49 protein-coding genes and 1 pseudogene are annotated in these 55007 nt (G+C 31.7%); 5 read left to right on the top strand and 45 right to left on the bottom strand.

Annotated features, from left to right (window positions below; genetic code table 11):
* Window positions 1-408 (top strand): transposase (locus tag BO51_RS04735; RefSeq protein WP_496484473.1); only part of this gene is annotated, 408 nt, incomplete at its 5' end.
* A gap of 220 nt (window positions 409-628) precedes the next feature.
* Here the strand turns inward: BO51_RS04735 and ftcD are convergent.
* The 20 genes from ftcD to allB form a co-directional block, all read right to left on the bottom strand.
* Complete coding sequence (ftcD, locus tag BO51_RS04740; RefSeq protein WP_496484475.1) at window positions 629-1552, bottom strand: glutamate formimidoyltransferase; 924 nt, start codon at window positions 1550-1552, stop codon at window positions 629-631.
* A gap of 41 nt (window positions 1553-1593) precedes the next feature.
* On the bottom strand, window positions 1594-2196 hold the full coding sequence (locus tag BO51_RS04745) for a nucleotidyltransferase family protein (protein WP_496484477.1): 603 nt from the start codon (window positions 2194-2196) through the stop codon (window positions 1594-1596).
* A 1-nt stretch (window position 2197) separates the two neighbouring features.
* Window positions 2198-3709, bottom strand: a complete 1512-nt coding sequence (locus tag BO51_RS04750) for a methyl-accepting chemotaxis protein (RefSeq protein ID WP_496484479.1) — start codon at window positions 3707-3709, stop codon at window positions 2198-2200.
* A 15-nt stretch (window positions 3710-3724) separates the two neighbouring features.
* Window positions 3725-5431, bottom strand: a complete 1707-nt coding sequence (gene ade, locus BO51_RS04755) for an adenine deaminase (protein WP_496484480.1) — start codon at window positions 5429-5431, stop codon at window positions 3725-3727.
* A 2-nt stretch (window positions 5432-5433) separates the two neighbouring features.
* Entirely contained in the window at window positions 5434-6429 is a 996-nt protein-coding gene (locus tag BO51_RS04760; RefSeq protein ID WP_496484482.1) for a xanthine dehydrogenase family protein molybdopterin-binding subunit, read from the bottom strand.
* A gap of 20 nt (window positions 6430-6449) precedes the next feature.
* Window positions 6450-7679, bottom strand: coding sequence for a xanthine dehydrogenase family protein molybdopterin-binding subunit (locus tag BO51_RS04765; protein ID WP_496484484.1), 1230 nt, complete (start codon window positions 7677-7679; stop codon window positions 6450-6452).
* Window positions 7654-8139, bottom strand: coding sequence for a (2Fe-2S)-binding protein (locus tag BO51_RS04770; RefSeq protein ID WP_496484486.1), 486 nt, complete (start codon window positions 8137-8139; stop codon window positions 7654-7656). The genes BO51_RS04765 and BO51_RS04770 overlap by 26 nt, the downstream gene beginning before the upstream one ends.
* A 1-nt stretch (window position 8140) precedes the next feature.
* On the bottom strand, window positions 8141-8989 hold the full coding sequence (locus BO51_RS04775; protein ID WP_496484487.1) for an FAD binding domain-containing protein: 849 nt from the start codon (window positions 8987-8989) through the stop codon (window positions 8141-8143).
* Between the two features lie 69 nt (window positions 8990-9058).
* Complete coding sequence (locus BO51_RS04780; RefSeq protein ID WP_496484489.1) at window positions 9059-10360, bottom strand: NCS2 family permease; 1302 nt, start codon at window positions 10358-10360, stop codon at window positions 9059-9061.
* Window positions 10361-10427: 67 nt separating this feature from the next.
* A complete protein-coding gene (ade, locus tag BO51_RS04785; protein ID WP_496484491.1) occupies window positions 10428-12236 on the bottom strand; it encodes an adenine deaminase in 1809 nt (602 codons plus the stop codon).
* Between the two features lie 25 nt (window positions 12237-12261).
* Complete coding sequence (locus BO51_RS04790) at window positions 12262-12525, bottom strand: EutN/CcmL family microcompartment protein (protein WP_496484494.1); 264 nt, start codon at window positions 12523-12525, stop codon at window positions 12262-12264.
* On the bottom strand, window positions 12522-13268 hold the full coding sequence (locus BO51_RS04795) for a hypothetical protein (RefSeq protein ID WP_496484496.1): 747 nt from the start codon (window positions 13266-13268) through the stop codon (window positions 12522-12524). Before BO51_RS04795 ends, BO51_RS04790 begins: the two co-directional genes overlap by 4 nt.
* Window positions 13269-13285: 17 nt before the next feature.
* Window positions 13286-13564 carry a BMC domain-containing protein gene (locus tag BO51_RS04800; protein WP_496484498.1) on the bottom strand — a complete coding sequence of 93 codons (279 nt, stop codon included), beginning with the start codon at window positions 13562-13564 and terminating at the stop codon, window positions 13286-13288.
* A complete protein-coding gene (locus BO51_RS04805) occupies window positions 13565-13930 on the bottom strand; it encodes a BMC domain-containing protein (protein ID WP_496484500.1) in 366 nt (121 codons plus the stop codon).
* 3 nt (window positions 13931-13933) lie between these two features.
* Entirely contained in the window at window positions 13934-14173 is a 240-nt protein-coding gene (locus tag BO51_RS04810; RefSeq protein ID WP_496484502.1) for a hypothetical protein, read from the bottom strand.
* A 14-nt stretch (window positions 14174-14187) separates the two neighbouring features.
* Window positions 14188-14451, bottom strand: a complete 264-nt coding sequence (locus tag BO51_RS04815) for a BMC domain-containing protein (protein ID WP_496484504.1) — start codon at window positions 14449-14451, stop codon at window positions 14188-14190.
* Window positions 14452-14468: 17 nt separating this feature from the next.
* Window positions 14469-15818 (bottom strand): UbiD family decarboxylase, encoded by a 1350-nt coding sequence (locus BO51_RS04820; protein WP_496484506.1) that lies wholly within the window; start codon window positions 15816-15818, stop codon window positions 14469-14471.
* Between the two features lie 4 nt (window positions 15819-15822).
* A complete protein-coding gene (locus tag BO51_RS04825) occupies window positions 15823-16380 on the bottom strand; it encodes a UbiX family flavin prenyltransferase (protein WP_496484508.1) in 558 nt (185 codons plus the stop codon).
* 50 nt (window positions 16381-16430) lie between these two features.
* Window positions 16431-17042, bottom strand: coding sequence for a cysteine hydrolase family protein (locus tag BO51_RS04830; protein WP_496484510.1), 612 nt, complete (start codon window positions 17040-17042; stop codon window positions 16431-16433).
* A 50-nt stretch (window positions 17043-17092) separates the two neighbouring features.
* A complete protein-coding gene (allB, locus tag BO51_RS04835) occupies window positions 17093-18691 on the bottom strand; it encodes an allantoinase AllB (protein ID WP_496484512.1) in 1599 nt (532 codons plus the stop codon).
* Between the two features lie 206 nt (window positions 18692-18897).
* On the opposite strand from allB, the gene BO51_RS04840 reads away from it, so the two are divergent.
* Window positions 18898-19593, top strand: a complete 696-nt coding sequence (locus BO51_RS04840) for a cyclase family protein (protein ID WP_496484514.1) — start codon at window positions 18898-18900, stop codon at window positions 19591-19593.
* Between the two features lie 34 nt (window positions 19594-19627).
* Here the strand turns inward: BO51_RS04840 and BO51_RS04845 are convergent, their stop codons facing one another.
* Both BO51_RS04845 and guaD read right to left on the bottom strand, forming a co-directional pair.
* Window positions 19628-21289 carry a PucR family transcriptional regulator gene (locus tag BO51_RS04845; protein WP_496484516.1) on the bottom strand — a complete coding sequence of 554 codons (1662 nt, stop codon included), beginning with the start codon at window positions 21287-21289 and terminating at the stop codon, window positions 19628-19630.
* Between the two features lie 62 nt (window positions 21290-21351).
* Entirely contained in the window at window positions 21352-22611 is a 1260-nt protein-coding gene (guaD, locus tag BO51_RS04850) for a guanine deaminase (RefSeq protein WP_496484518.1), read from the bottom strand.
* A 177-nt stretch (window positions 22612-22788) separates the two neighbouring features.
* On the opposite strand from guaD, the gene namA reads away from it, so the two are divergent.
* Window positions 22789-23805, top strand: a complete 1017-nt coding sequence (gene namA / locus BO51_RS04855) for an NADPH dehydrogenase NamA (RefSeq protein ID WP_496484520.1) — start codon at window positions 22789-22791, stop codon at window positions 23803-23805.
* A gap of 47 nt (window positions 23806-23852) precedes the next feature.
* Here namA and BO51_RS04860 read toward each other — a convergent pair whose 3' ends face one another.
* From BO51_RS04860 to BO51_RS04880, 5 genes are all read right to left on the bottom strand, one after another.
* On the bottom strand, window positions 23853-24599 hold the full coding sequence (locus BO51_RS04860; RefSeq protein ID WP_496484522.1) for a peptidylprolyl isomerase: 747 nt from the start codon (window positions 24597-24599) through the stop codon (window positions 23853-23855).
* Between the two features lie 73 nt (window positions 24600-24672).
* The gene (locus tag BO51_RS04865) at window positions 24673-24870 is read right to left on the bottom strand and encodes a cold-shock protein (protein ID WP_496484524.1); all 198 of its coding nucleotides are present in this window, start codon (window positions 24868-24870) and stop codon (window positions 24673-24675) included.
* A 309-nt stretch (window positions 24871-25179) separates the two neighbouring features.
* Window positions 25180-25674, bottom strand: coding sequence for a methylglyoxal synthase (locus tag BO51_RS04870; protein ID WP_496484526.1), 495 nt, complete (start codon window positions 25672-25674; stop codon window positions 25180-25182).
* Complete coding sequence (locus tag BO51_RS04875) at window positions 25671-26417, bottom strand: acyl-[acyl-carrier-protein] thioesterase (RefSeq protein WP_496484528.1); 747 nt, start codon at window positions 26415-26417, stop codon at window positions 25671-25673. Before BO51_RS04875 ends, BO51_RS04870 begins: the two co-directional genes overlap by 4 nt.
* A 17-nt stretch (window positions 26418-26434) precedes the next feature.
* Window positions 26435-27283: a DMT family transporter gene (locus BO51_RS04880; protein WP_496484529.1), complete on the bottom strand. Its 849-nt coding sequence runs from the start codon at window positions 27281-27283 to the stop codon at window positions 26435-26437.
* 88 nt (window positions 27284-27371) lie between these two features.
* Between BO51_RS04880 and mnmH the strand changes: the two genes are divergently transcribed.
* Entirely contained in the window at window positions 27372-28403 is a 1032-nt protein-coding gene (mnmH, locus tag BO51_RS04885) for a tRNA 2-selenouridine(34) synthase MnmH (protein ID WP_496484531.1), read from the top strand.
* Here mnmH and ftsH read toward each other — a convergent pair.
* The 7 genes and pseudogenes from ftsH to BO51_RS04920 form a co-directional block, all read right to left on the bottom strand.
* On the bottom strand, window positions 28400-30238 hold the full coding sequence (gene ftsH, locus BO51_RS04890; RefSeq protein ID WP_496484533.1) for an ATP-dependent zinc metalloprotease FtsH: 1839 nt from the start codon (window positions 30236-30238) through the stop codon (window positions 28400-28402). The genes mnmH and ftsH overlap by 4 nt on opposite strands.
* Window positions 30239-30247: 9 nt before the next feature.
* Window positions 30248-30856 (bottom strand): TetR/AcrR family transcriptional regulator, encoded by a 609-nt coding sequence (locus tag BO51_RS04895; protein ID WP_496484535.1) that lies wholly within the window; start codon window positions 30854-30856, stop codon window positions 30248-30250.
* On the bottom strand, window positions 30846-34550 hold the full coding sequence (locus tag BO51_RS04900) for an efflux RND transporter permease subunit (protein WP_496484537.1): 3705 nt from the start codon (window positions 34548-34550) through the stop codon (window positions 30846-30848). Before BO51_RS04900 ends, BO51_RS04895 begins: the two co-directional genes overlap by 11 nt.
* 106 nt (window positions 34551-34656) lie before the next feature.
* Window positions 34657-34842: pseudogene (locus BO51_RS04905) on the bottom strand (glutaredoxin domain-containing protein); the annotation flags it as partial.
* Between the two features lie 137 nt (window positions 34843-34979).
* Window positions 34980-37055: a stalk domain-containing protein gene (locus BO51_RS04910; protein WP_496484539.1), complete on the bottom strand. Its 2076-nt coding sequence runs from the start codon at window positions 37053-37055 to the stop codon at window positions 34980-34982.
* Window positions 37055-37597: a GNAT family N-acetyltransferase gene (locus BO51_RS04915; RefSeq protein WP_496484541.1), complete on the bottom strand. Its 543-nt coding sequence runs from the start codon at window positions 37595-37597 to the stop codon at window positions 37055-37057. Before BO51_RS04915 ends, BO51_RS04910 begins: the two co-directional genes overlap by 1 nt.
* Window positions 37598-37620: 23 nt before the next feature.
* The gene (locus BO51_RS04920; RefSeq protein WP_496484543.1) at window positions 37621-39402 is read right to left on the bottom strand and encodes a bifunctional diguanylate cyclase/phosphohydrolase; all 1782 of its coding nucleotides are present in this window, start codon (window positions 39400-39402) and stop codon (window positions 37621-37623) included.
* A 141-nt stretch (window positions 39403-39543) separates the two neighbouring features.
* On the opposite strand from BO51_RS04920, the gene BO51_RS04925 reads away from it, so the two are divergent.
* Window positions 39544-40428, top strand: a complete 885-nt coding sequence (locus BO51_RS04925) for a foldase protein PrsA (RefSeq protein ID WP_496484545.1) — start codon at window positions 39544-39546, stop codon at window positions 40426-40428.
* Window positions 40429-40463: 35 nt separating this feature from the next.
* Here the strand turns inward: BO51_RS04925 and BO51_RS04930 are convergent, their stop codons facing one another.
* The 11 genes from BO51_RS04930 to BO51_RS04980 form a co-directional block, all read right to left on the bottom strand.
* On the bottom strand, window positions 40464-41873 hold the full coding sequence (locus BO51_RS04930; protein WP_496484546.1) for a sodium-dependent transporter: 1410 nt from the start codon (window positions 41871-41873) through the stop codon (window positions 40464-40466).
* Between the two features lie 240 nt (window positions 41874-42113).
* Complete coding sequence (locus BO51_RS04935) at window positions 42114-43457, bottom strand: hemolysin family protein (protein WP_496484547.1); 1344 nt, start codon at window positions 43455-43457, stop codon at window positions 42114-42116.
* A 75-nt stretch (window positions 43458-43532) separates the two neighbouring features.
* Window positions 43533-44195, bottom strand: a complete 663-nt coding sequence (gene pgmB, locus BO51_RS04940) for a beta-phosphoglucomutase (protein WP_496484550.1) — start codon at window positions 44193-44195, stop codon at window positions 43533-43535.
* The gene (locus tag BO51_RS04945; protein WP_496484552.1) at window positions 44188-46464 is read right to left on the bottom strand and encodes a glycoside hydrolase family 65 protein; all 2277 of its coding nucleotides are present in this window, start codon (window positions 46462-46464) and stop codon (window positions 44188-44190) included. The genes pgmB and BO51_RS04945 overlap by 8 nt, the downstream gene beginning before the upstream one ends.
* An 11-nt stretch (window positions 46465-46475) precedes the next feature.
* The gene (locus BO51_RS04950) at window positions 46476-47561 is read right to left on the bottom strand and encodes an ABC transporter ATP-binding protein (RefSeq protein WP_496484554.1); all 1086 of its coding nucleotides are present in this window, start codon (window positions 47559-47561) and stop codon (window positions 46476-46478) included.
* A 15-nt stretch (window positions 47562-47576) separates the two neighbouring features.
* Entirely contained in the window at window positions 47577-48494 is a 918-nt protein-coding gene (locus tag BO51_RS04955; RefSeq protein WP_496484556.1) for a carbohydrate kinase family protein, read from the bottom strand.
* A gap of 7 nt (window positions 48495-48501) precedes the next feature.
* Window positions 48502-49524, bottom strand: coding sequence for a LacI family DNA-binding transcriptional regulator (locus tag BO51_RS04960; protein ID WP_496484558.1), 1023 nt, complete (start codon window positions 49522-49524; stop codon window positions 48502-48504).
* 18 nt (window positions 49525-49542) lie between these two features.
* The gene (locus tag BO51_RS04965) at window positions 49543-50403 is read right to left on the bottom strand and encodes a carbohydrate ABC transporter permease (RefSeq protein WP_496484559.1); all 861 of its coding nucleotides are present in this window, start codon (window positions 50401-50403) and stop codon (window positions 49543-49545) included.
* Window positions 50403-51308 (bottom strand): carbohydrate ABC transporter permease, encoded by a 906-nt coding sequence (locus BO51_RS04970; RefSeq protein WP_496484561.1) that lies wholly within the window; start codon window positions 51306-51308, stop codon window positions 50403-50405. Before BO51_RS04970 ends, BO51_RS04965 begins: the two co-directional genes overlap by 1 nt.
* A 52-nt stretch (window positions 51309-51360) precedes the next feature.
* Window positions 51361-52617 carry an ABC transporter substrate-binding protein gene (locus BO51_RS04975; protein WP_496484562.1) on the bottom strand — a complete coding sequence of 419 codons (1257 nt, stop codon included), beginning with the start codon at window positions 52615-52617 and terminating at the stop codon, window positions 51361-51363.
* 51 nt (window positions 52618-52668) lie between these two features.
* Entirely contained in the window at window positions 52669-54519 is a 1851-nt protein-coding gene (locus tag BO51_RS04980) for an alpha-amylase family glycosyl hydrolase (protein WP_496484564.1), read from the bottom strand.
* Window positions 54520-55007: the final 488 nt, after the last annotated feature.

A 55007-nucleotide genomic window follows, 5' to 3' on the forward strand; every position in this document is an offset into this window, starting at 1 on the left:
ACTGAATATCAATCCTTAATATCTATTCCTGGTATCGGGGCTGTTTTAGCTAGTGGCATTTTATCAGAAATTGGAAGCATCAATGCTTTTGATTCCCACGATGCTTTAGCTAAATATGCTGGCTTAACCTGGAGAGTCAATCAATCAGGAGACTACACTGCTGAAGATACCAGCATGACTAAAACAGGTAATAAGTATCTTAGATACTATTTAATTGAAGCTGCTAACAGTGTTAAGAACTATTTGCCAGAGTACAAAGAATACTACAACAAAAAGTTTGGTGAAGTGACTACTCACCAACATAAAAGAGCACTCGCACTTACATCACGTAAATTAGTACGTTTGATTTTTGGATTGCTGACTAAAAATCAAATCTACTCCAGAAATAAAGTTGGAGAGATTCAATAAAATATTTTCAATCACAAGCCTATTTTTTTTTTTTTTTTGAAATAGTAGGTTCTGTTAAAGTTACGCTTTTTTAATTTTTTCTTTTGTTCCTTTTAAAAAATATCTCTTGACATATTACCAGATTGCTATGATATACTCTAATTAATTATATCATAAATATTTGAAGTCTTATTATTAAAATAAAAGCAAGAAGAAATTTCTTCTCCTTGCCTATATAGCTCTATTCAAAAAGATGTGTTTCTAATATCTGATCTTTCCTAAATCCCTTTAATCCCATATAATAATACAAATTGTTCAACATATGATCTAATTTTACAGGCCCTACAATCTCAGAACCGGTAACTAACACTCCGTATTTCATTGCTTCTTGCTTAACAAATTCAAAAGTTCTATATAGTGGTGTTTGATTGCAGTCAAACATGTTCATGGAAACTACTACGCCACTTCTTTCTGGGAATTTTATACCTACGGCTCTTACAGTAGAAAAACCACCACTAGGTCCTCTTACAGCTTTTGCAATTTCTTTAGCTATACTTATGTCTTCAGTTGCTAAAAATACATTAAAGGCAGTCAAACCTTCTAGATCAGCGCTTACAATTGTTGCACCTAATTTTTCATCTAATTTGCCATCTATCGACAAATCAGGCTTTCTTGATTCATACTCAGGATTATCTTTATCTTTCAATAATTCTTTGAGTCCTTCATATTGCCCTTTTCTAATGTATGAAATACTTTTCTTTTCTTCAGTTCGAGCATTAGCACCTGAAAAATAAATTGGAACCTTAAATCTGTTAAATAGTTCGTGGCCAATTTCTTCGGCGAGTTTGGTGCATTCTTCTAATGAAATGTTAGACAATGGAAATATTGGTATGGTATCTTGAGCACCTATTCTTGGATGTGTGCCTTTTTGTTCCCTCATATCTATGAGTTCGTAGGATTTACTAGCCATATTAATTAGAGCTTCCTTTAATGGTTCTGGTTCGCCAATTATTGTTAATACAGTTCTGTTAAAATCATATTCAGGTTCTACACTTATTAATTTTACCCCTTCAACTTTTCTTACTTCATCTGCAATTTGGTTAATTACATCTTCTCTCCTACCGTCACTAAAATTAGGAACTGCTAATATGTATTTTTTTGACATTTTATCGCCCCTTTTAATTTATATTCAGTATAATAACATATCTATTCTCTATCTTCATTGTTAAAATTATATAAAAGTTTTTTTGCTTTTTCATAATCTTCTATATTATCTATGTCTATATTATACATACTATTTTTAAAACATAATTTTTTTATCTCATCTTTGTACCTATAAATGATATTTCTTGCACCCTCATCTCCAGATAAAGATAATAATTCATTCCTGAATTTATTAGGAAACAACACAGGATTGCCTCTTTTCTCATTATAATAAGGTACTATAATCTTCTCTTTATTTGAATTGTGTTCATCTATTATTTTGTCTAAAATACCAGACGTAATAAAAGGCTGGTCACCTAGTAAAAATAGATAATCAGAATTTTTTGAAGCATTCAATACACCCAATTTAATGCTCTCAGATTGCCCTAAATATGCTTTATCATTATAAACCAATCGAATGTCTATATCTAATGTAAATTTTAATAGTGCAGAGCTTCTGTATACCAATATGAGATCATCTAATTTAGAGTTTTTAGCATTGTTTATCACCATTTCAATGATTGACATATTATTTAATTTCATCATCAACTTATTTTTCCTCATTCGATTAGAAAAACCAGAAGCTAATATAATTCCTGTTATCATATTATAACTCCATACTATTAATCAACGAATCTAGAGATAATCCCAACTCATATAATTTTTTGTCCTCACCAATTACACTTAAAAATTTAAATAATTTCCCGTCCTCCACTCTTTTTTTAATTGGTGTGGCAATGTATTTTATTTCACCATTCTTTAGTCTTGTAAAAGTTTTATCTGCTTCATATAGGTTCAAGCCTATTGAACCTTTTTCATTTGAATAAATTACGTATCCTTCTTCGTCAGTTATATATATTGCATCCATATTGGTTTCATTTAATAAATATAAAATATCTTCATCAGTTAGAGAATTTTTCCCTTTAACAAAATTTATAACAAAATTTGTCTTTTCTAACATTTTTTCTTCCATTATTTTACCAGCAACTATTTGTTGCAAAATTGTTATATTTTCTCGAATATCATTTATCTTATTTTTTAAAAGCAATGATTTTTCCTTTTGTGCTACTGCTTGTTCGTTGGTTTCATCCATGTTCCGAGCAATTTCATAAGAAATTCTGGCTATATCATCAATATTATTCAAAACATCAAAAATCTTTTGATTGGACTTGTCAGATTCTAGATACATGCCCGTTAAATTTTCTTTCCCTAAATTTAGCTTTTCAATTATTGCTTTAAATTCACTATTTATTTTGTCAATTATTCCATCATTTTCTTTCATGTATTCCATTTCATCCATCATTGATACAATAATAGTTTGTATTTCATCCTCTAAATTCTTAATTAAATCTGTAATTTTAGAAGACACAATCTCAGTTTGAGTAGCTAATTTCCCAACTTCAGATGCAACTATCGCAAATCCTCTACCATATTCTCCTGCTCTAGCCGCTTCTATAGAAGCATTTAAAGACAACATCTTAGTTTTATTCGATATGTCCTCAATTGTATTTAAAAACGAATCAACTTCGGACATAAACTCCTTCACTTTTATTATGCTTTCTGTAGACTTTTCCATCATATCCTTTGATAATTTAACTCTTTCTCTTATTATTTCAGAATTTTTCATGCTAGATTGGGCTGAACTTATTGAATCTTGAATAAATTCAGTTTTAGTTTTTATGGATTCAGTCAACTCTTCTAAAGTGTGCATAATAAAATCTGCAGAATTTTTAGTTTCTGTTAACATGTTTGATTGTCTATCAGACATTTCATCAATAATAGAAACTTTTTTTTCGATTAATTCAGCATTTTGAGTTTGATCCTCTGAAATAGAGTATAATTCTTCGCAAATTTTATAGATATTAGATGATGCTGCAATTTGGTCTCTGTAATCATTCTTGACATCTACTATTTTTTCAGCGCCATTCTCTTGCTTCAGTACCTCAAACTGTTTGAAGTTAACTCTTAATCCAAAACTATAGACAATAAATGTGAATAATAAAGATAAAAACACAGCTAATACAATCATAATAATTATATCATCTGATTTTGTTATTATTAACATGCTTGTCAAGCTAACAATCAGAAAAGATATAAATAAAATAACCTTGTTCTTCATTTAAACGCCTCCTGTCTACTCGATTAAATCAATAAATTTATTCTCCACCGAATCAAACAAGCCTCTATCCGTAATTTTTATCTCTGGAATTACTGGTAATGCAAGAAATGATAAAGCCATAAATGGTTCAATCTCTTTTGGCACATGAAGCTTATTATGTGCGATCGATTTTAAAATTTCCAACTCATTAGATACTTCATTTAATGACTTATTTGACATTAATCCTCCTATTTCTAGAGGTAATACTCCCAATATTTCGCAATTACTAGTTAAAACAATTCCCCCACCTATTTTCTTCAATTCGTTGATTGCTAATAAAATATCATCATCATTATCGCCTATTGCTATTACGTTATGCGAATCATGAGCGACAGTAGATGCTATTGCTCCATTAGTGATATTGAAACCCTCAATTAGCCCTAGGCCAAAATTTCCAGTGTATTTGTGCCTTTCTACAACAATGATCTTTGAATATTTGGTGTTTGATTCGGTCCCCATAAAATACTTATCGGCATCTATTTTAATTTTTTTAGTCACTAAATTCCCTGGTTCAATTTTAATGACATTTATTTGTTTCCCATTTTTACTTAGCAACAAATCTTCTTTACTCAAATTTTTCATATTTATAGTATTTATTAAATTTTCATTAATTATACTTTGTGTTTCAAATAGTCCTTTATTGTTTTTAGCAACCAAAACTCCTTGTTTATACACTTCATATACATTGAACTCATATAAATCAGCAAATGTTATAAAATTAGCTTTATACCCTGGTGCTATGGCTCCAATATCTTTTAAGTTGTAAGCTAAAGCTGTGTTTAATGTAGCCATTTTTATACAATCTATAGGTTCTAGTCCTAGCGAAATTGACATTCTTATGTTATTATCAACACTCCCATCTCTTATCAGATCACAAGGCTCTCTATCATCAGTGCAGAACATCATTCTACTTAGATAATTTTTATTAACCCCTTTAATCAATTCTGATAAATTTCTAGCTGCTGATCCCTCTCTTATATGTATATACATTCCTAACTCTAGTCTATTGAACATTTCCTCGATATTTGTACACTCATGCTCAGTCTTTATACCCGCTAACACATAAGCGAAGAGATTTTCTTTTGTAATTCCAGGACAATGGCCATCTATTGTCTTATTGAACTTTTTCGCAGTTTCAATCTTTCCCAAAATTTCAGGGTCACCGTTTATAACAGAATTATAATCCATTACTTCACCCAACCCTAAAACTCTATCATTTGACATTAATTCCTCTATTTCTTCAACTCCAATATGTGCCCCTGAATTTTCAAAAGGTGTAGCTGGTACGCAACTTGGTGCCATAATATACACATCTAACGGCAATTTTTTGCTATCTTCTAGCATAAAGCTAATGCCTTCCATACCTTTTACATTTGCGATTTCATGTGGATCAGCTACTACTGTTAAAACCCCATGTGGTACTATAGCCTTTGCGAATTGAGATGGTGTAACCTTTGAAGATTCTATATGAACATGACCATCTATTAACGAAGGAGCAACATAATTGTGATGCAAATCAATTTCTTCAAAAGCTTCATAATTCCCAAACCCAACAATATATCCATCTTTTACTGCAAAATTCGTTTTTACTATATTATTCGTAAATACATCAATTATCTTTGCATTTTTAAACAGAAAATCAGCCTTTTCTCTTTTCATCGATACATCAAGTAAATTCTTCATAGTCAATCCTCCGGTTTAAAGCTATTATTAATTGCCTTAATTATTTTATCTGGTGTTGCAGGTAGTTCATTAATCCTAACTTTAATCGCGTCATAAATTGCATTCAATATTGCTGGTGCAACTGGTATTGTAACTGGTTCACCTATACCTTTAGCTCCAAATGGTGCTGTAGACTCAGGATCTTCGATGATTATTTTTTCTATGTCAATTGTATCCATCGAAGTTGGCAATAAATATTTAGAAAATTTATCATTGGTAATTCTTCCTTCAATTATATTTAAATCCTCAAATAAACAGTACCCTAGTCCCATGCAGAAACCACCATCTATTTGTCCTTCAATCATACTTGGGTTTATTGCTTTCCCAACATCTTGTGCAAATCTTGCATGCACAATACTAACAATACCAGTAAGTGTATTTACCTCTACCTCTACTTCACATGCACTAAAAGTGTATGGCCAGTATGGTTCCCCTTGTCCTGTTTCAGTGTCCATTTCAACAGTATGAGCAGTAAAACTGGCTTGAGACTCTATTAATTCATCTTTAAAATAATGAGCAATATCTAAGAAACTAACTTTATTCATCTCGCTTGAATTTAGGTATATGTTCGAATTAGAAACAATTAATTCTTCGGTTGAATCTAATTGTAGTAACTCCATTGCTTTAATTTTCAATTCTTCAATGAATTTTTCACATGCTTTTTTAATAGCATTCCCTGTATTATAAGTTTGTCTGCTAGCTGCTGCAGTCCCAGAATCAGGTGTATTTGAAGTATCTTCACTGAACAACATTATTTCATCGATACTTATGTTAAGAGTTTCTGCTGCAATTTGAATAAATACAGTTTTCGCTCCTTGTCCTACTTCTGTACCACCAACAAAAATATAAACCTTCCCATCATCATTTAGTCTCACTCTTGCATTAGATACATCTGGATACCCATTGCCGTATCCAGTGCCATAATATGATATAGCTAATCCTTTACCTCTTTTTATCATGATTTTCCCTCGCTAATTAATTATTCGGCAATGCTTTTTAAGCATTGTTCTAACGGTACGCTATTGCTTAATAATTGCCCGGTTGAGGTATAAGACCCCACTTTCAATATGTTCTTAAGTCTAATCTCAACTGGGCTCATATTTAATTCATGAGCTATAATGTCCATTTGTTGTTCGTAAGCTACAGCAACTTGGGTTGCTCCAAATCCCCTCATTGCTCCAGCATATGGATTGTTAGTATATACTGCATAACTGTCCACCATAACATTTGGAACAACATATGGACCAGTTGCATGAACCCCTGCTTTTCTTAAAACGTTATCACCCCATGATGCATAAGCTCCTGTATCTCCAATTATCTCAGCTTTTACAGCAGTAATATAACCCTCCTTGTTTACTCCCGTTTCGTAGTTCATTATCATTGCATGTCTCTTGCTGTGTGCAACAAAAGATTCTTCTCTGGAATATACACATTTTACAACTCTATTTAATACTTTAGTAGCTAAAGCTAGATGAACCTGAAGCGATAGATCTTCTCGTCCACCAAATGCACCACCGACATTTGAATTTATTATTCGAATGTTTTCTAATGGAACATTTAAACAATAAGCTATTTCCTCTCTATCGTAATGAGGGTACTGTGTAGCTACTATTACTGTTATATTTCCATATTCATCTACATAACTAATTCCAGCTTCAGGTTGCAAAAAACCATGGTCTACACTATGAGTTTTATATGTGTTTTTAGCTACATAGTAACTCTCTTCTAATGCTTTTAGTGCATCACCTTTTCTCAATTTATAATGATATAAAACATTGCTATCCCCATGAATTTTAACTGAATCTTCCTTCATTGCTTCGATTGGATCTAATATAGGATTCAATACTTCGTATTTAACTATTATTTTATTCATAGCTTCTTCACATATCTTTTTTGTTTCAGCTACTATAAAAGCTATCGGATCTCCTATTCTTCGGACTACATCTTCACAAAAAACCAATTGGTCTTTATGAAGTACGCCATGAGCATTGTTGGGAACATCTTTATTAGTGAATATTCTGACAACGCCTGGTAAATTTTGAGCTTCAGTTATATCGATACTGATCTTTGCATAAGGATATTTTGACCTTAATGTCATTCCGTATAGCATATTATCAAAATAATAGTCTTGTGGATACATCGCTTCACCAGTTACTTTCGCCAATGAATCAATTCTACTTATGCTATTTCCTATATGCTTTTGTTCCATTTAAGTACCCCCCTGCAATTTCGACGGCTTTTACAATTTTCTCATATCCAGTACATCTGCATAGATTACCAGAAATATTCTCTCTTATTTCTTCTAAAGTAGGGTTTGGATTATTATCTAAAATAGCTTTTGCAGCTAATATCATGCCGGGAGTGCAATAACCACATTGAACTGCTCCTGCTTCAATAAAAGCTTTCTGGATGTAGTTTATATCTCCATCTTTGCTTAATCCTTCTACTGTAAGTATCTTACTCCTTGATGCTTGAAATGCCATAACAAGGCATGAGTTGACAAGTCTACCATCCATTATTACTGAACACGCACCACATTCTCCTTCACTACAGCCCTCTTTTACTCCTGTAAGTCTCAATTCATCTCTCAATATATCTATTAGCCTTTTCCCCTCATCTACTTCCAGTTCATAGTCTGTTTCGTTGACATTTATCTCCAATTTAAACATATCAGCACCTCTTAAAATAGTTAATTGTTTCTTCAAAGCAATTTTTAAATATATATTCAATAGCACTTTGCTTATAAGGTAATGATGTTCTTCGACCAAGTCTCTCAGACATTATACTTTTCATTGTAGTAATAGCTAAACCAATTGAATCATTATCTAACTTTCTATTCAACAATTGAGATTCCACTTCATATTCTCTCATTGGAAATTTGCCTATTGCTCCACTAGCAATTAATATATTCTCTATTTCATTTCTCTCATTTAATGTTATATTAGTTGAAATTGATAATTTGGAAATTGCTAATGATTTTCTGAACCCTAATTTTTCGAATCCAAGGTAAGAATTGCGACTTAGTTCCTTAAATTTAATATATGTTATTATTCCGTCATTCAAATCATCCCTTAGATGATCATAAAATTCACTCATTGGAATTTCCACTGAATTAGTTTTAGATGCTATACATACCTTTGCGTCCAAAGCTAATAAAGCAGGCGCTGAATCAGCAGAAGTCGATGCATTAGCCAGATTTCCACCTATAGTGCCCCTGTTTCTAATTTGTGGAGAACCAATTTGACCAATTGCTTTAACAAATCCTTTCAAATTATTAGAATATGAAAATTCCAATATTTTAGAAAATGGTACTGCACTGCCAATTATGTATTCATCATTTAATATGTCTATTCTATTGAGTTCATCAATTGATGTTATGTCAACTAAGCATTCAATATCTAGTTTTTTATTTCGCAAATCTAGAATTAAATCAGTGCCACCAGCTATTACTTTGGATTTTGATACCGTTGATAATATATCTAATGTCTCTTCTATAGTATTTGCTTTGTAAACTTTCATAGTCCTCACCTCTCAAATCTTTTGTAAAAGCTGCTTCATTCAAATGAAGCAGCTTTTACAAACTGATTGTCAAATTATTTCTTTTAAAATGAATAGTATAGCCAAAATCCACATGACAGCAGAAACTTCCTTATATCTTCCTGTCAATAATTTTATTAATACATATGAAACCATTCCGAAAACAATACCTTGGGCTATGCTGTAAGCAAATGGCATCATGACTATAGTTAAAAACGCAGGCACTGCCTCTGTATAATCTTTAAAATCAATTTCGCCAACTTGACTCATCATAGCTAAACCAACAAGTATCAATGCTGGAGCAGTAGCTTGAGCTGGTATAATACTAAAAATTGGTGAAAAGAACAAAGCGATTAAGAACATAAAACCAACTGTCAAAGATGTCAAACCTGTCCTTCCACCTTCTGATACTCCTGCAGCTGATTCAACATATGTTGTTACAGTACTTGTTCCTAAACAAGCTCCAACAGTTGTTCCAATTGCATCAGCAAGCAATGCTTGACTAGCTTTTGGTAATTTACCATCTTTATCCAACATATTTGCTTTCTGAGAAACACCTATCAATGTTCCTACTGTATCAAATATATCTACAAATAAAAATGTGAACACGACAATTAGCATGTCAAAAGTAAAAACATTGTTCCATTCAAACTTAAAAGCTACTGGAGCTAAAGATGGCGGTAATTTTAGAATGCTAGATGGTAATTCTGCTACCCCCATAAATATACCTATGATAGTAGTTATAAGTATGCCAATAAGTAATGAGCCCTTTACCTTTCTGTATGATAATACAGCCATAATAATGATCCCAATTATCGACAAAATTGCTCCTTTAGAAGATAAATCTCCTAATCCAATTATGGTCCCGCCATTTGCAGTAACTATGCCTGCATTTACAAAACCAATAAGTGCAATGAATAATCCTATTCCAACAGATACAGCTTTCTTTAAATTCATTGGAATAGCATTAAAAATTGCTTCTCTGACTTTGAACAATGACAAGATAATGAAAATTATACCTTCGATAAAGACAGCTGTTAAAGCAAATTGCCAAGATTTTCCCATCTGAAAAACAACGGTATAAGTAAAAAAAGCATTTAATCCCATTCCCGGAGCTAATGCAAAAGGATAATTAGACAATAGGGCCATTGCAATACATGCTATTAACGAAGCTAATGCTGTTGCAGTAAATACTCCACCCCAATCCATGCCTGCTTCAGAAAGTATACTTGGGTTTACAATTAAAATATACGCCATTGTCATAAACGTAGTTAGACCAGCAATAAGCTCAGTTTTAACATCGGTGCCATTTTCCTTTAGCTTAAATCTTTTTTCAAAAAAACTATTTTCCATGTGTTCTCCCCCTTTCGAATAATAAAAAAATATCCTCCTTTTCTAATAGATTTGAATATATAAATATTTATTCAGCAATTGGTGATAACACTTTAAAATTATTAACGTCAATTAATCCTCTATCTGTTATTTTCCATGCGGGAGATGTTGATAAAGCCAAGAAAGAAAGATGCATAAATGGAGAATGTACAGTACAATGCAGCTGCTCTCTTGCTATCATTTCAATTTCTTTTATTTTTTCACTCACTTCATGCCCATTTAATTCATCAGTTATTAGTCCTCCAACTGGTAATCGCAATTGTGAAATTATTCGTCCATTTTTTGATACAGCTAATCCTCCACCCATATCAATAACCGCATTTACAGCACTAATCATATCTTTTAAGTTAGTGCCTACTACTAATAAGTTATGAGTATCGTGTGCGACAGATTCTGCTAAAGCGCCGTCCTTTATACCAAAGCCATTTACAAATGCTTTTCCTATATTATTATTTCTTCCATATCTTTCTATACAGGCAATCTCCAATACATCATTGTTAACATCTGGCAAAACAAGTCCGTTTTTAGTGTTGATTACAGGCTCATATTTCCCTGTAAGATTTTGATCAGGTATAAGTTTAATGCATCGTACTTTCTCTTTATTATTTACAGAATGTATTTCCAAATCTCTCTCGTTTATATGAACTCTTTTAACTGAGTTCTTTACATTGTCCGGATAAGTATATGATGGCAAATTTGTTATTAGTTCACCATTTGCAGCAACTAATTCACCATTGATAAAACACGCAGATACAACCATATTATGCAGATCATCTATCACAGCAATATCTGCGTATTTCCCAGGAGCTAAACACCCAATCTCTGAAAGTCCAAAATATGTAGCTGGGTTTATAGTAGCCATCTGTATAGCTTCTACGGGATCAACTCCCTCTCTAATAGTACGGCGAATTATTTCGTTCATATGGCCTAGAGTTTCTAAATCATTTGCTAACATGTCATCTGTAGCAAGAATACATCTTCTGGAGTCCATATTACTCTCAGTCACTGCTTTAATGCATTCACTCATGTTTTTTTGTGTAGAACCTTCTCTCATAAAGAGATATACACCTTGCCTTAATTTCTCAATAGCTTCCTCTTTTGTTGTAGTTTCATGACATGAGCATTTTCCTCCTGTTGCAAGTATATGAGCAGCTAATTCATTGCCAAACAACTCAGGTGCATTCCCATCTACTATCATATTATTAGATTTTGCATACATTGTAGATGCCAATAAATCGTCAATTATCTCAGGTGTGTTGTCATAGACATGTCTAGCATTGCTAAAACCCTGGAGTTCTCCAATTCCTATTATATGTTTATAATTTAATAAATCTTCCATGTCTTTAGAGTTTATATCATATCCTGCTGTCTCTAAACTGGGGCTATCTGGTGTTAAAGCAGGGACTACTAGATAAACTTTATTAGGAACATTGTCAATTTCATCAGCCATAGCTTTTATACCTAAAGGGCCTAATGCGTTGCCAATCTCATGTGGATCAGCAATGAGAGTTGTAGTCCCTGATGGAATTGACAACCTAGAAAACTCAGTGATTGTGAGCATGCTAGATTCAAAGTGCATGTGGGAATCTACGAAGCCTGGTGATAAATATTTGCCTGACACATCTACTTTTACTGTATTTGGTCCTATAAGATTTCTACAATCTCCAACTAATAAGATATACTTACCTTTAATTGCAATATCCGCTTTATAAATTTCTTTAGAAATGACATTTATCACATTTCCATTTAATAAAACTAAGTCTGCAAAATCCTTGCCCATTAAAACATCAATCATTTTCCTATATTCTAAAGATTTCTTCAAATATTCTGTATACATGCTGGATCACCACCTAAGATTATAATTACTTTGATATTACATCCACAATTCCAACTATAGCAGCATCTATTGGTGAGTCCATTTTTCGAGCTGCAATTCTGCTTGCCGTACCTTTTACATAAATTATTAATTCCCCAATTCCAGCACCTACTGTATCTACAGCTATGATAGCTTCTCCAATTGGTTCTAAATCAATATTTAGAGGCTGAGTTAACATCAATTTAGTCCCTATCAATTTATCATCTTTTCTAGTAGCTACTATAGTTCCTATAACTTTCCCTAAATTCATTTCTTAGCCTCCATATCAATAACAATTTTTATGTTTCTATCTCTAATTTTGTCTTTAGCTAAAGGAGTAATTATGCTTCCATATGGTAAATGCAATTCTTCTCCGACATTTATGGCATCAACATCTCTATCTGTTATCACTATTTTTGATTTAAACTCACTATCATATCTTCTGGTTCCCTTAATCTTGAAATCATATAAAGGATATACAATTTCTACTGCTCCCATACTCATTATCTCTCTTATTTTTTGATCAATCTGATTTTTCATAGTTTTATTCTTTGTTTCAAAAGACATAAATTTTTTGCAGTTTTCAAAATCTATATATGTGGTTTTATCAAAATAAAGAGATGCCCATATCAAGTTTGAAATATATGTGTCTATGTTTCCTGATACAACTTTTGAAAGTGTATTGATGGTTATATTAGGGCATATTAGTGTGTCAAATAGTTGTAAATTATGATCAAGATCAAATAAGCTATCTTCTGTAAAAATATATTTTGCCTTCAAAATTTGATTTATAGACTCTATATCCAATATTTGCGAAGCAGTGAAAGAATAAGCTATTATAAAGTTGTATTCCTTAGAAAACTGAGCATATATATTTGATAGCTTTTTATCTAAACTTGAATCAGTACCATTTATGGCAATTAATATATTCTTACTTGAGCTACCCGTTTGATTAGTATCCAATTTATAACCTATTTGATTGATAACTCTTGAAACCAAATTGTCTTTTGGCATCTATAACACTCCAATGATTATTCATATTTTGATAAAATAACCCTTTCTACCTCTGCATGTGGTCTTGGAATAACATGAACTGAATGTAATTCTCCTACAGATCTTGCAGCTTCTGCTCCAGCATCTACTGCAGCTTTTACAGCTCCAACATCTCCTCTTACCATTACTGTAACCAATCCAAATCCTATCTTATCGTATCCAACAATTGTTACATTTGCTGCTTTAACCATTGCATCTGCTGCTTCTATTGCACCTACTAATCCTTTTGTTTCAACCATACCTAGTGCTTGACTCATTTATTTTTCCTCCTTATTGGTATCTTTTTTTTCAGATTTATTTTTAGTATTTTGTTCTGATTTTTCTTGTGTTGGCGACATCTTAAACTTTTCTATCAATTTATCAACTTCTTCGTGTGGTCTTGGAATAACATTGCTAGAAATAACTTTGCCAACTCTATTGCCGGCTTCTACGCCTGCTTCAACTGCAGCTTTTACGGCAGATACTTCGCCTGCTATTTGGATATTTACGCCAACCCCTTGTGCCACACCTATGATTTTTTCAAATCCGATTAGTGTAACTTCAGCAGCCTTGCAAGAAGCATCTAACGCAGCTATAGCAGTTCCCAAACCCAATGTCTCAATATGTCCTAGGGCATTCTCCACAGTCTATTCCCCCCTTTTTAGTTTTTCAGCTAGTTGCTCAATTGTTATCATTTCTGATGAAATACTTTGTGATTCGTCATTTTCGTAACATTGCTCTGTATTGCCTTTAAGCAAAGCTCTTAGTATGTTTTCTTCTTTATCAACTAAGATATCATAGCTATTTATTTTTTTTTGCGAAGAATTATCTACCTTGATATCTTTTGTTATATTGCTCATAATAACCCTTGCTAATGGATTTACCATTTATTTCACCACCATTATATTATCTTTCCTACCTCATCGTGTGGTCTTGGAATTACGTTTACAGATATTATTTCAGCAATCTTTTGTGCATGTTCTTTCCCGCTTTCTACAGAAGCAATTACAGCACCTACGTCACCTGTTACTGTAACACATACTATTCCCGAGCCTACAATTTGAAAATCCGCCAACTTTACGTTGGCTGCCTTCAACATTGCGTCAGCAGCTTCTATTGCTCCGACTAAAGATTTAACTTCAACTATTCCCATAGCTTGTAACATTTAATCACCTTCTTATTTTATATAGTAGGAAAGTACTTATTAATATCTATTTTATCAAACCCTGGTATTTTTGTCCTTTCAAATCTTTCTATATCACCTGTTATAGGCTTTGTAGCATCTATTCCAACTTTATCAGATGTACCATTTATAGTATGAGACGGTTCTAATGCCGAACCTAGTGCAGATGGAATAATGACAAAATCATTGCTTGCTTGTGCTCTAGTTGTTATTGCCCACTCGATTTCTTGAGGATCGTAAATGTCCACATCGTCATCAACAATTACAATTTGCTTTAGCTCACTATTATATCCCAATCCCGATATAATTGCAGATTTACCGTCTCCAATATTATGCTTTCTTATAGAGGCAACGGCATTGAATCTGTACCCTCCTCCTTCTGTCACATAAACATCTGAAACATCAACAACTTTATTCAAATTTGTATATAGCTCAATTTCTCTAATCATTCCATTTGAAACATGCTCCTCTCTACACGGAAAAGCTATTTGAAATATAGGGTCATTTCTATACATAACTGCATCTATCTCAATAATAGGTTGAGGTTTCTCAATTCCATAGTAGCCCATCAGTTCACCAAAAGGGCCTTCTGGTTCTCTTTTGCCAGGGACTATCCTGCCTTCTAAAACTATTTCACAATAAGCAGGTACTAGCAAATCTACAGTTTCGCATTTAACAAGTTCTAAAGGCTCATCTCTTAATGCGCTATCTATCCTGTATTTGTCTACACCATATAAATCTGTACTATATTGGCTTGCAAGAAGAAATTCAGCATCATAGCCTAGAACTATCGCCACTTCCATTGGTTGATTTTGTTTTTCTTTCTTCAAAAAATCGTTCATTAATTTTTTCGAGGCTATTAAAACTGATAATTTATTGCCTCCTAAGTATTGGAATCTTCTAATAGATGTATAATACTCATCTTTTTCATTGTCTTTGACAACCAATACTCCTGCTGTTATGTACCTAGACGAATCTTTTTCATTAAATTTAGGTATAGGGAATAATCTCTTCAAATCTATGTTGCGCTTCACTATATTTTCTTTAACAGGCCCATCTTTTACGACTTTATAATCCTTAGGATTAACTAAAGCACTAATGAATTTATCAATGCGATTCTTTTTATCTAATCCCATTAAATTGTATATTATATCTCTATTGCCGTATAATCCGCCTATTGCTCTTTTTTTATCTCCATCAACATTATTAAATAGAATAGGCGTTTTGTTGTTAAAATGTTTTAATACAGCTCCTAATTCATATTCAGAAGATACATTCTTCTTACATTCAAGTAAGTCATTCAAATTTTTAAGTTTTTCCAGAGTTGCTCTAAGCATTTGTGTTTCCACTCTTTCACCTCCCATTCCATCGATTTACTAAATTATTTTCAATATTTAAATTGTCTAAAATCCTGCCTGTAAATTGTATGATTATGTCTTCAATCGAACTAGGATTGTTGTAGAAACTAGCAATAGGAGGTAATATTTTTATTCCTAATGTGCTTAATTTTAGCATATTCTCTAGATGAATAGAACTCAACGGTGTTTCACGGGGAACTAATACCAATTTCTTGCTTTCTTTAATAACCACATCACAAGCTCTAGTTAATAAGCTGTCAGAGTATCCATTAGCTATAGCAGACAAAGTTTTCATTGAACACGGAACAACAACCATTCCATCAACTTTAAACGATCCACTCGCAATAGGCGCCATAAAGTCATCGTTTTTATAATAATAGCTCGCTAATTTAGATAATTCGCTCACACTTAAATCGCATTCTTGGTTTAAGACAAATTCACCCATTCTTGAAATTACCAAATGAGTTTCAATATTAAGTTCATTTAAGGCTTTAAGTAAAGATACTGCATAGATTGCTCCACTCCCGCCTGTAATCCCAACTATTACACGCATTTTTGTCCCCACTTTCGTTTAAATACTAGGCGAGCTAATGCTCGCCTTAGTTATTCAACTTTATTCTCTTTATCTCCTCCGCCTTCCCATGGATCAACACCCTTATCCCAGGCTTCAATATATTCATCTACAGTCATTACTTTTGTAAATATACTTAAATCTCTCAATCCGCTTAAGTGCATTTCCTCTGTCTTTGATTGTACAGCATCGCTCAGAGTTATAACTTTATATGCATAATACAATGCATCAGATGCAGAGCTCCTAACACATACGTTTGTCCATGTTCCAGTAACAACTATTGTATCTATTTTTTCCTCTCTGCAATATAAATCTAAGTCTGTGTGTGCAAATGCACTATGTCTTCTCTTTTGAACAATATATTCATTATCCAAAGGTCTTAATTCATCAATAAAGTCCGAACCCCAAGTACCTTTTACAGCATGAACTGGCCTTACTTTAAAATCAGCATCATTTTTTCTATGTGCTTCCTGTATAAATATGAGTTGGACATCGTCATTTCCATTTCTATTTCTTTCTCTAACCCAATCAAATAGTTTTTGCATTGTGGGTATTATTTTTCTACTATTAGGGCAATATAAAACTCCATTTGGATCAGCAAAATCGTTTAGCATATCTATTACTAAAATTGCATGTTTAGTCATTTTATCTTTCCTCCATTATATTTTAGTTTGAAAATTTAATCAATAAGATATTAAAAAGTTATTCTTCTTGGAAGCACTTGGATGCTTTGTCTCTTAACAAACTGACCAAATCCTGGTTTTACTTTTATACCTTTTATGCCCCTTATATGCTCATCGATTATCTCTGGATGTTGTTTCCTGTAGCTGTTTTCATATTCTTTACTATGCAGATGAGGGAATTCTTTTAATATGTCTTTGTACCTTTCTTCTAACCCCTCAGGATAGTTGTGTACTATTCTTTGCATATCTTCATCTGTCATTTTAGCTAATTCGCTTTCATCATTGTCTTCATAAATTAAATGGCCTCTTAAAACGGTTTTAGCAACTTTCCCTTTAAGTTCCATACCTTCTAGCGGAGTGTAACCACACATGGAGGCAAGTTTCTTAGGATCAACTTTCCATCTCTTATCTAAATCAATGATTGTGAAATCGGCATCTGAACCAATATTCATTGCTCCTTTTTTTGGATAAATACCATAATGTTTTGCCGCATTTGTTGACAATACTTCTACTAATTTACTCAATGAAAGTCTTCCTTTATTGTAGCCTTCACTAATCAGTACAGGGACCATTGTTTCTACACCTGGAATTCCAGGGAAAGATGTCCATATGTTCATTCCCTTGCTTAGTTTTTCGCTTTCTAACTCATATGGTGCATGATCAGTAGCCATGAAATCAACGCTTCCATTTCTCAATCCTTCCCATAGTTCTTCATTGTCTTTTTTAGTTCTAAGAGGTGGTGCAATTTTAGCTAATGGACCATATTTAGTCATAGCTTCTTGATAATTTAAAGTTAAATAATGAGGGCATGTTTCACTAGTGACATTTAATCCTCTTTTTTTGCCTTCACCTATTAATTTTGCACCTATTCCTGTACTCATGTGGACAATGTGAAGTCTAGCGCCTGTATGTTCTGCAAAGCTAATTCCTAGCTCTATAGCTACTTTTTCCGCTAGTTCCAATCTTGCTTCTGCCCAAGCCGGTCCATCTGTTCTTCCTTCTCTTTGGTATTTTTTTACATAATAATCACACATAGCATAGTTTTCTGCATGAATCCCTATAGGTAGTCCTGTCTTAGCAACTTCTGTGAAAGCTTCAAGCATTTCAGGATCGTCAACTCTTGGATATGTTGGAACAGAAGGTGTCATATACGCTTTATATGCAACAACACCATATTCAGCTTGTTCTTCAACATTATGTAACCATCCGTTTCTAACATCTTCACCAGTTACTCCACCCCAAAATGCGAAGTCAACTAGTGCCTGTGGACTTACTGCATCTAATTTCAATTTAAGCTGTTCAACTGATCTAACTGATGGCACAGAACAACAAGGCATATCAATAATTGTTGTTACTCCACCGGCTGCTGCAGCGGCAGTACCTGTTAGAAAGTTTTCTCTATGTGGAAAACCTTGATACATAAAATGAGTATGCGAATCAATACAACCAGGCAATGTTAAATGTCCATTTGCGTCAATTATTTCTTTTGCGTCAATCCCATCAATATTGTCAATAAATCCGGCAATCTTTTCATCTTTTACCAATATGTTTGTCAATGTAGTTTCATCCGCTTGTGGTATCCTAGCATTTTTAATAATTACATCGTACATCATAATCCCTCCCTTTATATATTTACATATTAATACTATCACAATTATATTGAATAAACTTTGTGAATATTTAATAAATATTTATTGTAAAAATAGTCTATTATCTCTTTACTTTGTTGATTTATTATAATGATTTGTAAAACATTTATATAGCTAAAAAAAAAATATGTCATATAATATTATTAACACATGAAAGAGGTGATTAAATGGCTCTTAAAATTGTAGATTTGACCCAAGAGATTTTTCAAGGAATGTCTATTTTCCCAATGCATCAAAAAACTTTTATTATGACTAATATGACTTATGAGGAAAACATGAAAGAAACAGGAAGTAAAACCTTAGGTTTTTCAGCAAGAAATTTACTTATAAGTGAACATTGCGGTACACATAGCGATGGAATAAGCGAATTTAAAGAAAATGGCTTAACCATTGATAAAATGTCTTTGGATTACTTCTTTGGCTCCGCTATATGTTTGGACTTGAGTAGCGTGACATATCCAGATTATATAGAAGTTGCTGATTTAAGGAAAGCACTAGAAAGATCAAAGCAAGAAATAAAAAAGAATGATATTGTGTTGTTGTATACTGGTCATTATGATCGTTTCTATGGAACTGAGAACTATCAAAAAGAATACACTGGTCTTAGTTATGAAGCTGCAAAGTTTTTAGCTGAAAGTGGGGTTATAAACATTGGAGTGGATTCACCAGCTATTGATTTGACACCTGATGATATAAATTTCTCCGGACATATGATTTGTGCGGAATATGACATTACTAATACTGAAAATTTATGTAATTTAGACAAGCTTATAAACAAAAGATTTCTCTATATAGGTTTACCATTGAAAATAAAAGATGGCTCAGGGTCACCTATTAGAGCTATTGCAGTATTAGAAGAATAAGGGTAAGAACCTTATTCTTCTAATCATTTGTGCTCTATATCATTTGCTTTATTTTCAACGCTATTTCAAGGTTCAATCTATCGTTTGAATCGTTTAAATTTGCCCCTGTTATTTCTTGAATTCTGTTTATCCTGTAAAGTATTGTATTGTAATGTGTGTACAAAGTTTCCGACATTTTAGTCAGATTTCCATTACAATCAAAATAGCATTGGAGAGTCTTGACCAATTCAGTAGATTTTTTCTCATCGTAATCTACAAGTGGTTTAAGTGTTGTATTGTAGAAATCATCCAATTCCTCACTTAGAAAATCTTGACAAAGTATCTTAAAAACACCAAGCTCTTCATATGTTATTATTGTTCTATTTGTTAATTCTTTACCTGTCCTTATAGTCCTTAATGCATCAGAGAAGCTCTTATTTGCATTATCCAGCCCTCTATAAATTCTTCCTACACCAATTCTTAAATCTACACTATCTAATCTTTTCTTTATAGTTTCGTAGATGTTTAAATTGAACTCATTCAGTTTTTTCTTGTAATCATTAGTATTATGGAATTCTAATAGTATCTGTATTCCATTTAGTTTAGTTGAAACAATACCATTTAAATAAAAATTCTTCATTGTTTCCTCGATAGATGAGACAACTTGATTGGAATGTTTCTTTAGATAGTCAAATAAAAAATCATCATCTTCATTTTCAAGTTGTGGAAGCTTAAAGCTCATGACTTCAACAATATAAAAATCGTTTGGAGCTAGATTGAAAAAATGAGCTCTTTCAAGCGCTTTTCTTTTTCTTTTTGAATCTTGAGAAATTAAATCCTCAAAAAACTCTGATCTGTAATTTATCTCTACTTCCTTTACGTTCATATCTTGAAGTATAGATAGTGAAATAATTGTTGAAGCTGATTCCATTATAGATAAATCAAATCCTCCAAGTGGAGTATTTATAGACCATGATATAATGTAACCATATACTTCTTCTTTTAATACAATTGGAATAGCCATTCTATCAACATACTTGCCTGAAATAATGACCTTATCCTCATACATTTTTTTAGATCTTGACTTATTTATATCATAAAATTTATTTAAATCTTTTCTTAGATCTGTTATCGTATCTTCTGAAATATCTTGAAAGTACTCGTAGGAAGTATCTTGATGTTTCATTTTAAGCGCAACAGGATTTTTTATATTGTTATAGACAACATCTAGTACTTCTTCCATTGATTTCCCATCAAGCATTATTTCCATAAATTTTTCATGAGCTTTTTCTATCCTTTCAAGTAGGGAAGTTTGTTTATTATATATTTGTTTCATAACTTCCATAAGAATTTCTGATAAAGGTAGAGAAGGGTCAATTTCAATAATTGGAAAGTTCAATTCCTCTGCAAACGCTAGGATTTCTTCATTCATATTGGTCAAGTAAGGAGAAATTTTAATTCCTATGCCAGCTAAATTTTGTTCTTTGGCATTTAATATTATGCTTTTTTGATAATCTTTATCTGCTTTATTAAAAGAATATGCAGTTGTCAATAAAAGCTCTCCGCTTTTTACCCAATCAAAAATATCAGGGTCTGCAATTATATTTACTCTTGATACAGTATTTCTTATTCCTTTAAATCCTGCTATCAATTTGCACTTGCTCATTAAAGGGAGATTTAAAACATCTTCTAAACTAATACCATTTTGCCTGGGCATTCGACAACCACCTCTTAATTTTACTATACTATTTTGATTATAGCACAGTAATATATAAAAGTCTAGTGATTTACACTATTGGCGCCTACATATACCGCGATGATGTTATTTTCATTTCCAGAGTAAATATATTTTTGCAATCTTTCTAATACACCGAATTTATTAATATCCAATAAATTGCTGTCGTCTATTACCAATAAATCTGCTTTATATCCTCGTTCTAAACTTCCTACTTTCCCAAAAAATTTGCCTCCACCCTTAGTGGCCATATAAAAAACCTCAGAAAATGATAACGGGTATAATTCTTTGTCCGATTCCAACCACTTGATTTTAGAAGCTTGAATCGTGCTTACTATTGATTGTGGAATGCTTAAAGTGTTTCCTCCAGAAATGTCACTTCCCAATCCAACATCTACCCCATAGTCTAAGTATTTTCTAACAGGCATTATACCGCTTGATAGATTGAAATTTGATAGTGCACAATGTGCTGCAAACACACCATTCTTTTTCATTAATTCAATCTCATCATCAGAAGTGTATATACAATGTGCCATTACCGTTTTTGTTTGTCCAAATAATCCAAACTTGTTGTAAACACTAGCATAATTTTCAATGTCAGGATGCAATTCCTTCACCCATTCCACCTCATTAGTATTTTCACTTAGATGAGATTGAACTGGGACATTATACTTAATAGCCAATTTCGATAATCCTTTCATTAATGTTGTTGAGCACGATGGTACAAATCTCGGTGTTATAATTGGTTTTACTCTATCGCTTTTTGAGCTTAGTATTATTTCCTCTGTTTGTGCAATAGATTCATCAGTATTCTCACATAATTCATCGATAGTATTTCTATCCATATTGACTTTTCCAACATATGCTCTTAGATTTGCTTCCTCTAGCAAATCCATTAACAGCATCGTACTTTCCTTATGGATTGAAGCGTATATTACTGAACTTGTCGTTCCTTTTTTTATGAGATCAGATACAAATTTACTATATGCAATATTTGCATATTCTAAATCTATAAACTTTGCTTCTTCAGGAAAGGTGTATGTATTTAACCACGGAATTAGTTCCTTATCCATTCCTAATCCAATGTTAAAGAATTGAGATGAGTGAAGATGAATATCAACAAATCCTGGTATAATCAATTTACCTGTGTAATCTAAATACTCACAATCACTTGGGATACTATCAATATAACGGCAAATTTCTTTTACTTCACCGTTCTCTACAATGAGGTATGAGTCCTCATTGATTTCAAACATAGCTGGACTTTTTGTGTAGACAATGTCACCTTTAAAAATTTTTTTCATGTTCTCTCTCCTCGAATAATAATTACTGATATCAGTATTATATATTTTCTGACACTTTCTTAGTATGTATATCTACTACAAAATAGTAAATATATAATTCAAATATTATTTTATCACAATTCCAAGATATTGTGATAATTTGTATTAATTGTGGTATATATATCAAGAGGTGATATAATGTTAACTTTTCAACCGATAAAAATAAATAATTTATCTTTAAAAAATAGAATTGTAATGCCACCAATGTGCATGTACTCAAGTGATGACAGTGGTTTAGTAAAAGAGTTTCACAAAGTTCATTACATTCAAAGAGCTTTAGGCGGAGTTGGTCTGATAATTCAAGAAGCTACAAGTGTGGAAAAGAGAGGTAGAATATCAGAAAATGACTTAGGAATTTGGGAAGACAATCAAATAGAAGGGCTGAAAGATTTAGTGGCTAATTTGAAGAAATATGACACAAAAGTCGCAATACAATTGGCTCATGCAGGAAGAAAATGCGGGGTTAGGGATGAAGATATAATTTCATGTTCTGCTATTAATTTCAATGATGACTATAAAACGGCACGCGAAATGACTACTGAAGATATAAAGGCAGTAATAGAATCATTTAAATTAGCTGCATCTCGTGCCTTAGAAGCAGATTATGATGCTATCGAGATTCATGCAGCCCATGGATATTTAGTTCATCAATTTCTTTCCCCAATAACAAATCATCGAGATGATGAATATGGTGGAACCTTAGTCAATAGAGTAAGATTTTTAAGGGATATCTTGACATCAGTACATGAAGTTTGGCCAAATGATAGACCAATTATATTGAGAGTTTCAGCTAGCGATTATGTAAAAGATGGCATAGATGTTTATATGATGAAGGATATTGTAAATCAAATTAAAGATTTAATAGATATATTACACGTAAGTTCAGGAGGCCTTGTACTAGCTCCTATCAATCTATTTCCTGGATATCAGGTTAAATTCGCTGAATATTTAAAGGAAGAAACAGGTCTGCCAACTATAGCAGTAGGATTAATTACAAATATTGAACAAGTTGAGGAGATTTTAGGGAATAATAGATCTGATTTAGTTGCTTTAGGAAGAGAGCTATTGAGAAATCCAAATTGGGTTCTTAATAACGCAAAATTAAACGATGTAAGAATTCAATACCCATCACAATATTTACGTGCATATAAATAAAAATAAGCCGCAGAAAGCTGTAAAGCTTGTCTGCGGCTTATTTTTATTTATAATATGTTCACAGGATATTTTATTTTTAGTGAGTTTACTTTGTTTAAATATTTTTCTTCTTGTTTTAACATCAGTAATTGCTTTTCAATTTCGTCTCTTACTTCTTCTAAAGAATAAACATCTTCTGCAGATTTCTCATTTATTTTTATAATATGATATCCAAACTGTGTCTTAACTGGTTCGGACATTTCCCCAATCCCCAATTTAAAAGCAGCATTCTCAAATTCAGGAACCATTTGTCCTTTGCCAAATTCTCCTAAATTTCCTCCAACTTCTTTCGATGGACAAGTCGAATACTGTTCAGCAGCTTTTTCGAACTCTAATCCCTCATTTATCATATCTATAATATCATATGCTTTCTCTTCATCTTCGACAAGTATATGACTTGCATTCAAAGTCTCTTGTTTTTTAAACATATCAGAATGTTCATTGTAATAATTTACTATCTCTTCATCTGTCACTTTAACTCCTTCAACAATTTTATTAAAAGCATATCCCTTTAATAAATTATCCTTAACAGTCTTTAAAACTTCTTTAAATTCAAAATCATTTTCATAACCGTTTTCTATGGCATCAAGATAAAGGAGTTCTTGATTAACTAATTCCTCTATAATTCTTTTTATGCCTTCTTCTGATTGAAATTGAGCCGCAGTTTGTGGGTTCATTTCATTTAGGAATTTCATAATGTCATTTGTAGTTATCTCTTTGCCATTTACAATAGCAACAACATTCTCGTTATACATAGGTATCCTCCAAATAATTATTTTAAATAAACAGAAAACCTCTTAGATATCTAAGAGGTTTTAGAAGCTTTAATTATAATATAACTATTTCTTCAGCTTGTAATCCTTTTTGACCTTCTACTACACTAAATTCAACTGATTGGCCTTCTTCTAATGTTTTGAAACCATCTTTTTGAATTTGTGAGTAATGTGCAAAAACATCATTGCCTTCTTCAGTAGTAATAAAACCAAAACCTTTTTCTGCGTTAAACCATTTAACTGTACCTTTCATTGTACAACCTCCAAAAATTTATTAATATTTCTTTAATTCATGTAACCTACAACAATAAATTTCTAGTTATACACACTAAAAGGTAAACCGAATTATTGTTACTATTTATTACTCCTGAATTAAAGCTCAATAGTATTGTATCACCTAATTGTTTAAAAATCAACTATTTTATTGAAATTTTTTTATAATTATATATAATTTGTCATATATGCGGTTTTTAATATTCTTCAATCACTCTATTTCAGCTGTTTATACTAAATAAATAGGTTGTATTAAATATGGCTTATTTATATTTTTATAGAATATGTGCTACTTATTGTTAAATTTTTCTATCCTTTTTTGTGCACTATATTCCAAGTTTATGATATGCCTTTTATATTTTGTACCCATCAATGGAGAAGATAGCAAAAAATCTGCAGTTGCTCTATTGTTTGCTACAGGAATATCATATAAAACAGCAATCCTCAATAATGCTTTTACATCAGGATCATGTGGTTGAGCTTCAAGTGGGTCCCAAAAAAATATCATGAAGTCTATTTCACCTTCTGCTATTCTCGCTCCAATTTGCTGGTCACCACCTAGTGGCCCAGATTTATATTTCTTCACATTTAATCCTGTATTTTTTTGGATTAATGATGCAGTAGTCCCTGTTCCACACAAATTATGTTTTGAAAGTTCTTCTTTATTTGCGATCGCCCATCTAATTATATCATCTTTGACATTGTCATGAGCTATTAATGCTATATTCTTTGTAGCTTCCATTTCAATTATTTCCTCGTTTATGTCTATGCCTTTATTAATCATCTATTTTCCCTCCATATTATTTGGCCAAATGCATGATCATTATCCATACTTGTTATCTTATAATTATATATTATTTCATTATTAACTTCTTTAGAAAAAAAATTTACTATTGGCCTGTCATCGTATAATACTTCCTTTTTATATTCAATTGATATGTTTTTTATAAGGTAATTATTCAATATTTGATCATCAGTTGAGTCTATCATCCATTCTAAATACCTAACATTATTCACATGATTATTATTGTCTATATCTGATTTCCTAACATAAATTTCTTTTCCCTTAGTATATAAATAGCTATTGTACTGTTTGAAATCGACCTGTCTTTCAACCATTTTCCCATTATCAGTTGAAAAAGCATGAATCATATCAATTGGAATTCTCTTTGGTCTTTTTGTAGTTGAATCAACTAATATCCATATAGTTGAGGCTCTTGCTAATTCAATATTTTCACTTGATTTCATAATAAACTCACGATAAGCATAAAACTTATTAAATCCTGTAGTCCAGGTTGATACTGTAACTTCTTCTTTTGCTCTGGGATAATCAGATATATCTACTTCCCATCTGTTCAATAGCCATGCAAAATTATTGTTACACAGAGTTTCATGCCCTAACCCAAGAGCATCTATATGCCAAGTTGATGTTTCTGCCATGTATGATAAAATCATTTCTGACTTTAGATAGTTTCCGATTGTTGTATCATAATAAGGTATTATATAAGTTTTAGAGTAATTTTTCATTCTTTTAACTCCTAACATTAGTTGATTGTCTCCTGCCTATTGCTTCTACTTGCTAATATAGATCTAAAAAAGATAGTTAACAATACAATAACACATCCAATTAAAGCCAAACTGCCAGGCTTTTCTCCAAATGCTAAATATACCCATACAGGATTAAGTATTGGTTCAATAAACATAAGTACACTAGCTTCAATTGCATTTACGTATTTTATTGCTTCTGAATATAATATATATGATATTCCTAATTGAAATGTTCCCAATAATAGTATTCCTATTAAATCCGCTAAAGTGAAATGAACTCCACTTAAGAAAAATAGGCCTATAAAAGCTGTCAATAAATGTCCTAAAAGAGTCGTTTCAACTGGAGATTCATCTTTTTGAAACCTTAAGGAAATTGTTACAATAGCTAAAAAAATTCCACTAATTATAGCTATAATATTTCCTTGTAAGCTTCCACCACCCACATCGTCGATAAATACTAAAGCCATTCCTACAATTATAAATAAAATAGACATTACATCATAGTAATGTATTTTTTCTTTTAGAATAAAATAACTTAATATTGCTACCCAAATAGGAGATGTATATTGAAGCACAATTGCATTTGCTGCTGTAGTGAGTTTATTCGCTGCAATGAACCCAATAACCATCATCGAGTAACTGATAGCCCCTGTTATTTGAGCTTTTGAAAATGTGAATTTTGGTTTTCTTACATATGTAAATACTACTATCGAAGAAACTATTGCTCTAGTTCCAGCAATTTCCATAGGTGCTAAATCAACGAATTTTAATAATACCCCTCCTGTACTCAATAGAATCGCCGATAGTATTATATATATCACTGATTTTGTGTGAATATCTTTCATATATGCCTCCAATAAATTTAAAACTTTACTAATAATAAAATAAGTATATAATATTAATTGCAAAATTTCTAGTTGAAAGAGGTAAATTATGCAAATATCTTTAACTTACGAGGAATTATTATATAAATACAAAAACCTAAATTACGTACTCATAGACGTTCGGTCTGAATCTGAGTTCTCAGAGTATACAATACCTGGATCAATTAATATTCCAATATTATCAGACAAAGAAAGGGAAATAGTTGGCTATACTTATACCCATGTAAGCCCTGAGGAAGCTAAATTTTGGGGTATAGAATTTGTGTCGAAGAAACTTCCTACATTATTCAAAAAAATATTGTCTTTGCAAAACGAATATAGTGATCTTATATTTTTTTGTGCAAGAGGTGGATATAGAAGTTCTAGTATTACAGCACTTTTGCAGAGTATCGGTATAAATGCGAGTAAATTAATTGGCGGATATAAAGGATATAGAAATTTTATCAATAAAAATCTTAATTTACTCATAGAACCAATTAACCTAGTTGTACTTTATGGAAATACAGGCACAGGAAAAACAAAAGTCTTAAAAGAATTGCAAAAATTGGATGCTGATGTATTAGACCTAGAATACTGTGCAAATCACAGAGGTTCAGTTTTAGGTAGTGTGGGCTTAAGCAAACCAAATAGTCAAAAAATGTTTGAATCTCTTATCTTTGATACACTTTATAATCGAAAAACAGATTTACTATTTGTTGAAGGGGAAAGTAAAACTATTGGAAAGTGCACAATACCAGATATGCTATTTGATAAAATTAAAAATGGAATTCAGGTTAATATTACATCATCAATTGAAAATAGAATTAATAACATTCGTGAAGACTATATATGTGGAGATGATGAGAATATTATAAAATCTCTAGAAAACCTAAGAAATCGCATGGGAAATCATTGGGTTGATCAAAAAATCAACTTGGTCAGAAATAAAAATTATGAAGAAGTAATTAAAGATTTAATATTATCTTACTATGATCCACTTTATGAAAAAAACAAAAAAGAATATGCACTAACTCTTGAAAATAACAACCCAACTGATACAGCAAAAAAATTGTACGCATATTTTAAAAAAGATGAAAGCTAAGCAAAGCTTTCATCTTTCTTTTTTAATATTTCCATAAATTCAGCACCAGTCATAGTTTCCATTTCTAATAAATAGTTTGCAAGTTCTATGAGCTTTTCCATGTTGTTTTTTAATATAGTCTTTGCCTTTTCATGGGCTTCTTTTATTATTCTCAATACTTCAGCATCTATTCTTGAGGATGTCTCTTCTGAACAAGCTAGAGATGGATCAGCAGAGAGATACTTTGATGTGACTGTTTCCAAGGCCATCATATCAAATTCTTCGCTCATGCCGAATCTTGTGACCATTGCTCTTGCGATTTTGGTGGCTTGTTCAATATCATTTGAAGCTCCTGAAGTAATACTTCCAAAGACGATTTCTTCAGCAGCTCTGCCGCCAGTAATAGTTACAATTCTGTTAAACAGTTCTTCTTTAGACATCAAAACACTCTCTTCTTCTGCTAATTGCATAGTGTAACCCAATGCTCCTGATGTTCTTGGTATAATAGTGATTTTATGCACTGGATCAGAATTAGTTTGCATAGCAGCCACGAGTGCATGCCCTATTTCGTGAAATGCTATTATTCGTTTTTCTTTAGTTGAAATAACAGCTCCTTTTCTTTGATAACCTGCAATAACAACTTCCACTGATTCATCTAAATCTTCCTGAATTATTTTTTGTCTTCCCATTCTAACAGCTCTTAAAGCAGCTTCGTTGATGATATTCGCTAAATCTGCACCAGATGCACCTGCAGTAGCTCTCGCTATAGCATTGAAATCAAGATTGTCATCTGTCTTCACTTTTTTAGCATGTACTTTTAAAATTGCTTCTCTACCTGCTAAATCTGGAAGTTCAACCGGGATTCTTCTATCAAACCTTCCAGGTCTTAAAAGTGCTTTATCCAAAGATTCTGGTCTGTTTGTAGCAGCTAAAATAACGACTCCCTCTTTGCCATCAAATCCATCCATTTCTGATAGGAGTTGATTCAATGTTTGTTCTCTTTCATCGTTACTGTTAAATCCTGAATCATCTCTCTTTTTCCCAATAGTATCAATCTCATCTATAAATACGATGCATGGTGCTTTTTCTTGTGCTTGTTTAAATAAATCTCTAACCTTTGCGGCTCCCATTCCAACGAACATTTGAACAAACTCAGAACCTGAGATTGAAAAAAACGGTACATTTGCTTCTCCAGCAACAGCTCTTGCAAGTAATGTTTTTCCTGTTCCAGGAGGTCCAACAAGCAAAACTCCTTTTGGAAGATTTGCACCTATTGATTTATATTTGCCAGGGTTATGCAAAAAATCTACAATTTCCTTTAGTGCATCTTTAGCTTCCTCTTGCCCTGCAACATCATCGAAAGTTTTACCAGTTTTTGATTCCACATATATTTTGGCATTGCTTTTACCAATGGATAAAACATCTCCTCCACCCATTCTTTTTTGCATCATTCTGCCTAATAATCTTCCAAGCATAACAAAAAATAAAATCGAAATAACCCATGAGATTATCGTAGTAAATATTGATGGAGTTGTATTAGAAACAATCTTAGTAAATTTGACACCCGAATCATATAGCCGATTAACTAGCTCCGGATCATTTATTAATCCAGTTGTATAAACAGTATCTTTATCGGTTTTCTCTTTGATGAAAATTTCCTTATCTGTTATCTCTACTTCTTCTATTTCTCCATTATCCAATTTGTCCAAAAAACTACCATAATCAATTTCCTTTACATTTGGTCCTAAAAACCTTGGCAGAACAATAGAATTCATTACTATTATAATTATTAAGGCAATTAAATAATAAAATACAATTGATCTTTTTGGATTCTTAGGCTTATTTTTTTTCTTCATATCTTCACCCTACCTTAATATCTTTATCAATTGAGTATAAGCTACATCTTTTGCCACGTCAACACTCACATCTTTATAACAGTCTTTATGGTTTACATATTGAGCAAATCCTATAAAAATACATCTTATCGCAGATTTTTTATAATATGGTGAGTTAGTCTCTGCTATAATTCCTTCCTTTTCACCTGAATTTATAATTGACGATAGTATTCTACCTGCATATTCCATGAATAAATCAATTAATTTTTCATTTTCCTCGATTAAATTATACATTGAACCAATATCTACTGCAGACAATAATATCTTCAATGTGGAAGATTTACTTTCAATATTTTCTTCTATAGTATCTAATAATCTATAAATTTTATCTTTAAAAAAAGGAATTTTTTCAACTTCAATAACAATTTTTGTCATTTCAGTATTTAGATAGTAAAGAAGAGCCATGTAAATGGCCTCTTCTTTACTATCAAAATAGTCATAGATAGTACCTTTCCCTATGTTAGCTGCTTTGGCGATTTCTGATACTTTGATATTGTATAGATTTTTACCTTGTTTTAGTAATTCTGCCAAGCCATTAAATACAGCTATCTCTTTATCGGAGTACTCATTAGATCTCATTTAGTTCCTCCTCTACTTCTGCAACTTTTCTTTTCTTGTCTCTCATAAAAATATCATACATGCATGGAACTACAAACAGAGTCAAAATTGTTGCGTAAATTAGTCCTCCTACCACTACCAATGCAAGTGGTTGTAAAACTTCTGCTCCTGTACCGGCTCCGAATGCTAAAGTAGTTAGACCCAGTATCGTAGTAATAGCTGTCATCAAAATCGGTCTCATACGTGTTTTTCCTGCCAAAACTAATGCTTCCTTCTTTTGCATGCCTCTATCTCTTAACTGATTAGTATAATCTACAAATACTATACCATTGTTTACAACTACTCCTGTCAAAACCAAGAAGCCTAACATTGCAATTAAACTAATTGGTTTGTTTGTAAAGTACAGAGCAAATAATCCTCCAGTAAATGCTAATGGTACAGTAAACATTACAATAAACGGCAACGAAAGAGATTGGAATTGTGCAACCATTATTAGATACACAAATATTAAAGCTAATATCAACATATTTGTTAGATCTTTCATCGAAGTTGTTATAAGTTCTTGTTGACCTGCAATTTGAGCTGAATACCCTTCAGGTATTTGTAACTCGCTTAATTTTTGCTCTACTTCTCTGCTCAGAATACCTATGTTATAACCTGTTTTTATATCAGCGGTAACTGAAATATATCTAGTTTGATTATCCCTATTGATGGAACTCATACCTTCTACTTCTTCTATTGTTGCTAAATCTGACAATTTAACCTTTTCTTCTGAATTTGGTATAGTCAATTCAAAATTGTCTAAATCCGCTCTCGTGAAATTCTTATTCGTGCTTTCAACTACAATGACAGGGTAATCTTCTTGAATTTTTGATATATTAGTTGCTGTTTTCGGAGTAGCTATTATATCAGATATTTGAGAATAAACCTGAGCAACTGTTAATTTGTTTTCCATCGCAAGTTCTTTATTGACTGTTATCTTTATTTCCATATTTTGTTTTTCCAAGCCATTTGAAATATTAGTTACACCATCAACAGTCTTCAATAAATCCATTATGTCTTTGGAAACTTCTCTAAGTGTATCTAATTCGGTTCCTTTTATTACAATTTCCATTCCTGATCCAGCTATTGCCGAAATATCCATGTTAGATTCAGAAAGTTTGAGGTTGACTCCCATATCATTTGCAATTTTTTCAATTTCAGCTTTAACTTCACTATTTTTTATTCCGCTTTCCTGATCAAGAAGTATATATATTGAAATCTGGTTTGTGTTTTGACCAAATCCTTGTATTCCACCAAGAAATGCGCCAACACTGTCTATCCCTTCTATATTTAGTATTTCATTTATGACTGAATCTCCAAGTTCCTTTGTTTCTTCGATTGAAGACTCGCTTGGTGCCTCTAGCGTAACTAACATTTGTGGAGATTCCATTGCAGGGATAAATTCGGTTCCTTTTGAATATGCCAAAGCTCCACTTAAGACTAACAACAGTGCAACTACTACTATTACAATAGCTTTTCGTTTAAGTGCCCACTTAAGAAGTTTTTCATAAAGATTTGTAAATCTATGAAAAACTAGTGACTCTTTGCTTGCAGAATTGGATAGTATCGTAGAAGACATAGTTGGAACCAATGTCAAAGCTACTAATAAACTAGCAAACAATGAAAAAGCAATAGTTAGACCCATATCAGTGAACAGCTGTCTTGAGATTCCTTGGATAAATACAATTGGAAGAAAAACGACTGCCGTTGTTAGCGTAGAAGCTGTGATTGCGCCTGCTATCTCATTTGCCCCTATAACTGATGCTTTTACAGATGAATATCCTTCTCCTCTGAGTCTATAAATGTTTTCTATCGCTACGATAGAGTTGTCGACTAGCATTCCTACGCCAAGAGCTAGTCCAGCTAATGAAATTATATTCAAACTTATTCCACTAAAATACATTAACGCAATTGCAAATACTATACTTATTGGTATTGAAAGTGCGATAATCAAGGTTGGCCTTATATCTCTTAAGAAAATCAGCAAAACTAGTATCGCCAATAAACCACCATATAGGATATTGTCTAGCACTGAGTTAATAACAATATCTATATAAACTCCCTGGTCTAGCAATGGTGTAAAATGGATAGATGGGTCTTTTGACGATATCTCTTCCATTTTATTTCTTATTCCCTTTGCAACCTCAGAAGTCGAGTAATTGCTTTGTTTTTGCATTATTAGCATGACGGCGTCATTATTGTTTACTTTTGTATAGAGCTCATCTGAATTATTGATCATGCTAATTTCTGCAACATCGCGCAAATATATTTTCCCTATCATATCATCGCCAGTATCGAATAATAACAGATCTTTTAATTCGCTAACATCAGATAGTTTATCTCCAACTTTAACAACGTATTTCCCATTTTCATCATTTACGTATCCTGCTGGCATTGAAAAATTCTGTGCTGATAAGATTTGAGAAATCATGTTCTTTGTAATTACACCATCTAAGGAAGCTTGCTTAAATGCCTCATCTCTCGCTTTCTCAAATTCTTCAAATCCTTTTTCCAACTCTTTTTGAGCATCAATTAAATTAGCTTTTGCGCTATCAAGTTGTGTATTTAACGCTAATTTTCCATTGTTTAAATTGACCTCTTGTAAAGACAGCTCTAATTTTTTATTTTGTATTTCTTTACTTTGTTTTTCTAATTCATCTATTTTGTCATTCAAAGTGTTTAAAGTATTCTTTAATTCTGTTTTCTTAGCTTCTAATGCCGACTTTTGTGCTTTTACAGTATCTAAAGTTTGACCAGGATATTGAGGACTAGTTCCTCCTCCTGCAGTTAGAACGGCTTCAATTATGTCTAATTCATTTAATTTTTTAGTTATCTCGTCGATACCATTAACTATTTCTTTTTTGTTAGCGTATAGTTGTTGAAGTCCACTGTTTATGGACTCTTCAGCTTTTAAAATTTCTGTTTTAGCACTATTTATTTTTTCTAGTCCTGTATCGATTTGTGTTAACTGTTTATCTCTCTCTAGTTCAATTTGTGCTAGTCCATCCTCAATTTCTCTCTTCCCATCATTTAATTGATTCTCAGTATCTGCTAATTTCGAATCGACAATTTTTAATATTTCACTATTTAAATTATCAATTTTCTCTTGATCAATCAGTACTTCTATTTTCTCTTCAATAAGTCCTTGTCCACTAACAGATGCAACTCCAGCGACACTTTCAAATTGAGGTATTATGTCTTCATTAACGATCTTTGATATTTCATTAGTGTTCTTGCCTTCAATGTCAACTGAAGAAACCATAATTGGAAGCATATCAGGATTTAATCTCATTACCATAGGTTTTTGAACATAGTCATTAAAGTTGTTCTCTATCATATCGAGATTACTGCTAATTTCAATAATTGCAGAATCCATATTCACAGTAGAATTAAATTCCAATATTACAATGGATTGATTTTCATTCGAAATAGATTGTACATTTTTTACATCATTAATAGTAGAAACTGCTTGCTCAATAGGCTTAGTAACAGTAGTTTCTACCTCCTCAGGACTTGCTCCCGGGTACACTGTCATAATTAGTACGTAAGGTAGTTCCAGATTTGGTAATAAATCCGTCTTTAAATTCATGAAAGAAACTACGCCTAAAACAAGTACTAACACTACAGCTACAAAAACCGTATATGGTCTTTTTACGCTTAATTTTGGTAACATTTTAGTCCCCCTTTTATTTTCGACTGACTGGTCGGTCACAATATATTATAGGAGCAGAAACTATATTTGTCAATAAAAAGGTTTATAAAAAGTGGCAACCCACTTTTTATAAACCTATTAATTCGTCAATCTTCGATTTATCAAAGCCAACTACAATATTGCCATCAATATCAATTACAGGGACCCCTCTTTGTCCTGATTTTTGAACCATTTCTACAGCTTTATCATAGTCTTTTGTCACATCATACTCAGTAAAATTTATACCGTTTTGTCTAAAGTAATCCTTTACTTTAGTGCACCAAGGTCAAGTTGGAGTTGAATAAATTTTTATATCCATAATAGATCCCCCCATTTATCTTTGTTTTCTTTATACCATCATTTTTATACGTCTAAACATTTCGACATAAAATAATTTAATGATTTATCTGCCTAAAATATTTTTTTATCCAAATAATCCAGATTATATCTTTGCATAAGATCTATTATTTTGAGTGAATACAATGGATCTGTAGCATATCCACATCTTCTTATTGCCCATGCCGCTTTATATGGATCATTCATCACATCTTCAAATGGATTGTATCTATCGTTGTCTAATAAAAATTTTATGTGATCGTCCCAGCTTTCTTGTGCAGAATTATATTTTTTAAATCTAGCATCTACAACATATTTTAAACCGTTATATACTTCCCATGTTGTTGAAATGATATAAGGTTCATTATTCTTGCTTTTTATTCCAAATAAATTGTTTGATTTTTCGCCACTGTATTTATCAGAAGGCACTTTTTGCCCCCATCCAGTTTCTAAGATGGACTGTGCAACTTTAAATGATTGCGATATCAATTTGTTGTTTGATTTTTTTGCAAGATTAGATACGAAATATATATAATTATCTTTTTCTGTAATACTATATGGTCCGTAGACCCTCCCTGTATATACTTTGAAATTAATAGTTTCACTCTTAATTAAAGTCCCATTATAATTTGCAGTGGCATAAACAGTCCAATTTCCATATTCATTAGCTAATGGTTTGAATTGACATCCTGAGAGATTTCCAGGTATCACTTTTTTTATGTTTTTCTCACCATTAATGAACACGAATTTAACGTCGCTTACTTTCACATTGCTTTCAGCATTTACTGTCTTTCCCTCAGAAAGTACCACTTCATTAGGGCCAATACCGCTAAAATAAAGATTTGGCTTGCCATCTACAACTACTCTCACAGGTTTTGATGAGATATATTTGCCAGATGTATCTTTTACCTTCACTAAAAATTCTTTTTCTCCAGAATCACCAGGCACGGGTATATATCTGTAGCTTCCATAAGGTAATGTGGTTAGGATTTTTTCTTCATTTGTATTTATATCTCTTATAATATATTGTGTTTCTAAACAATCAAAGTTTCTGACAGCATTTATTGTAACCGGCTTGTTAATAACAGCATTTTCTTTAACTCCAGATAGCGTTAAAGACTTATCTACAGTTATAGATATATTGTATTCTTTACTCGCTATAATATTTGAGTTTAGATCATATGCATTTATTGTAAGCGAATAATCGCCTTTTTCGTTATAATTTGGAGTCCAAACTGTAGCTCCATATGGATCGCAATTATCTAATGTCTTGACTTTCCCTGTTGTTTTATTATTGAGCACATAATCTACTTTTAGTAGTGAGAAATTTGACTGTGGTGTAAATTTTACTTGATTTCTAAATTGAACTTCATTTTCTAACTCTGATATTGATATTTGAGGATTAACATCGATTATAACTTTTTTTGCAGAAGCAGCTAATAACTTGTTGTTTAAATCATATGCGGCTAAGACTAGTATTTTTTCTCCGTTTTGTTCAATATATGGGATAAATTCTACCTGATTGTTAATTAATCTTGTTTGTGAAGCAACATATCCTGTATGATTATTAGGATTAAGTATAAGTAGCCTTACATAGTCAACATTGTTTTGGTAGCTTTTGCCCATCTTATAATTTACACTTATTTTGCCATCTATGAATTGATTATTATCAACTGATAATATATCTAAATCATAATAAGTATTTCGAATTGTGCTCTTTTGTGAATCTATTTCTACAGTCTTAGTTTTTTCGTTGTAAGTTATGCCGATATCAAAAGCTTCTCCAACAACTCTAAGCGGTACATAAGTAAAATCATTATATATGATTGGCTTTGTGTCTATTACAATGTAATCTAAATTGTCATATCCTACTATTTGGCTATTAATAATTAAGCTAATTGATTTCTGACCTTTTTTTGCAAATACCGCCCTGTTAGTTCCATCCCATTCAACTGTTCCACCAAGTTTTTCAGTTATAAATCTGATTGGAACTAAGGTCCTCCCATCTCTAATAATAGGTTGTGCTGCTGATGTATAATCTTTTCCATCAATTAGAATCCTTAATTCTGCCGCCTCGCTTTCACTACAACCTGTAAAAGCTAATACTACAAACACCACAATAATCACTAAATATTTACTATATCTATTCATCATAGTCCCCTTTGTAAAAAATATTCTTCCCTCGTCATCGAATAACAACAATCGTCATAAACTTTTCCATCATATGTAATAGTAGCTTTCCTCAAAACCCCTTCATGATTAAATCCACATTTTAAAATAACATTTTTTGATCTTTCGTTGAAGGGATAATGATACACAGAAAGGACATCAACAGATAATTCTATGAAAGCATAGTCAATAATAGCTTTTGAAGCTTCTGTAGCAAATCCTTGACCCCAATAATTTTCGCTTAGAACATACCCCAACATTTTTGCATCCTTATTATCCCTTTTTCTGTCTTTGTGTAATCCAATTGAACCAATGACTTTATTTTCAGATTTCAATTCAATTGCCCAAACTTCATCACTTAGTATGAAATTTTTTAAAATTGAAAGTGATTCTTCTTTTGATTTATGAAAATCCCAACCTGCATTAGGCCCTACATTTGGGTTTTTTGCATATTCATAAAAATCCCCCAAATCAGATAATTTAAATCGTCTAAGTAAAAGTCTTCTTGTATTGATTTCCTTCAATATACCACATCCTCAAATAAATTTTATAAGTTGTTTTCAAAATCGTTATTGATAATATCTATAAAAATATCAACTAAAAATGGGTCAAATTGCGAACCAGCATTTTTACGTATTTCTTCAACGGCCTGTTCAATAGTTAGCTTTTTTTTGTAAGGTTTATCTTTTATCATAGAGTCAAATGCATCAATTATTGCAACTATTCTTGAATATAGAGGTATAGATTCTCCACTAATTCCTCTTGGGTATCCGGTACCATCCCATTTTTCATGATGAAATAAAATATAATCCGCTAGGTTGGATAATTCCTTAGATGCCATAGCTATTCTATAACCCATTTCTGGATGTTTCTTTATAACCTCCCACTCTTTCTTCGTAAGATTATCTGGCTTATTCAATATTTCAGAATCTATAGTTATTTTGCCAACATCGTTAACAGAGCATAGTACCTTTAACATATCGATTAATTCTGGTTCCCAACAAAGTTTTTCTCCAACTTTCTCAATTAATGCATCAAAAAATTCACTTAAGTCAAATGATGTTGGTTCTTTATACAGTAACACTTCTTTAATTGCTTCGATATGATTCTTTTGTACAGTTGTTCTCTGATTTAGCTTTTCTGTATACATTAAGTCTTCCGCTTTACTGATGCTATCCTCAATACTTAATTCTAAAGAATCTCTTGTATATCCGCCAATTGATAGACTAATTTTTATAGGATCTAATTGATTCAAATTGTTAAAAACAATAATGTTATTTTTAATTCTATTAATTACTTGGTCGCATTCTTGACTGTCAGTATTTGGAAGGAAAATTAAGAATTCATCTCCACCGTTTCTAATAATTATATCACTATTTCTAGTGGAATTCTTTAATATTGCTGCCACATCTCTTATCAATTTGTCGCCATATGCATGTCCAAATCCGTCATTGACAAATTTAAGTCCATCAATGTCTGAAAAAATGATAGAGGAAGGCATGTATCTTTCTTCATCTATTTTTTTTATTGCTACTCCTAAGTAATTTCTATTATAAGTATTTGATAATTGATCAATGTATGCTAAGCTTTCCTCATCAACGTATGCTAAGCTTTCCTCATCAACTTCATTTTTCGCTACTTCTGCTAAATCTATTACAATTCCAATAGCACGATTAAAATAATTTGGTGAATCTAAAAATGGCATCCCAATTTCTAACAAACACTTGTGTTCACCAAAATCATTTAACAATCCATATTTAATAATATAACACTTTTTTTCATCAACTGCTTGCGCTATTTTGCTCGTCCTAAATTTTCTATGCTCTTCATCTATTAATTTATTTGTAAAATATAAAAAGCTACCATTTATTTCATTCTTATTAATCCCAATTAGACTATTAATGTTCTTTGAAACATAAAATGGATTGTTTGAATTTAAGTCATTAATATAAAACGCAAAAGGTAATTCCTTTGTATTGATGCCAAATATTTCTTCAAATATACAATTTAAGTCATAAGCTTTAATTATGATCATTATATGATTGTCTTTCATGGTTACTAGTTCCATTGAATAAATCGTATCATTTTTTATAACGTAATTTGTTTTAGAATTATTATTCACAAAATTGTATATTTGATAATAATCAAGGGTGTCAGAATATTCATATAAAAAATCAGAAGCTTCTAAAAACGACTTGCATAAATCATTGAATTCTTCGCTTGATTTAATAAATAGACAATCGTAAATAATACCCTCATTGTTAAATAAAGTTTCAATAATAGAATATTCTCTCTTATGAATCTTAAATCTATCCCCGAGACAATACATAAAAAAGACCCCTTAGAATTTTTATTTTAATATTTATACCCAGTTATTTAAGTTTCATCTAATTTTCACAAATTATATATAGATTTATGTTGTTTTTATGTTATACTAACATAGTAATAAATTGATGAGAGGAGAAATACAATGAAATTAAATCCAAAAAAATTAATTGTTTTACTACTGCTTATTAGTATTTTAAGTTCCATATTGATAGGATGTAGTAATTCAGGCTCAGACGAAGTTGTGGCGCAAGTAAATGATGTAAAAATTACCAAAGACGAGTTTTATGATTATTTGGTTAGCCAGAATGGTGATGATGCAATAAACGCATTGATACTAGAAAAAATAATAGAGTTAGAATTGAAAGAAAATAATATTGAAATTACACAAGACCAGATAGATGCTGAATACCAAAAAGCAATTGAATCTTATGGCGATGAAGCTACAATGGAACAAGCTTTGGCTTACTATGGATACACAAAGGATGAATTCTTGAAAAATATAAAAATGAATTTAAGTATAGAAGCTTTAATTGAGCCTTCAATCACAATAACGGATGATGAAATCAAAGCTTATTTCGATGAAAATACAGATGACTTCAACCAAGCTGAACAAGTTAAAGCTAGCCATATACTTTTAGATACCGAGGAAGAAGCTAAACAAGTGCTTGCTAAAATTCAATCTGGTGAATCTTTTGAGGACTTGGCAAAAGAATATTCCACAGATACTGCAACTGCAGCTAATGGTGGGGATTTAGGGTTTTTTACTAAAGATGAAATGGTTGAAGAATTCTCTAATGCAGCATTTGCACTAGGTGTTAATGAAGTTAGTGAGCCCGTTAAAACAACATATGGCTATCATATAATTAAAGTAACTGATAAGAAAGAAGCAAAGGTAGCTACATTAGAAGATTCTAAGGAAGAAATAAGAGATATATTAAAAGATCAAAAAATACAAGAACAATATCCAACATGGTATCAAACTGTACAATCAAAATACACAATAACTAACAACATTAAGACAAATTAACAAAAGCCACCCTCAAATTGTAGGGTGGCTTTTCTTTATAATTTCTTTGAGAATATAGCTAATACTAATATGACTAATAATCCAAATATCATGAGGCTAGTTTGTTCTATTGATAAAATTCCCAGTATTGCTACGACTGCTATAGCAACAGGAACTAAATATTTTATTAGAGCATACCACAAATTAAATAATCCAAATTCAGCTGTTCCACTGTTTGTCAACTCATCTTTTAAATCTTCTTTGTTCATAAACCATCCAACAAATACTGCTATCAATAGTCCACCAATGGCTAAGAATATTTTATCTGTTATTATATCAAAGAAATCAAATATTGCTACACCAAAGAGTTTTAAGTTTGGAAATGCACCTAATGACAACGATGCAAGCACTGACATTATTGTCATTACTACACCAGTAGAAATAACTGCTTTAGTTCTCCCAAATTTTCTTTCATCTATCAAATAAGCAACTACAACTTCAAGCAGTGATATTGATGATGTTAAAGCAGCTATTGTCAAAGCGATAAAGAAAACTGCTGACAACAAAGGTCCAATTGCTCCCATTTCTGCGAATATTTGTGGTACAACTACAAATACTAGACCAGGCCCTTGATCTGGTTGTAATCCAAATGCAAAAAGAGCAGGGAATATTGCTATACCAGCAAGTAAAGCAACTAGTGTATCCAAAGCAGTAATTATTACTGCGTTCTTTGGCAATTTTTCTTGTTTACTAATATAACTTCCATAAGTGATCATGCAGCCCATACCTAAGCTGAGTGAAAAGAACTGCTGCCCTAAAGCATTTAAAAACGTCTCTCCTGTAACCTTGCTAAAATCTGGATAGAATAAGAATTTCAATCCCTCACTTGCACCTGGCAATGTTATGCTCCTAATACAAATTAATATTAGCAAGACAAATAATGTAGGCATTAAAATCTTTCCTGCTTTTTCAATACCAGATGAGATCCCTCTAGCCACAATAAATAAATTCAGAAACATAAAAACTAACATCCATATAAGCGGTTGAATTGGGCTAGTAATAAAATTTCCAAAGCTTTCAGCTATTGCTCCTTTATTAGCCAATAACCCTGTAAAAGATTTTACTATATAAGCTACAGACCAACCTCCAACTACTGGATAAAATCCCATGATTAAAAATGCACTTAATACCCCTATGACTCCGGCAAAAGTAAATCTCTTGTTTAATTTTTTGTAGGCACCTACTGCGGATAATTCCGTTCTTCTACCAATAGTAAATTCAGCTATCATTACGCTCAATCCTATTAAAACTACGAAAATTAAATAAATTAGTATAAAAGCCCCTCCACCATTTTCGCCAGCAAGATAAGGAAATCTCCATATATTTCCTAATCCTATCGCTGAACCTGCTGCTGCAAAAATAAATCCTATACTGCTGGTCCAATTATCCCGTTTTTTACCTTCCATCGATATTCCTCCTTAATAAGTATTTATCACTGTCATATATTATAGTTGTACATTGCTATGGGAATATATTAATATAAATAATAGAATTTGTCTATATATTTTTCTGATTATTTTGAAATGTTTGTTAATCGTTTGACTAATCGCTATTTTAAACGCTTTTATTTTTGTATAGAAAACTAAATTTCGAATAAATAACTCTAAACCTTTTAGTACACAAATTAAAAAAAATCACTTCAGAGACTATTTAGTCTCTGAAGTGTTATTCTCCATTTGCTTTAATATTTCTATTCTTACTTTCTCTATCTTTTTATCTTTTATTTCCTCTATTGTAAAGACAACATCATTATCAGCAATAGATAGCTTAGTGTTTTCCTCAGGTATATAGCCCAATTTATATATTAAAAATCCCCCTACTGTATCGTATAATTCATTTTCATCATCTATACTTAAGTCTAATGTATTATTTAATTCTTTAATAGAAGTTGAGCCCCTAACTATATATATTCTTTCTGACAATTGTAAAATGTCAGGCTCATCAAAATCATATTCATCATCAATGTCTCCCACGATCTCTTCAAGTAAGTCTTCCATTGTAACAATTCCTGAGAAGCCTCCGTATTCATCTATTAATACAGCCATATGGATCTTCTTTCTTTTCATATCGATAAAAAGTTCATCTATAGGTTTATTTTCAGGTACAAAATATGGTTCTCTCAATATTTCCATTAAATTCACGTCATAAAATCCATGCTTGTATGCTTCAAGTAAATAGTCTTTCAAATACAAAATCCCAATAATATTGTCAATATCTCCTTTATATACTGGTATTCTTGAGTATTTGAGATTTAACAATTCATCAATATAATCTCTAAGGTTGTCATCAATGTCAATCATAAAAACTTCTGTTCTAGGCGTCATTATTTCAGACGCTTTGCTGTTGTCAAAACTTATTACACTTTTTATCATATCTCGCTCAATCGGATTAATAACACCTTGTTCATGCCCAACTTCTATCAATGAGCTAATTTCTTCAATCGTAATTTTTTGTTCAATGTCTTTTTGATTAAATCCTATAATCTGCAATATTTTATTGGTAGAAAATGATAAAAAATTTACAAATGGTTTCATAATCTTTGAAAAACTAGAAATAGGTTTGACAACCGCCATTGCAAACTTTTCAGGGTTCTTTAGAGCAACTCTTTTTGGTACTAGCTCACCAAAAACTAGAGTTATGTATGACAGCAATATAGTGATAATAATAAACGATAGATCTTGCGCAAAAGGTATAGAAAACTTAACTAAAAAATCTCCCAATAACTTTGATATGCTAACAGCTGCAGAAGCCGATGAAAAAAATCCAGCAAAAGTAATACCTACTTGAATTGATGATAAAAATTTTGAAGGTTCTTGTAAAATATCAAGTATTAGAATTGCTTTTTTATCTCCTTCTTCAGCTTTACTAGTAAGTCTGTACTTATCTATTGATACAATTGCCATCTCTGAAGCGGCAAAAAAGGCATTTATTAAGGTTAAGAACAAAATTAGTATAAGTTTTCCTATTATATTCGATTCACTATCTTGCACATATAACACTCCTTCTATAAGTGTATATTAATATTAATGTTATTATATATTATTATATTCCCAATATAAGTCAAATTAATCATCTTCATGTGTTTGAAATTCCAATAAATACTGATAAAATTCTAATATATTGTCAAATTTTATTTCACATTTGAGGTGTTTACCAATTCCTATTGGTATCATACCTGCACTTTTTATGCTTTCAATCCCAGCCTGGGAATCTTCTATGCCAATACATTCATTGGGTTCAAGTTCTATTAATTCACAAGCCCGTATAAAGATTTCAGGATCAGGTTTTCCTTTTTTAACACTAGTTGGGTCAACAACAGCGTCAAAATATTCATAAATTTCTAAAGCTTTAAGTAGAAATTCAGCATTTTTACTAGACGATGCTAAAGCTATTTTTTTGTTATTCTTTTTTAGCAAATTAAGTAATTCAATAACTCCATCGTTTAAATCTCTCCTAGAATAATTCTTTATCTTATCTAGATATATCTCATTTTTTCTTTCAGCTAAATTCTTTTTATTGGATTCATCTAACAAAATACCGTTATCATTATAGCTCAAAACAATTTCAAGTGCTTCCATTCTTGGAATACCTCTTATTTTGTCGAGTACATCATTTGGTAAATCAAATCCTAATTCATTGGCTAATTCTTTCCATGCCTCATAATGTGCATTTGAGGTTTCTGTAATAACACCATCCAAATCAAATACAGTTCCACTAAATTTAATCATGGCACATTCCTCTCTGCAATGGAATATTAATATTGTTGCCGTTAGAAATTAAATACTCCTGTCCATATATTTTAATTGTTATTTCATTTCCTTCTAGTAAATTTATATTTATTTGATTAGTTACATCTATTTCAATTATACAATCTTTATAGTTAATTTTAAAATTATATCCTTGCCATTGCTGCGGTACACTAGGTCTAAGGATTAACGTATTTTCGCTTAACCTTAAACCAGCAAATCCTTGAATTACACTTAAAACCGTACCCCCAATGTTTGCCAAATGCAATCCATCTTTCGTATTTTGGTGAGTGTCGTGTATATCCAAAGAAACAGACTGTATAAAATAATTATAAGCTTTCTCTAGAAATCCGTATCTACTAGCCATTATTCCATAGATACAATAAGATAAAGAAGAATCGTGAGTTGTTATGTTTTCATAATATTTATAACTATTTTCCATTTTCTCGAGCTCTGCATACTCTTCAAGCAAAAGATGAGCTAATACTACATCTGCTTGCTTCAAAATTTGATATCTGTATATAGTTAACGGGTGATAATATAGCAATAACGGCCTCTTATCAGAGCCTAAATCCCACAATGGTTTTTCCAAAAAAGTAGAATCCTGTGAATAAACACCTAGATTGTTATCATATAATAGAAGAATGTTATCCGATGCATTTTTCATCAAATTAATTTCTTCTTCGGATAAATTGATTTTTTCAATTAAAACTCTAAATTTTTCTGAAATAGTTTCATTTTCAATTTCAGAAAAATAATTATATAGCTCATAAGCCTTCTCTAAGTTAAACTTAGCCATCATATTTGTGTAATAGTTATCGCTTACTATTGCTGTATATTCATCTGGTCCCGTTACTTCATGAATATGAAAAACATCTCCTGAAAAATTTCCTATTTGTAACCATATTCTCGCAGTTTCAAAAATAACTTCTAAGCCTTTTTCTACCATAAAAACTGTATCTTCAGAGTATAGATAATAGATGTAAAAAGCATATGCAATATCGGCATTTATGTGATATTGAGCAGTACTTGCCGGAAAATATCCTGAACATTCAATACCTGATATGGTTCTCCACGGATAAGCAGCTCCCTTTCTATGTCCAAGTTCTAATGCCCTATTTCTTGCGCTATCTAGAATATTGTATCTGTATTCAAGCAGACTTTTAGCTCTTTGAGGTTGATTTGCTACAAGAACGGGAAAAATATATATTTCAGTATCCCAAAAATAATGTCCCTCATACCCCTCACCAGATAAACCTTTTGCCGAAACGTTAGAATAAGGATCAATTCCTACATTTTGTAATAATTGATATTGCATAAATCTAATCGATTTTTGATCATTTTCGTTCCCATATATTTTAATGCCAGAATTATGCCAAAAATCGCGTAAATAATTTTTCTGTATTTCTAATAGTGTTTCGTAATTTTCATATGACAAATGCTCTAATATGTCATTTGCTGATCTCAATGGATCTGCATACCTTAAGCTATCAGTAAAAACACAAACTTTATCAAGTGTTAAATGAAAATTTGATGTTATCATTGTTTCAATTTTTGTTTCTTTTATTGAGTTTTCAATTGCGTATTCATTTTCTGACAAAACGATATGTTTAACAATTGTCGCTTGACTCAAATTTGTATTACTTGTATTCATGAGTAAATAACTAATATCTGCGTTTTCACCTAAATCTTTAACTTTCAGTAATTGTTTTTGTTCGCTACTTATTCGAGGATCATTAGGATCTGCATAAGTTGTCACATCTCCATCTATCACGCTTAATAGAGCTATTTCTCCATCATATATTACCTCTATTTTATAGGTAACTACATTATAGTAAACGAAAGAAGCCAATCTTCTAAATTTAAGATACGCCTTTTTATTGCTTCGCGTAATAAATTCATACGATCTTACTGTTTCCCCGTTATCATAATCTATATATCTATTATAGTTTTTATATTTAGTATTAACTAATTGCGCAGGTTCTCCATCTAAATAAACAATACAGGTTTGGGTATCAGCTATTTTAGGCTGTTTATCATATTCCTTAGGTAATCCAACAGCTTTTTCTGCATGAATCATTTCAACTCTATCATAAAGTCCATTTATATAACTTCCTCTGATACTATCTCCAGAAGGATATCCTTCTTCAAATGCTCCCCTAACTCCCACATATCCATTTCCAACCATAAATATACTCTCATTTTTTAATTGTGATAATGGATCATAATTTTTTTCCTCGTATCTATACATAAGCCTCACCTTCAATAAGCTAGTGATTTTTGTGTTTCTACATCAAAAAGATGTATTTTTTCTTTGTCAAATATTATGTTTATTTCATCGTCTATTTTTAAGTTTGAAGTATGGTCAGTTTTTAAAACATATTGTTTGCCATCCAGTCTAAAATATATATTGAGATCACTACCTAATAATTCAGTAAATTCTACTGCTGCCTTTAATCCTTCTCCGTTTTCGGAAATAAATACATCCTCTGGGCGAATTCCAACAATTACTCTAGAATTCTCATGAGATTTATTTTTCACACATTGTTTTAGTCTTTCAGATAATTCATATTTAACTCCATATACGTCTAAAAGTTTGCCATCTACTATGTTCCCATCAAAGAAATTCATTTGCGGAGCCCCTATAAATCCAGCTACAAATAAATTTGCTGGTGAATTATAAATCACACGGGGATCATCTACTTGTTGTATTTCTCCATTATTCATAACACATATTCTTGTTCCCATAGTCATTGCTTCTGTTTGATCATGTGTAACATAAATAAATGTAGTTTCTAGGTCTCGATGCAATTTAATTAATTCAGCTCTCATTTGAACTCTTAATTTTGCGTCTAAATTTGATAAAGGTTCATCCATCAAAAATACTTGCGGTTTTCTAACTATTGCACGTCCTAAGGCAACTCTCTGTCTTTGACCACCAGATAATTGTTTTGGTTTTCTTTTCAAAAGTTCTGTTATGCCAAGGATTTCTGACGCCCAATTGATTCTTTCATTAATTTCTTTCTTTGGAGTTTTAGCTAGCTTTAAACCAAAAGCCATATTGTCATAAACACTCATGTGAGGATAAAGTGCATAATTTTGAAACACCATAGCTATGTTTCTATCTTTAGGAGAAACATCGTTAATCATTTTATCTCCAATGTATATTTCCCCTTCGGTTACTTCTTCAAGCCCAGCAATCATTCTCAATGTGGTTGTTTTTCCACAACCAGATGGTCCTACCAAAACCATAAATTCTTTGTTTTCAATATCTAAATTAACATTTTTAACTGCATGATACCCATTAGGATATTTTTTATTTACATTTATTAATTTTACATTTGCCATATACAACCTCTCCTATCAATCAATTAGAGCTGTCAAAGCTCCATATCTAGTACAAATTTTCCCTGCGATATCATTTGAAAAATGTGCGATTTTTATTATCTCATCCCTATCTGCCAATATCATTTTTTTATCTTCAAATTGAGCAACTTTATAGAGGAATGCACCTATATATCCGTCTCCAGCTCCTGTAGTATCAATAGCTTTGATTTTTTCAGCTCCAATATTTATTTCATAATTTTTATTGAAAATTATGCTCCCATTTTTACCTAGTGTTACAGCAAAAGTTGTATTAAATCTTTCTCTCAATATATTTATCGCTTCAGATGTGGATTCGTTTTCTGCTACTATTTGTAGTTCTTCTTCGTTTAATTTAACTAAATCTGATTTTTGAATAAAGGGCATAATAGAATTCTTAAATTTTTCCCTTTCTTTGTTCCAAAAGAAGTTTCTATAATTGGGATCAAAAGATATGAATTTGTTTTCTTTTAAGCTTATTTCCAATAATCTTTGATAGCTACTATTTAATTTTCCTTCTAATAATGCCGTTGCAGAGCCAAAATGAACTATATCAAAATCAGCGAATTCGTTTAATTCAATTTGTGATAAATCGAAATCTTTATCCGCTCCTCTGTAAAAAATAAAATCTCTATCACCATTTTCGTCAATTGTTACGAATGAAATTGTTGTTGGAGTTTCAACTTTTCTTAAATATTTGTTAGATACATTGTTTTTAATCAAAACATTCTCAATTTCATTTCCAAAACTGTCCTTTCCTACACTCCCCATAATAAAAGCTTTTCCTCCAAGTATTCCTATTACTTGGGCTACATTTGCAGGAGCTCCACCAGGATTTAATGTAAATCTTTTTACTAGTGAAGGCTTCTCTTCAATAAAGTCTATTAGCATTTCGCCTATACAAAGAATATTACTCATATCACACCTACTTTATATTTTTTGTGCTTTCTCTCACTATAAGCTGATATTTCATTGATGTTATAAATTTTTCATCTTCTTCATTGTTAAGTGAATGATTTTTTTCAATCATATCAATCATTATCCTTATTGCTAAATCTCCCTGTTCTTCAAATGGTTGCCTAATTGTTGTAAGAGATGGATTATACATTCTTGCTAAATCAACATCGTCAAATCCGACGAAAGATATGTCATCAGGTACTCTTATATTGTGTTCAATACAACATTTAATTGCTCCTATTGCTAGTAAGTCAGAAGCGCAAAAAATTGCTGTTGGCAAGTTCCCTTTTTTTATAAATGTCTCCATTGCAGAGTATCCATCATCAAATGTATACCAGCCCTCTTCAACTAACTTTTCATCATAATAACCATAACAATTTAATTTGTCTCTATAGCCAAGAAACCTTTTCTTTCCTGAGTGATAATCAGATAGTGGGCCTCTTATCATAGCTATTTTTTTATGACCTATATCAATTAAATATTGTACGGCGTCTTGGCTTGCTTTATAATTATCTATTTTTATCGAGGGAATAGATGTTAGTGAACTATCTGAGCCTATCATTATAATAGGTTTCTCAAATTCAACCAATGTCTTATGGAACTCTTCGCTTCCATGATCAGTAACTAAAATCAACCCATCCACTCCCTTGTCTTTCATGATGTTGATATGCTTTATCTTCATATCAATATCAAAATCAGTTGCAGTAATTAATAATGAATAATCTCTATTCCTGATGTAGGATTCAGCTCCTGCAATGATTTTGGAGAATACTGGATTTGACAAATCTGGTAGTATTATTCCAATTAAATGTGATTTTTTTAATGATAAACTTCTCGCAACTGAACTAGGTCTAAAGTTAGTTTCTTTAATGATTTCTAGAACTTTTCTCCTAGTTTCTTCACTTACTGCCTCTGAATTGTTTAAGACTCTTGATACAGTTGCTTTTGATACCCCTGCCGCTTCAGCAATTTCTTTTATAGTAAGTTTCATTGTTTCACTCCTTTGTAGTTACTTAATAGAGCCAGATACCATCCCTTTTATTATGTGCTTCTGTCCAAATAAGAAGCCGATGATTATTGGAGCAGCTGCCATTAGTGCTGCTGTCATAATCAAATCCCATTTCTTAACAAATGAACCAGCAAATGCTGATATAGCTAAAGGTATTGTTTGTAATGGTTGTCCTATTCCCAATATTAAAGATGGTAGCAAAAAGTCATTCCAAATCCAGATAGCATTTAGTATACAGATAGTAACAAATATAGGTTTTAATATGGGCATTATAATCGAAAAGAATATTCTTGGTTTAGAACACCCATCTATTAATGCTGCTTCTTCTAATTCATAAGGTATTGATTTAATAAAGCCATGAAACATAAAAACTGCCAGTGGTGCTCCAAATCCAATGTACGCAAATATCATACCTTGATAAGACCTCAACAATTGTATATTTAAGTTATTTCCTATAATTCTAAATAAGGATACTAGCGGAAACATTACCACTTGAAATGGAATAACTAGTCCACTAATGAAAATCAAAAATATAAAATTAGACAGTTTCGATTTAGTCCTTACAAGTACCCATGCAGCCATTGCCGAAAAAACAGATATAAAGAGCAAAGATAAAACAGTTATTATAGTTGATGCATAGACACTTGAAGCATAGTTTATACTTGGATTTGTCCATATGTTAACTATATTATCAATTAATTGTCCCCATCTATCTGGAAGCGCTATAGGATTGGTAATAATTTCAAGTGAAGATTTTGCTGAATTTATTATTACTATAAAAAAGGGAAACAAAACGATTAAAAACAATATCAGCGTAATCAAACCAAGCAATACTTTTGTAATATTTTTCTTTGTAATCATTACATCTCAATCTCCTTCTTTTTATTATTGTATACCTGTGCTATAGATATAACTGAAAGAAGTAAGAAGAAAATTACTGCTCTTGCTTGTCCTTCAGCCATATTATTGTATTTAAAAGCCACATTATATATATGAACTGCTAATAGTTCAGTTGAGTTAACTACTTCACCCTTAAATATGTCTGTCGGCCCACCATTTGTTAAAGCTACTATAATATCATATTGTTTGAATGATGTTACAAGTGTTAGAAAGGAAGTTATAGTAAATGCTTGAGCTATCATAGGCATAGTAATGCTTCTAAACTTTTGCCATGAATTAGCCCCATCTATTTCGCTTGCTTCAAGTAATTCCTGAGGTACATTTAAGAGTGCCGCAACATAAATCATCATTATATATCCTGCATACTGCCATGTAAAAGCAGTTATTAGCCCAAATAATGTCAAATCTGGATCTGCCAATATCAATAAATTTTCTATAAAATCTATTCCCAAGCTACCTCCAATCTGAGGAACTACACTCTTAAATATAAACTGCCAAATGTATCCAAGTACCAATCCCCCTATAAGATTTGGAACAAAAAAGCCTGCTCTAAAGAAATTCCTAAATTTGATCTCCCGTGTAACTAGGAAAGCAAATATTAGAGCTACTGCATTTATAGATATTACACTTATGAATGTAAAAATAAAGGTTCTGATTAGTGAGTATTGAAATTTTAAATCTGAAAACATTGCCTTGTAATTATTCAAACCAACCCAATTTACTGCAACTCCAGGAACTGCTTGCCAATCAGTCATCGAGTAATATATTCCCATGAAAAAAGGAATTATTACTACAATTATAAAAGAAATCAAAGCTGGAGATACAAATAGCCAGAATACTAATTTATCTTTAGTTTGTCTTTTCATGGTTACACCTCTTTATATAAATATATGAAAGGGCAATATTGCCCTTTCATAGTTATTTTAATGCTTCAATTGCCTTTTGTATTTGATCAATAAATCCTTGTTTGTCAATGTCTCCCTTAGCATAACTTTCATAGATTGGTCCAAGAGTACCCATCCCAAATCCATCAGGCATATCATTTTGAAGCCAAGTATAAGCTCCATTCTCTTTAGCCATCCATTCAGTAACATTAGCTGACAATGGAGTACTTGGTTTTATAGTAACATTGTTAAAGGCAGGAACCATTTTTGCCTCATTTACCATATAATTATGGCCTTCTTCAGTTGTTGCCATATAATTTAAAAAGTCTTTTGCTACTTCTATATTTTTGCTATCTTTATTGATTACATAAAATGATGGTGCTCCAATAAATATTGCATTATGTTCTCCACTTACAGAAGCATGAGGTACAAAACCCATTGGAAAATCTACACCATTTTGAACAAGCCAAGGATCTATCCAGTTGCCTTGATGGATAAACACAGACTTACCAGTTGCAAATTGGCCAACTTGAGAATCGTAATTTCCAGTTAGAAGGACTGATTTATCAGCATATTTGAATAATAATTCAACCCAATCAGCATATTCAGTCAAACGTTGCATGTCAGCTTCGCCGTTATTTAACTTGTCTAAAACTGTTCTATCTCCGTATGGAAGGCCTGCTGAAAGATATCCATTAAAATTATGAAGCCCAGTAACCCATCTCATATCCGGTCCAGCTGCCATAGCTACCACAGAATCAATTCCTAGGTCATCTTTCATTGCATCAATTTTTGCAAACGCATCTTTATATGCGTCAATATTCGTTAAAGTAGCAGGATCAATATTGGCTTTTTCTAGTAGGTCTTTATTGTAAGCTAAACCCCAAGCTTCTACAGATACAGGAAATCCATATACTTTACCATCGACGGTAAATTCAAGATCAGTTAAATCAATCCATTCATCATCTGTAAATTCTATAATTTTTGATCCCCAAGTATTATAACCACCCATTCCTTCGATTACAAAAATATCTGGTTCTCTATCTGATTGAAACTCTGCCTTTAAGCTGTCTTGATAAGGTGTATCTCCACCAGTTGTCTTAACAATAATCTTATTGCCTGTTGCTTCTTCATACTGTTTAGCAAATGCAGTAAGTTGTTCACCTATTTCTACTTTGTTTTGATAAATCACAACTGACTTATCATCTCCATTGTTTGATGTTGTACATCCCGATAAAAGTGAAATCGTTAACACTAAGCTCATAAATAAAACTAAATAACTCTTTTTCATCATTATCCCCCTTTAATAATTGAATGTGCTACTTTATTAACCTTAATTACATTATATGTAACCGGTTTCAATTTTGCAACTATTTTTTTCCTTTAATATTAAAAATTCATATGGTCCTAATTGTATATATTCGTTTGTAAAATTCAACTCCTTTCCTTGTATTAATTCAACCATATGTTTTTCCACTCCTTGTCTCTTAAGCTGCTGAGTTTCAACTATTTGCCTATCTTCAGAGAAATTAAAAATCAATATTAAATTTTCGTCATCAATTTCTGTTATTTGCTCTATAATCAATACGTGTATATTATCAGAGTAAATTATATTTTCTTCAATTATTCTATTGTTTACCAGCACTTCTTTTCTAGTACTAATAATTTTCTTTAAGTTGTTAAAAATAAAATACTCATAAGCATCGCATTTATCAATGTTGTTCAATTTTCCCCAATCAAACTTTTGTCTATGCAACCACCTTGAATCATGCTTCTTATCTTCGTCCTTTTTATAATCATAATTGTTTAATAACCCAATTTCATCTCCGCTATATATCATTGGAATACCCTTTCTAAATATAATTAGGGCATTTATCAAATTAATTCTCTTTAGAGCTAATTCTAGTTTATAGTTATCTCTTTCCAGTAAAGCTTTCTCAAGACCAGAAAGGCTGGCTAGTGTACCTGAATTGCGAGCGTCTTTCGTTATTGGGTCATATTCATATAATTCACCAATAGAAAAGCTATCTTGAAAATTACCCAAATAAAAGTCGATAAGAAATTGTTTGTGAGCAAGTGGGTCAAATCCAAGCCTTCTTAAATTTATTTCATCTAACCCCCAGCCAATGTCATCATGGCACCTAGCATAATTTATCCATTCAGTCGATCTATTGCCTTTGTAAATTGGCATATTTTGGATATGACGAGCGTCACGCGTTGCTAAAGAATTCCATATTTCAACCATATAAGATGCGTTGTAAAGTAAGTCGCATTCTAATTTAGAGTCGTTTCCAAAATATTTTACGATTATTTCTGGTGCCACTATAGATTCTCCAAGAACTACTGTAGCAGGAGAGTATTCCATCAATATAGTTCTAAATATTCTCAATATGATATGTACTTCTGGTAAATTTCTGCATGAAGTTCCTAATGTTTTCCATATATATGGAATCGCATCAAGTCTAATCATGTCGATTCCGAGATTAGCGTAAAACAATAAATTAGCAACCATAGCTTTAAATACTTTAGGATTTCTATAATTTAAATCCCACTGAAATGGATAAAAAGTTGTCATAACCCATTTATTAATTTCTTCAACATAAGTGTAGTTTCCCGGTGCTACTTTGGGAAAAACAGAATTTAAATAAGCCTCATATTGTTTAGGAATAGTGTAATCATCATACATAAAATAATAATTTTGATACTCTTTATCTCCGGATTTTGCTTTAATAGCCCATTCATGATCATCAGCAGTATGATTAATTACATAATCAATGCAAATTCGAATGCCATTATCATGAAAAACTTTTATTGCATTTTCAAATGAATTCATGTCCCCTAACTTAGGATTAAGCTCCCTATAATTGCTTACAGCATATCCTCCATCATTATCACCTTTTCTTGATTTTACTAAAGGCATCAAGTGCAACAAATTGATATTAAGAGTTTTGAAATAAGATATTTTGTTTAGTAGACCATCTATATCACCATTAAATAAGTCCACATACAACATCATTCCTATCGTATTAGGCGAATGTATCCATTCTGGAGACTTTGTTATAAACAAATCGTCTTTCATATAGGTATGGTACTTCAATATTTCATCTAAAAGTTCCTCAAAATCTTGTTCTCTATGAGGATATAGTTTGAAATAATCTTCAGAAATTTGTTTTTTTAAATAATCTATATTCAATTAATTGAACACCTCCGTTATGTTTATTTTATGTAACCGATTTCATAATGTCAATAGATTTATTTATATTTTTTTCGTTAAAGTATTAATATCTGATCATATAATCATGAAATAAATATATTAAATTTTTTATAATTTTTTTACAAAAAATATGTCAATAGTCAGTGAAAATGTCATGTAAAAGTATAAAGTTTTATTCAATGAAAATGTCACTATTAGAATTTGAAAATATATTTACACTGTTTTATTGGAAAAAGGCTTTTAATTCATTTTAAGAGATGTTTTACCTATAAAAATCTCTAAGACACGATGTTTACGCCTTGAAGATTTCACTAGAAAAATCTATTCCCTATCAATAGGTATAAATAGTTCTTCACAGTATAAGCTCTCAAATACTAGAAATCAAAACCCTATCAATAAAAATAGGCACAAGAAAATAAACCCTTGCAAAAGAGCCTTAAAATGAGTTATGATATATTTAAAGTTAA

The sequence above is a fragment of the Soehngenia saccharolytica DSM 12858 genome (assembly GCF_059568515.1).

Coding starts and splice junctions, on each gene's coding strand:
- BO51_RS04895 (WP_496484535.1), bottom strand. CDS start 30,856: ATGAGATCTAATGAGTACTCCGATAAAGAGATAGCTGTATTTAATGGC.
- BO51_RS04965 (WP_496484559.1), bottom strand. CDS start 50,403: ATGATTACAAAGAAAAATATTACAAAAGTATTGCTTGGTTTGATTACG.
- BO51_RS04790 (WP_496484494.1), bottom strand. CDS start 12,525: ATGAATTTAGGGAAAGTTATAGGAACTATAGTAGCTACTAGAAAAGAT.
- ade (WP_496484480.1), bottom strand. CDS start 5,431: ATGAAGAATTTACTTGATGTATCGATGAAAAGAGAAAAGGCTGATTTT.
- BO51_RS04860 (WP_496484522.1), bottom strand. CDS start 24,599: ATGTATAACGAGAATGTTGTTGCTATTGTAAATGGCAAAGAGATAACT.
- BO51_RS04810 (WP_496484502.1), bottom strand. CDS start 14,173: ATGGTAAATCCATTAGCAAGGGTTATTATGAGCAATATAACAAAAGAT.
- BO51_RS04865 (WP_496484524.1), bottom strand. CDS start 24,870: ATGAAAGGTACAGTTAAATGGTTTAACGCAGAAAAAGGTTTTGGTTTT.
- BO51_RS04960 (WP_496484558.1), bottom strand. CDS start 49,524: ATGAAACTTACTATAAAAGAAATTGCTGAAGCGGCAGGGGTATCAAAA.
- BO51_RS04955 (WP_496484556.1), bottom strand. CDS start 48,494: ATGAGTAATATTCTTTGTATAGGCGAAATGCTAATAGACTTTATTGAA.
- allB (WP_496484512.1), bottom strand. CDS start 18,691: ATGTACGATGTAATTATTAAAAATGCTAGGATACCACAAGCGGATGAA.
- BO51_RS04870 (WP_496484526.1), bottom strand. CDS start 25,674: ATGATTAATAAAGGCATAGACATAAACGAGGAAATAATTGAAATGGAA.
- guaD (WP_496484518.1), bottom strand. CDS start 22,611: ATGAAAAAAATTTTTAAAGGTGACATTGTCTACACAAAAAGTCCAGCT.
- BO51_RS04920 (WP_496484543.1), bottom strand. CDS start 39,402: ATGTATTGTCTCGGGGATAGATTTAAGATTCATAAGAGAGAATATTCT.
- BO51_RS04750 (WP_496484479.1), bottom strand. CDS start 3,709: ATGAAGAACAAGGTTATTTTATTTATATCTTTTCTGATTGTTAGCTTG.
- ftcD (WP_496484475.1), bottom strand. CDS start 1,552: ATGTCAAAAAAATACATATTAGCAGTTCCTAATTTTAGTGACGGTAGG.
- BO51_RS04970 (WP_496484561.1), bottom strand. CDS start 51,308: ATGAAAAGACAAACTAAAGATAAATTAGTATTCTGGCTATTTGTATCT.
- ftsH (WP_496484533.1), bottom strand. CDS start 30,238: ATGAAGAAAAAAAATAAGCCTAAGAATCCAAAAAGATCAATTGTATTT.
- BO51_RS04770 (WP_496484486.1), bottom strand. CDS start 8,139: ATGTTTAAATTGGAGATAAATGTCAACGAAACAGACTATGAACTGGAA.
- BO51_RS04800 (WP_496484498.1), bottom strand. CDS start 13,564: ATGAGTCAAGCACTAGGTATGGTTGAAACAAAAGGATTAGTAGGTGCA.
- BO51_RS04840 (WP_496484514.1), top strand. CDS start 18,898: ATGGCTCTTAAAATTGTAGATTTGACCCAAGAGATTTTTCAAGGAATG.
- BO51_RS04875 (WP_496484528.1), bottom strand. CDS start 26,417: ATGAAAAATTACTCTAAAACTTATATAATACCTTATTATGATACAACA.
- BO51_RS04925 (WP_496484545.1), top strand. CDS start 39,544: ATGAAATTAAATCCAAAAAAATTAATTGTTTTACTACTGCTTATTAGT.
- mnmH (WP_496484531.1), top strand. CDS start 27,372: ATGCAAATATCTTTAACTTACGAGGAATTATTATATAAATACAAAAAC.
- BO51_RS04795 (WP_496484496.1), bottom strand. CDS start 13,268: ATGCCAAAAGACAATTTGGTTTCAAGAGTTATCAATCAAATAGGTTAT.
- BO51_RS04765 (WP_496484484.1), bottom strand. CDS start 7,679: ATGGAACAAAAGCATATAGGAAATAGCATAAGTAGAATTGATTCATTG.
- pgmB (WP_496484550.1), bottom strand. CDS start 44,195: ATGATTAAATTTAGTGGAACTGTATTTGATTTGGATGGTGTTATTACA.
- BO51_RS04945 (WP_496484552.1), bottom strand. CDS start 46,464: ATGTATAGATACGAGGAAAAAAATTATGATCCATTATCACAATTAAAA.
- BO51_RS04975 (WP_496484562.1), bottom strand. CDS start 52,617: ATGAAAAAGAGTTATTTAGTTTTATTTATGAGCTTAGTGTTAACGATT.
- BO51_RS04775 (WP_496484487.1), bottom strand. CDS start 8,989: ATGAAAGTTTACAAAGCAAATACTATAGAAGAGACATTAGATATATTA.
- BO51_RS04845 (WP_496484516.1), bottom strand. CDS start 21,289: ATGCCCAGGCAAAATGGTATTAGTTTAGAAGATGTTTTAAATCTCCCT.
- BO51_RS04900 (WP_496484537.1), bottom strand. CDS start 34,550: ATGTTACCAAAATTAAGCGTAAAAAGACCATATACGGTTTTTGTAGCT.
- BO51_RS04745 (WP_496484477.1), bottom strand. CDS start 2,196: ATGATAACAGGAATTATATTAGCTTCTGGTTTTTCTAATCGAATGAGG.
- namA (WP_496484520.1), top strand. CDS start 22,789: ATGTTAACTTTTCAACCGATAAAAATAAATAATTTATCTTTAAAAAAT.
- ade (WP_496484491.1), bottom strand. CDS start 12,236: ATGTATACAGAATATTTGAAGAAATCTTTAGAATATAGGAAAATGATT.
- BO51_RS04815 (WP_496484504.1), bottom strand. CDS start 14,451: ATGTTACAAGCTATGGGAATAGTTGAAGTTAAATCTTTAGTCGGAGCA.
- BO51_RS04830 (WP_496484510.1), bottom strand. CDS start 17,042: ATGACTAAACATGCAATTTTAGTAATAGATATGCTAAACGATTTTGCT.
- BO51_RS04950 (WP_496484554.1), bottom strand. CDS start 47,561: ATGGCAAATGTAAAATTAATAAATGTAAATAAAAAATATCCTAATGGG.
- BO51_RS04880 (WP_496484529.1), bottom strand. CDS start 27,283: ATGAAAGATATTCACACAAAATCAGTGATATATATAATACTATCGGCG.
- BO51_RS04910 (WP_496484539.1), bottom strand. CDS start 37,055: ATGAATAGATATAGTAAATATTTAGTGATTATTGTGGTGTTTGTAGTA.
- BO51_RS04930 (WP_496484546.1), bottom strand. CDS start 41,873: ATGGAAGGTAAAAAACGGGATAATTGGACCAGCAGTATAGGATTTATT.
- BO51_RS04760 (WP_496484482.1), bottom strand. CDS start 6,429: ATGATAAAAAGAGGTAAAGGATTAGCTATATCATATTATGGCACTGGA.
- BO51_RS04780 (WP_496484489.1), bottom strand. CDS start 10,360: ATGGAAAATAGTTTTTTTGAAAAAAGATTTAAGCTAAAGGAAAATGGC.
- BO51_RS04825 (WP_496484508.1), bottom strand. CDS start 16,380: ATGCGTGTAATAGTTGGGATTACAGGCGGGAGTGGAGCAATCTATGCA.